This is a genomic window from uncultured Marivirga sp., from assembly GCF_963974845.1.
Classification (GTDB): domain Bacteria; phylum Bacteroidota; class Bacteroidia; order Cytophagales; family Cyclobacteriaceae; genus Marivirga; species Marivirga harenae.
This window is the reverse complement of the sequence record NZ_CAXBEQ010000002.1, coordinates 115,344-173,014: the sequence shown is the minus strand read 5'-3', so window position 1 is coordinate 173,014 and position 57,671 is coordinate 115,344. Positions and strand designations below refer to the sequence as shown.

At 40.4% G+C, this 57,671-nt stretch carries 58 protein-coding genes (2 of these 58 cut by a window edge); 12 read left to right on the top strand and 46 right to left on the bottom strand.

All coding sequences use genetic code 11. The features are described 5' to 3' along the window. Positions 1 to 1,855 carry the 3' portion of an N-6 DNA methylase gene (locus tag AAC601_RS05250; protein WP_340152676.1) on the top strand. Its footprint begins 32 nt before the window's first position, so 1,855 of the gene's 1,887 nt are visible here — the last part of the coding sequence; the start codon falls outside the window, past its left edge; it ends in the stop codon at positions 1,853 to 1,855. Positions 1,856 to 1,979: 124 nt separating this feature from the next. Next, positions 1,980 to 3,005, top strand: coding sequence for a hypothetical protein (locus tag AAC601_RS05245; RefSeq protein WP_340152675.1), 1,026 nt, complete (start codon positions 1,980 to 1,982; stop codon positions 3,003 to 3,005). A 197-nt stretch (positions 3,006 to 3,202) separates the two neighbouring features. On the opposite strand, the gene AAC601_RS05240 is transcribed toward AAC601_RS05245, so the two are convergent. Then, complete coding sequence (locus AAC601_RS05240) at positions 3,203 to 3,676, bottom strand: antitoxin Xre/MbcA/ParS toxin-binding domain-containing protein (RefSeq protein ID WP_340152674.1); 474 nt, start codon at positions 3,674 to 3,676, stop codon at positions 3,203 to 3,205. 131 nt (positions 3,677 to 3,807) lie between these two features. Between AAC601_RS05240 and AAC601_RS05235 the strand changes: the two genes are divergently transcribed. From AAC601_RS05235 to AAC601_RS05225, 3 genes are all read left to right on the top strand, one after another. Next, positions 3,808 to 4,182: a hypothetical protein gene (locus AAC601_RS05235; protein WP_340152673.1), complete on the top strand. Its 375-nt coding sequence runs from the start codon at positions 3,808 to 3,810 to the stop codon at positions 4,180 to 4,182. 81 nt (positions 4,183 to 4,263) lie between these two features. Beyond that, the gene (locus AAC601_RS05230) at positions 4,264 to 4,560 is read left to right on the top strand and encodes a helix-turn-helix transcriptional regulator (protein ID WP_085516253.1); all 297 of its coding nucleotides are present in this window, start codon (positions 4,264 to 4,266) and stop codon (positions 4,558 to 4,560) included. 230 nt (positions 4,561 to 4,790) lie between these two features. Then, the gene (locus tag AAC601_RS05225; RefSeq protein ID WP_340152672.1) at positions 4,791 to 5,900 is read left to right on the top strand and encodes a hypothetical protein; all 1,110 of its coding nucleotides are present in this window, start codon (positions 4,791 to 4,793) and stop codon (positions 5,898 to 5,900) included. A gap of 33 nt (positions 5,901 to 5,933) precedes the next feature. Here the strand turns inward: AAC601_RS05225 and AAC601_RS05220 are convergent, their stop codons facing one another. The 4 genes from AAC601_RS05220 to AAC601_RS05205 all read right to left on the bottom strand — a co-directional run bounded on the left by AAC601_RS05220 (position 5,934) and on the right by AAC601_RS05205 (position 7,423). Beyond that, on the bottom strand, positions 5,934 to 6,686 hold the full coding sequence (locus AAC601_RS05220) for a metallophosphoesterase (protein WP_340152949.1): 753 nt from the start codon (positions 6,684 to 6,686) through the stop codon (positions 5,934 to 5,936). 47 nt (positions 6,687 to 6,733) lie between these two features. Continuing rightward, positions 6,734 to 6,931 (bottom strand): hypothetical protein, encoded by a 198-nt coding sequence (locus AAC601_RS05215; protein WP_085516256.1) that lies wholly within the window; start codon positions 6,929 to 6,931, stop codon positions 6,734 to 6,736. Further along, entirely contained in the window at positions 6,928 to 7,143 is a 216-nt protein-coding gene (locus AAC601_RS05210) for a hypothetical protein (protein ID WP_139827959.1), read from the bottom strand. The genes AAC601_RS05215 and AAC601_RS05210 overlap by 4 nt, the downstream gene beginning before the upstream one ends. A 91-nt stretch (positions 7,144 to 7,234) precedes the next feature. Then, a complete protein-coding gene (locus AAC601_RS05205) occupies positions 7,235 to 7,423 on the bottom strand; it encodes a hypothetical protein (protein WP_139827960.1) in 189 nt (62 codons plus the stop codon). Positions 7,424 to 7,523: 100 nt separating this feature from the next. Between AAC601_RS05205 and AAC601_RS05200 the strand changes: the two genes are divergently transcribed. The 6 genes from AAC601_RS05200 (at position 7,524) to AAC601_RS05175 (ending at position 14,523) form a co-directional block, all read left to right on the top strand. Beyond that, positions 7,524 to 7,742, top strand: coding sequence for a helix-turn-helix transcriptional regulator (locus AAC601_RS05200; protein WP_139827961.1), 219 nt, complete (start codon positions 7,524 to 7,526; stop codon positions 7,740 to 7,742). 175 nt (positions 7,743 to 7,917) lie between these two features. After that, positions 7,918 to 8,352, top strand: coding sequence for a hypothetical protein (locus AAC601_RS05195; protein WP_340152671.1), 435 nt, complete (start codon positions 7,918 to 7,920; stop codon positions 8,350 to 8,352). Between the two features lie 80 nt (positions 8,353 to 8,432). Continuing rightward, positions 8,433 to 9,617 (top strand): TolC family protein, encoded by a 1,185-nt coding sequence (locus AAC601_RS05190; RefSeq protein ID WP_340152670.1) that lies wholly within the window; start codon positions 8,433 to 8,435, stop codon positions 9,615 to 9,617. Positions 9,618 to 9,663: 46 nt separating this feature from the next. Further along, the gene (locus AAC601_RS05185; RefSeq protein ID WP_085516261.1) at positions 9,664 to 9,903 is read left to right on the top strand and encodes a hypothetical protein; all 240 of its coding nucleotides are present in this window, start codon (positions 9,664 to 9,666) and stop codon (positions 9,901 to 9,903) included. A gap of 15 nt (positions 9,904 to 9,918) precedes the next feature. Then, on the top strand, positions 9,919 to 11,427 hold the full coding sequence (locus tag AAC601_RS05180; RefSeq protein WP_340152669.1) for an efflux RND transporter periplasmic adaptor subunit: 1,509 nt from the start codon (positions 9,919 to 9,921) through the stop codon (positions 11,425 to 11,427). A gap of 12 nt (positions 11,428 to 11,439) precedes the next feature. Then, complete coding sequence (locus AAC601_RS05175) at positions 11,440 to 14,523, top strand: efflux RND transporter permease subunit (RefSeq protein ID WP_340152668.1); 3,084 nt, start codon at positions 11,440 to 11,442, stop codon at positions 14,521 to 14,523. A gap of 48 nt (positions 14,524 to 14,571) precedes the next feature. On the opposite strand, the gene AAC601_RS05170 is transcribed toward AAC601_RS05175, so the two are convergent. The 19 genes from AAC601_RS05170 to AAC601_RS05080 all read right to left on the bottom strand — a co-directional run bounded on the left by AAC601_RS05170 (position 14,572) and on the right by AAC601_RS05080 (position 33,372). Beyond that, on the bottom strand, positions 14,572 to 15,132 hold the full coding sequence (locus AAC601_RS05170; RefSeq protein WP_340152667.1) for a methyltransferase: 561 nt from the start codon (positions 15,130 to 15,132) through the stop codon (positions 14,572 to 14,574). After that, positions 15,129 to 16,472 carry a Na+/H+ antiporter NhaA gene (gene nhaA, locus AAC601_RS05165; protein ID WP_340152666.1) on the bottom strand — a complete coding sequence of 448 codons (1,344 nt, stop codon included), beginning with the start codon at positions 16,470 to 16,472 and terminating at the stop codon, positions 15,129 to 15,131. Before nhaA (AAC601_RS05165) ends, AAC601_RS05170 begins: the two co-directional genes overlap by 4 nt. Beyond that, entirely contained in the window at positions 16,457 to 16,813 is a 357-nt protein-coding gene (locus AAC601_RS05160) for an STAS/SEC14 domain-containing protein (protein ID WP_340152665.1), read from the bottom strand. Before AAC601_RS05160 ends, nhaA (AAC601_RS05165) begins: the two co-directional genes overlap by 16 nt. Before the next feature lie 17 nt (positions 16,814 to 16,830). Next, complete coding sequence (locus AAC601_RS05155) at positions 16,831 to 17,004, bottom strand: hypothetical protein (protein ID WP_340152664.1); 174 nt, start codon at positions 17,002 to 17,004, stop codon at positions 16,831 to 16,833. 3 nt (positions 17,005 to 17,007) lie between these two features. After that, entirely contained in the window at positions 17,008 to 17,904 is an 897-nt protein-coding gene (locus AAC601_RS05150) for a sodium:calcium exchanger (RefSeq protein ID WP_340152663.1), read from the bottom strand. Then, entirely contained in the window at positions 17,859 to 18,005 is a 147-nt protein-coding gene (locus tag AAC601_RS05145; protein WP_221405900.1) for a sodium:calcium exchanger, read from the bottom strand. Before AAC601_RS05145 ends, AAC601_RS05150 begins: the two co-directional genes overlap by 46 nt. Before the next feature lie 26 nt (positions 18,006 to 18,031). Further along, a complete protein-coding gene (locus AAC601_RS05140) occupies positions 18,032 to 18,826 on the bottom strand; it encodes a cation diffusion facilitator family transporter (RefSeq protein ID WP_340152948.1) in 795 nt (264 codons plus the stop codon). Positions 18,827 to 18,902: 76 nt separating this feature from the next. Beyond that, positions 18,903 to 19,280 (bottom strand): four helix bundle protein, encoded by a 378-nt coding sequence (locus AAC601_RS05135; RefSeq protein WP_219956393.1) that lies wholly within the window; start codon positions 19,278 to 19,280, stop codon positions 18,903 to 18,905. Then, positions 19,270 to 19,443, bottom strand: coding sequence for a hypothetical protein (locus AAC601_RS05130; protein WP_340152662.1), 174 nt, complete (start codon positions 19,441 to 19,443; stop codon positions 19,270 to 19,272). The genes AAC601_RS05135 and AAC601_RS05130 overlap by 11 nt, the downstream gene beginning before the upstream one ends. A 12-nt stretch (positions 19,444 to 19,455) precedes the next feature. Then, complete coding sequence (locus AAC601_RS05125; RefSeq protein ID WP_340152661.1) at positions 19,456 to 21,957, bottom strand: heavy metal translocating P-type ATPase; 2,502 nt, start codon at positions 21,955 to 21,957, stop codon at positions 19,456 to 19,458. A gap of 79 nt (positions 21,958 to 22,036) precedes the next feature. Further along, positions 22,037 to 22,453, bottom strand: coding sequence for a transcriptional repressor (locus tag AAC601_RS05120; protein ID WP_340152660.1), 417 nt, complete (start codon positions 22,451 to 22,453; stop codon positions 22,037 to 22,039). Between the two features lie 4 nt (positions 22,454 to 22,457). Further along, positions 22,458 to 22,787, bottom strand: a complete 330-nt coding sequence (locus tag AAC601_RS05115; protein ID WP_340152659.1) for a P-II family nitrogen regulator — start codon at positions 22,785 to 22,787, stop codon at positions 22,458 to 22,460. A gap of 10 nt (positions 22,788 to 22,797) precedes the next feature. Further along, positions 22,798 to 23,997 carry a M20/M25/M40 family metallo-hydrolase gene (locus AAC601_RS05110; RefSeq protein WP_340152658.1) on the bottom strand — a complete coding sequence of 400 codons (1,200 nt, stop codon included), beginning with the start codon at positions 23,995 to 23,997 and terminating at the stop codon, positions 22,798 to 22,800. Positions 23,998 to 24,092: 95 nt separating this feature from the next. Then, positions 24,093 to 25,322, bottom strand: coding sequence for an efflux RND transporter periplasmic adaptor subunit (locus AAC601_RS05105; protein ID WP_340152657.1), 1,230 nt, complete (start codon positions 25,320 to 25,322; stop codon positions 24,093 to 24,095). A gap of 39 nt (positions 25,323 to 25,361) precedes the next feature. Next, positions 25,362 to 29,780 carry a CusA/CzcA family heavy metal efflux RND transporter gene (locus AAC601_RS05100; protein WP_340152656.1) on the bottom strand — a complete coding sequence of 1,473 codons (4,419 nt, stop codon included), beginning with the start codon at positions 29,778 to 29,780 and terminating at the stop codon, positions 25,362 to 25,364. 329 nt (positions 29,781 to 30,109) lie between these two features. Continuing rightward, the gene (locus AAC601_RS05095) at positions 30,110 to 30,430 is read right to left on the bottom strand and encodes a DUF6660 family protein (protein WP_340152947.1); all 321 of its coding nucleotides are present in this window, start codon (positions 30,428 to 30,430) and stop codon (positions 30,110 to 30,112) included. Between the two features lie 117 nt (positions 30,431 to 30,547). Continuing rightward, positions 30,548 to 31,765 carry a hypothetical protein gene (locus AAC601_RS05090; RefSeq protein ID WP_340152655.1) on the bottom strand — a complete coding sequence of 406 codons (1,218 nt, stop codon included), beginning with the start codon at positions 31,763 to 31,765 and terminating at the stop codon, positions 30,548 to 30,550. Continuing rightward, positions 31,740 to 32,105 carry a Rieske (2Fe-2S) protein gene (locus AAC601_RS05085; protein ID WP_340152654.1) on the bottom strand — a complete coding sequence of 122 codons (366 nt, stop codon included), beginning with the start codon at positions 32,103 to 32,105 and terminating at the stop codon, positions 31,740 to 31,742. The genes AAC601_RS05090 and AAC601_RS05085 overlap by 26 nt, the downstream gene beginning before the upstream one ends. A gap of 64 nt (positions 32,106 to 32,169) precedes the next feature. Next, positions 32,170 to 33,372: a di-heme oxidoredictase family protein gene (locus tag AAC601_RS05080; protein ID WP_340152653.1), complete on the bottom strand. Its 1,203-nt coding sequence runs from the start codon at positions 33,370 to 33,372 to the stop codon at positions 32,170 to 32,172. Positions 33,373 to 33,443: 71 nt separating this feature from the next. On the opposite strand from AAC601_RS05080, the gene AAC601_RS05075 reads away from it, so the two are divergent. Then, on the top strand, positions 33,444 to 34,100 hold the full coding sequence (locus tag AAC601_RS05075; protein ID WP_340152652.1) for a metal-dependent transcriptional regulator: 657 nt from the start codon (positions 33,444 to 33,446) through the stop codon (positions 34,098 to 34,100). 131 nt (positions 34,101 to 34,231) lie between these two features. Here AAC601_RS05075 and AAC601_RS05070 read toward each other — a convergent pair whose 3' ends face one another. From AAC601_RS05070 to AAC601_RS04965, 22 genes are all read right to left on the bottom strand, one after another. Continuing rightward, positions 34,232 to 34,444 (bottom strand): heavy-metal-associated domain-containing protein, encoded by a 213-nt coding sequence (locus AAC601_RS05070; RefSeq protein WP_340152651.1) that lies wholly within the window; start codon positions 34,442 to 34,444, stop codon positions 34,232 to 34,234. A 33-nt stretch (positions 34,445 to 34,477) separates the two neighbouring features. Beyond that, complete coding sequence (locus AAC601_RS05065; protein WP_340152650.1) at positions 34,478 to 36,742, bottom strand: heavy metal translocating P-type ATPase; 2,265 nt, start codon at positions 36,740 to 36,742, stop codon at positions 34,478 to 34,480. 107 nt (positions 36,743 to 36,849) lie between these two features. Then, positions 36,850 to 37,422, bottom strand: coding sequence for an AraC family transcriptional regulator (locus AAC601_RS05060; protein WP_340152649.1), 573 nt, complete (start codon positions 37,420 to 37,422; stop codon positions 36,850 to 36,852). Positions 37,423 to 37,544: 122 nt separating this feature from the next. Beyond that, entirely contained in the window at positions 37,545 to 37,874 is a 330-nt protein-coding gene (locus AAC601_RS05055) for a hypothetical protein (protein WP_340152648.1), read from the bottom strand. A 174-nt stretch (positions 37,875 to 38,048) separates the two neighbouring features. After that, positions 38,049 to 38,999: a DUF2911 domain-containing protein gene (locus tag AAC601_RS05050; RefSeq protein ID WP_340152647.1), complete on the bottom strand. Its 951-nt coding sequence runs from the start codon at positions 38,997 to 38,999 to the stop codon at positions 38,049 to 38,051. 28 nt (positions 39,000 to 39,027) lie between these two features. Continuing rightward, positions 39,028 to 40,080: a class I fructose-bisphosphate aldolase gene (locus AAC601_RS05045; RefSeq protein ID WP_340152646.1), complete on the bottom strand. Its 1,053-nt coding sequence runs from the start codon at positions 40,078 to 40,080 to the stop codon at positions 39,028 to 39,030. A gap of 22 nt (positions 40,081 to 40,102) precedes the next feature. Then, positions 40,103 to 41,332, bottom strand: coding sequence for an MFS transporter (locus AAC601_RS05040; protein ID WP_085516269.1), 1,230 nt, complete (start codon positions 41,330 to 41,332; stop codon positions 40,103 to 40,105). After that, positions 41,332 to 43,419 (bottom strand): copper-translocating P-type ATPase, encoded by a 2,088-nt coding sequence (locus tag AAC601_RS05035; RefSeq protein WP_340152645.1) that lies wholly within the window; start codon positions 43,417 to 43,419, stop codon positions 41,332 to 41,334. The genes AAC601_RS05040 and AAC601_RS05035 overlap by 1 nt, the downstream gene beginning before the upstream one ends. A gap of 12 nt (positions 43,420 to 43,431) precedes the next feature. Continuing rightward, positions 43,432 to 44,163 carry a PPK2 family polyphosphate kinase gene (locus tag AAC601_RS05030; protein WP_013454193.1) on the bottom strand — a complete coding sequence of 244 codons (732 nt, stop codon included), beginning with the start codon at positions 44,161 to 44,163 and terminating at the stop codon, positions 43,432 to 43,434. Beyond that, the gene (locus AAC601_RS05025; RefSeq protein ID WP_041650602.1) at positions 44,160 to 44,483 is read right to left on the bottom strand and encodes a hypothetical protein; all 324 of its coding nucleotides are present in this window, start codon (positions 44,481 to 44,483) and stop codon (positions 44,160 to 44,162) included. The genes AAC601_RS05030 and AAC601_RS05025 overlap by 4 nt, the downstream gene beginning before the upstream one ends. Positions 44,484 to 44,496: 13 nt before the next feature. After that, positions 44,497 to 45,801 (bottom strand): APC family permease, encoded by a 1,305-nt coding sequence (locus AAC601_RS05020; RefSeq protein WP_013454195.1) that lies wholly within the window; start codon positions 45,799 to 45,801, stop codon positions 44,497 to 44,499. 24 nt (positions 45,802 to 45,825) lie between these two features. Continuing rightward, positions 45,826 to 46,503 (bottom strand): hypothetical protein, encoded by a 678-nt coding sequence (locus AAC601_RS05015; protein ID WP_013454196.1) that lies wholly within the window; start codon positions 46,501 to 46,503, stop codon positions 45,826 to 45,828. Continuing rightward, on the bottom strand, positions 46,496 to 47,392 hold the full coding sequence (locus tag AAC601_RS05010; RefSeq protein ID WP_062303416.1) for a ribose-phosphate pyrophosphokinase: 897 nt from the start codon (positions 47,390 to 47,392) through the stop codon (positions 46,496 to 46,498). Before AAC601_RS05010 ends, AAC601_RS05015 begins: the two co-directional genes overlap by 8 nt. Before the next feature lie 3 nt (positions 47,393 to 47,395). Continuing rightward, positions 47,396 to 48,916: a thymidine phosphorylase family protein gene (locus tag AAC601_RS05005; RefSeq protein ID WP_340152644.1), complete on the bottom strand. Its 1,521-nt coding sequence runs from the start codon at positions 48,914 to 48,916 to the stop codon at positions 47,396 to 47,398. Further along, on the bottom strand, positions 48,916 to 50,274 hold the full coding sequence (locus tag AAC601_RS05000; RefSeq protein WP_340152643.1) for an MBL fold metallo-hydrolase: 1,359 nt from the start codon (positions 50,272 to 50,274) through the stop codon (positions 48,916 to 48,918). The genes AAC601_RS05005 and AAC601_RS05000 overlap by 1 nt, the downstream gene beginning before the upstream one ends. 20 nt (positions 50,275 to 50,294) lie before the next feature. Continuing rightward, positions 50,295 to 51,143: a restriction endonuclease gene (locus tag AAC601_RS04995; RefSeq protein ID WP_340152642.1), complete on the bottom strand. Its 849-nt coding sequence runs from the start codon at positions 51,141 to 51,143 to the stop codon at positions 50,295 to 50,297. Positions 51,144 to 51,298: 155 nt separating this feature from the next. Next, entirely contained in the window at positions 51,299 to 51,847 is a 549-nt protein-coding gene (locus tag AAC601_RS04990; protein WP_340152641.1) for a hypothetical protein, read from the bottom strand. Beyond that, positions 51,834 to 53,201: a dicarboxylate/amino acid:cation symporter gene (locus tag AAC601_RS04985; RefSeq protein ID WP_340152640.1), complete on the bottom strand. Its 1,368-nt coding sequence runs from the start codon at positions 53,199 to 53,201 to the stop codon at positions 51,834 to 51,836. Before AAC601_RS04985 ends, AAC601_RS04990 begins: the two co-directional genes overlap by 14 nt. Then, positions 53,201 to 54,217 (bottom strand): type II glyceraldehyde-3-phosphate dehydrogenase, encoded by a 1,017-nt coding sequence (locus AAC601_RS04980; protein ID WP_340152639.1) that lies wholly within the window; start codon positions 54,215 to 54,217, stop codon positions 53,201 to 53,203. The genes AAC601_RS04985 and AAC601_RS04980 overlap by 1 nt, the downstream gene beginning before the upstream one ends. 4 nt (positions 54,218 to 54,221) lie before the next feature. Next, positions 54,222 to 54,728, bottom strand: a complete 507-nt coding sequence (locus AAC601_RS04975) for an ion channel (protein ID WP_340152638.1) — start codon at positions 54,726 to 54,728, stop codon at positions 54,222 to 54,224. A 60-nt stretch (positions 54,729 to 54,788) separates the two neighbouring features. Further along, positions 54,789 to 56,117: a Na+/H+ antiporter NhaA gene (gene nhaA, locus AAC601_RS04970; RefSeq protein ID WP_340152637.1), complete on the bottom strand. Its 1,329-nt coding sequence runs from the start codon at positions 56,115 to 56,117 to the stop codon at positions 54,789 to 54,791. Positions 56,118 to 56,239: 122 nt separating this feature from the next. Next, positions 56,240 to 57,671: the 3' portion of a vitamin K epoxide reductase family protein gene (locus AAC601_RS04965; RefSeq protein WP_340152636.1), read on the bottom strand. The gene runs 251 nt beyond the window's last position; the window shows 1,432 of its 1,683 coding nt (coding positions 252-1,683); the start codon falls outside the window, past its right edge — the gene reads right to left on this strand; it ends in the stop codon at positions 56,240 to 56,242.

Here is a 57,671-nt window from a genome sequence, read left to right as displayed (position 1 = left end):
GTATTCTTACCAAACTAAAGATGTAAACAAGCTCTTAGTCTCTACATTTTTGATTCTAAACAAGGTAAAAGATGTCCAAAACAAGCTGATCAGAGATTTAGTTATTTCTGATGGACAAGAATGTCTACAAGTATATGAATTCATTAAATTATTTGGTGACACTGGTTTTGATATTGAAGAGTTAATTAAACTGTTTGAATTTGTTATCTCTCCTAAGGATAAAGAAGTGAATGGTGCTGTTTTTACACCGGAATATATAAGGAAACATATTGTAGAGAGTGTAATTAAAAATCATGAAAAGAATTCTATCCAAGAATTGAAAATTGGAGATATTGCTTGCGGCTGCGGTGGCTTTTTTAAGACAATAGCAGAAGTGTTTAAAAAAGAAACTAAAAAAAGCTACTTTGAAATATACAGGGATAATATCTATGGTTTAGATATTGAAGATTATAGTATAAAAAGGACTAAAATACTTCTATCCCTTTTCGCAATTATTAATAATGAAGACCCAAAGGAGTTTGAATTTAATTTGTACTGTGGTGATGCTTTAGATTTTGATTGGTCTAAAATCGAACAAATAAAGAGAAATAGCGGATTTGATATTATTGTTGGCAATCCTCCTTATGTAGGAGCTTCCAAAATGGATAATAAGACAAAGGACTTATTACAGAACTGGAGTGTTTCTAGAAGTGGAAAACCAGATTTGTATATTCCTTTCTTTGAAATTGGTATGTCCAACCTAAATGAAAAAGGAGTTTTAGGATATATAACCGTTAATACTTTTTACAAAAGTTTAAATGGCAGGTCAGTTAGAAATTACTTCTCAACAAATAAATTTGATATTTCTATTATTGATTTCGCAGGAGAGCAACTATTCAAAAAGCGATCTACCTATACTTGTATCTGCATAATTGCAAAATTACCAAGTTCATCTGTCAAATACGTAAAAAGCTTAAGTAGTAATATTAGTAAAATAAGACAGTCTGATTATATAAGCATTCCCTACGCTAATCTTGACGATTTTAACGGTTGGTATTTGATTAATAATAAAATTCAGAAAAATATTGCCAAGATTGAAAATTGTGGATCCCCTTTGGGTAAAAAATTTGAAATCCGAAACGGTTTTGCTACGCTAAAAAACAATGTATATGTATTTAAACCAATTAAAGAAGATAAAAACTACTACTATTCAATAAAGGATAATAAAGAATATAAAATAGAAAAAAGTATCTGTAAGGATACAATTAAACCCAATACTTTAAAATCTGAATCGGAATTAAAAGATAAAATTGAAAAACTAATTTTCCCTTATTCAATAACACCAAGTGTAGATGATCTTTTCGGAACGCAATCAAGAGAGTTAAAATCTAAAAATGAAAATGAATTAAAAACGAAATACCCGTTTACTTACGAATATTTGCTTGATCAAAAACAGACTCTCTCCGAAAGAGATAAAGGAAATGGTAATTATGAACAGTGGTTCGCTTACGGAAGGAATCAAGCTTTGACTTTGAAAGGGAAGAAACTACTATTTCCATACATAACTAATAAACCATGTTTTGTATTCACTGAGGATGAGCAGTTAATGTTTTATAATGGTTATGCTATCTTATCAGATTCAAAAGAACAGCTTTTAGTTTTGCAAAAAATCTTGATGTCAAAAGTGTTTTGGTATTATATAAAGAACACTAGTAAACCATATGAAGGCAATTATTTTTCTGTCGCCAAAAACTACATTAAAAACTTTGGAATCTGTGATTTAGCGGAGGATGAAGAAGAGATGTTACTTACACTAAAGGATCAAAATAAGATAGATGCTTTTTTAGAGAAAAAATATGGTTTACATCTTAAATAAATATTTCTTAAGGCTAAATCGTTTTAATCTGCACCCAAAAAGATTTAGGGTCATGTTCAGTGAATAGTACACATTAGAAGTAAGACGAAAGGTAGAAATACTTACAATCATTATTTAAAAAAAAATGAGCAACATTAAAAAAGGAAAGTTTGAACAATTAGCTTGGATTCTCTTATCCTTAGGTATAATTATAATGATTATTGTTACAGTATTGTTTTTCCTAAATAGAGATTTAGCAACAAATCAACCGATTAATGGAACCCTATTTGGTCAATATGGCTCATTAATAGGCGGGCTTATTGGTACAATTGTAGCCTTAGTTAGTTTTCTCTTACTTTACGAAACTCTGAATGAACAAAGGAGGCAATCGCAAAAACAAGGAGAAGATCAGATTTTCTATCGCATTTTAGACAAGCAACAGAATAGAATAATAAATAGCACTATTGAAGAAAATAGCACAAAATATCATGGGTATCAATTTTTTTCTTTTTTAACAAAAGAATACAAAAATAGAGTAATTGAAAAATGTCATTTACTTTCAAGAAAGTTAATTTGTGATGAACCTGAAAATATTGACAACTTTTTTTTGAATAAATTATTTAATGCTAGAGATAACAATCCTGAATTAAAAGATTTTGAGTTATTTAAACAAGATTTTATTTCAGAACTAAAAAGACGTGATAAAAATGACAGATGGGAGTATTTGAAATATTATTTTGGTTCAGTGGGCCAAGAACCTCCTAATTTACGAAGTGTTTTAATAGACATTGGGACTGTTAAATTTTATAAAATTAATTTCGATCACAGAAAAGAAATTTACAAAGAAATATATTCTACAATAAAAAGTGATTATGGATATTTCATTGATCATTATACTAAAGAGTTAGAATTTTTCGCTTTGTTTATTAAAGAGTCATTAAATCAGGAATTATACATTAGCTACTTAGTGTCCCAAAGTACAATTTATGAAACAGTAATTGTTTTTTACTATTTAGCATCAGGATTTGCCTCCAATTCTTTAATGGAATTTGTTATAGAAAACCAATTATTGGACAATTTAATAAATAATGATCCTATCTTGATTGATTATCCTTCTCGTGAAGAACTTGAAAATGAAATTGAAAATATTAAGGGCATGTATAATGATTAATAGCAATCCAATCGAAAATAACTTTTGCCAATAACTCTCATTGTTTAACTAAATTAACTATTTGCTTTTCCCAAACTAAAGAGGATGCCGGTAGGGAAGAGAAATGTAAACAGCTAAGAATCGAGAGAAGGTTCGAGTAGAGAAGAATGATCAAATTTTAAACTGCTCCACCCGACATCTCAAAACCATTTCAGTATTTACAGAAAAATCCCATGTTCAATATTATTCAACTCCTTTAATACCAATTGCTGACCAAATGTAGAATCCAGTAAATCCACTGGGCTTTTTCCGTCAAAGATTAAATTACTCTCTTCTAACCATATACTGAAGTTCTGATCGTCACAGAATACATTTTGCCCAACAATATTAATATTCATTGCCTGAAATATTTTTTGAGCTTGATTTATTTTAAAAATATGCGACTCTCTCTTCATATATCTTTTTAAGGTTGCAAGGCTAATGTCTAAAAGAGTTGCCCACTGGAGATCATTAAGAACACAAAAGTCTTTTATCTCCTTAAATAATTTAGTGTTTACTCCATACTCTAATGCATTTACAATAGTAAAATGATCCGATAGAAAAGTCTCATAATCATATGAATCTAGTCTTTTAGGATAAGAGGTTTCTAATTGCTTTAGAAAAATAACTAGTTCTGTATTCGTAGTATTCATTTTTACTAAATTGCTAAGCTATTTATAAATGTACTTATTTATATTCTTTCTATAAAACTGTAAGTTAGCGGCAAATAACTTTACTGAAATAGATACCAATATAGGAAATCAGCTCACTAAAATAATTTCTTATGAAATCAGAATCAATTGACATAAAGTACCTAAAAATCCCCAACATCTGTTTTTCCCTTACAGAAAAAGATGATGAAAGGGAAGAGCAGTTCAGAAAGCAAAGGATGGAAAGAGGATTCGATGATAGTGAAACATGGAGTCTCGATTACACTGTAGCTAGTTTCATTATTCCCAGATTGGAGCGATATCAAGAATTAGCTAATGAAAGATTAGCCAGAGATAAACAACTTATCAGAGAAGTTGATATGCTATTAGAAGCAATGAAATTGATTGTAAAAGATGAAGGCAGCCATCTTTGGAACGAAAAAGAAAAAGATATAGTAACTCAGGGTCTAGCATTGTTTCCGAAAGTATTTACCACTTTGTGGTGGTAACATGATTTAAAAAATGTTGTATTTATAACACATTTCGCTTGATTTTCGTTAATTTGTTGTATATATACAACAAAAATAATTATGTCAAAAGCATACAAACTCTATTCAAATACAGAAATTCTTCAAAGAATTGGCAAAGCACTTAAAGACAGAAGAAAATTCAAGGGCATTACGCAGGAAGAACTCTCCTTTCAAACCGGCTATGATAGAGGAACAATAGTCCGCTTAGAATCAACTGGTAAAGTTTCCCTAGTGGTTTTAATTGAGGTTTCAAGATATTTAGATATACTGGATGGTGTAGTTGATGCGATTGTGGGGGAAGAACTTCCTTTAAAGGGGATTAAAGAAATGAATAAATTATTTGGGAAGAAAAGATAAATTAGTTTTCTCCAAAAATAATTGTCTAATCAATATTGGAAATCAGATTGAATTGATTTTCCGGTTGAAGGAAAGGATAAGATTTTGGATGAATAGGTTTTAGTTACTAACTTATCGGTTAGTATTTAGTAGATTATCTCTAAAGAAGGTGAATTGTGTGGTATCCTATATTAATTCTCATTTAATTGTAAGTACTATTAAACCTCCAGTTATTAATTTTTATCCAATTGATGAAAAACGACCTTGTATCTTTAATTGACGAAAAGACTGAATTAATAGAAAGAATAAGCTTATTTGATAATGTAGTAATAATTGCGCCTTACAATTTCGAGAAAGAATCTTTAATCAACTACTCAATTCAAAAAGCATCAGTTGAAAAGAAAATCGTGTCCATTTCTTTAAATATGCTTTTTTCAGTCTCAGAAGATGAATTTCTATGCAAATATGCTTCTGAAATCCTAAATAGCCTAAAAGCAATTTCTAAAGATTCATTAAAGTCTTCTTTACAGGATATTTCCTCTTCGAAAATATCTTATATCATTGAAGCCACAGAAAGTGACAGTGATAAAATTTCAGTACCGAACAGCAATGCACCATTTAATACACTACAAAAGGAAGCAATTTTAAATTTGCCAGAAAAGATAGCAAAGGAGAATAAGGTTAATGTACTGATATGCTTATCTGAATTTCAAAGTGTTATATCATGGAATGAGATCGAATCCTTCTTCATAGATTTATTCCACGACATTACAAAAAGACAGAATCATGTTAGATACTGCATCTCCGGATCTCATATCTACCAAATGAACAAGCTATTTGGAAATAAGAACAGCCTTTTATACAAATTTGGTCATATTACATATTTAGAGCCAATTGCAAAAGAGCAATTTTCGGATTACATTTCTAAAAGTTTTAAAAAGGTCGATAAGGTTATTGAAAGAGATTTGATTAGTAAAATTCTGAATGTAACTGAACGTAATCCGCGCTACACTGAATTCCTATTTTCAGAAGTCTTAAAATCTAATAACAAGATTATTTCCCATGAATGGGTAGAAAATTGTATTGAAATACTACTTAGGAGATATATTGCTAGCTACAAATCGAAATTGAGCCAATATAATGTAAATCAAAGGCTCTTTTTAATTGCGCTCTCAAAATCGAACGGTAAAAAAATATATTCCTTAGACTTTATTCGGAAAAGTGGGCTGGAATATTCAGCCAAACTTGATAAAGTCAAAAATTCACTACTTAAGGAAGGCACCATTTATACGATTTCAGATAAAACTATCAAATTTACAGATCCACTGTTCAAATATTGGCTAGCGGAAAATTTTGATTAAATTGGAATTATATAAATTATACGTAAGTAAATATTAAAAAATCAACCGCTCCCTGTTAAAACCTTCATGTTCTTGCAGATCAATATATCCTAATTGATTGGTCATAAGTTGAGTCTCTCCAATTGGAAAATCTCTTATTTTAGCATGATGGTGTCCGTAAATCCAATAATCAGGTTTAAATTCCATTATAAGATCTTCCAATTCAACTGCAAAAGCTTCGTTCAATATGCTGCCGCTGTATTTGAATGGGTAATTTATTTTAGTAGGAACGTGATGAGTTATTACGATTGATTTTTCATCTTCATTACAATCTTTTAGTTCTTTCTGAATAAATGAAAGGCAATCCTTATGTAATTGATTATATTTTTTTGGTCTAAGACTTAATCCATCGTCTTTAATCACCCTAAAATCATTCATACCATGCTTTATTTCATTTGCATATTGAGTTCCGATATAAGTCCAAAGTGTACTAAATATGAATCTGTAATTTCCTATTTGAATGGATTTATTATTTAGCAAAATAACATTATCTCGTATTTTCTCCTGAAATGAACCGCTTCTATCATTTATATCGGATTGGTAATATTCATGATTGCCAGGAATCCAATAGGTCATTTCAAAATTATCCGAAACATAATCAAAAAAGTTATCTGCAACATGCATTATGTTGAAAGGAATAATGTCACCTGCTAATATCAAAATATCACCTACAGCTTGCAAGGGATATTTCTCAATAAAGGCTTTGTTCATTATGAATTCTAAATGGAGATCGGAGGCAAATTGGATTTTAATTGGTTCAATAAATAAAATTGATTGATTCTCTAGGTTTAAAATTAAAATCCGTGTTCAATATAATGACTACTGATCTTATTAATTCTTCCGCTTACTATATCTGGATTATTCTCATTAATACCATTTAGTTCTATAAAAGCTCCGTCAATCAATTTAGAATGTTGTTTAATTTGTTGCAGTTTTAATTCTGATGCTGAACGAAACTTCTTGATTTTCTTATTTGATTCTTCAAAGTTCATTTCTTATCGAATTTTTTATCATTTGTAGATTTGAGTATTTCTGAGTCAGAAATACTTTTAGCTAAAGAGGCCAATCCGTCTTTAAAATCCTTTTTTAGTAATTTGACATCCTTGCTCAGATCTTCTAAACCATTCTCAATCTTCGATAAATAACCCTGTCTTTGATTAAGGATTTCCATGATTCTTAGCCGTTTTTCGTTGTACTTATCCATAGTAAAGTTAATTTATGAATACTTTTTGGTATTACCCACTAAGCCAAAATGATATAGGATCAAGGATTGTTCCCCAAATCTAGATTAGATACTATCGCTCAGGTCTATCTAAAAACTTTACACTTCTTAATTCAATTAATTCGAGATCGCCAGAATCTAATTCGATTAAAGCTTTGGTAACAGTCTCATCTCTATTTGACATATAAACATATCGATGAAAATATCCTTTGTCGTTAAATCGGGGGCCATATTTTATCAGTACTCTTCTTAAGTGACTCATTTTACAAATAGCTCTATTTCGGTTTAAATATAAGCATAAATCTTTAAATCCGCACAAATAGTCTGTGTTCTGGATTTTCTTTTCAATCTACTTTTACAAAGTGGATATCAATATAAAAATAGGAGAACAACTAGCGCAGTTAAGAAAACAAAAAGGCTATACCCAAGAGCACTTAGCTTCTATTTTGGAATTACATGAAGACTATATTGGTAAAATAGAAAGAGGACAAAGGAACCCTTCCGTTAAAACTTTACTATTGATACTCGATAATTTAAAGATAAAGTATTCTGATTTTTTTGCTCTATTAGAGGATGCTTGATTTAAATAAAGGCTCTTTGTAAAAGTTGTGACTTAATTATTTATTCCATAATTACTAATTTTATTATTGGTAAGCTTTATATAACACAAAGTTTATATCCCTACTCACAAGGTTGATTTACCTTCGCTTTTTTCAATTTTGTCGTCTGACAATAAATACCGTATTTTGCATCTGAATGCAGCCATTTAAACACATATCAGCATATTTCTTTCTGAGCATATTCAGTGTGCTTTTGCTGCATCAGGCATTGCCTCATAATCATCATCAGCATGAACTAAATGATGCCATAGAGACTTCCGGACATCACCATTCTCATGCTCATAGCCATGATCACGACAAAGAAGAAAATAAAGATCCCGATGATCTTTCCGGATTATTGGGTTTTCTATTGGGCAGTCACTCACACACCTACCATTCCAATGATTTTCAGGTAAGAAATGAGATTAAACCACAAATTCAGGTTTTACTCACATTCGTTTTACCGCAACTGGAACTTTTCTCATTTGATCACCACAGCAGTACACTAGAGCCTGTTCCCCGTTTCACGACAGGCTATCAACATCTCTATTTATCTATTCCCTCACTTAGAGGCCCTCCTGTATTAGGTTAATCTTTTGGTGTAAATCATACTGCTTCATATAAGCAGGTGGCTTACCATTTACATTCAGGTTTAACCTAAAATAATAATACATGTTAAAAAAAATCTTATTCGCTCTTGGCGGATGCCTGTTTGCTTTGGGTGGTTTTGCTCAATCCACTCAAATTGATCAGGTACTTCAGGAAATAGAGCAAAACAATAAAGAATTAAAAGCTTTCCAATCGCTCATGGAAAGTAGAAAGCTTGACTTGAAATCCGGAAATAATTTACCCGACCCGCAGGTTGCGGCATTTTACCTTCCATTTGGTGAACATAACACGGGAGACTATTCGGAATTTCAGGTTTCTCAATCATTTGAATTTCCTACGGTATATGCCGCGCGTTCCAAATGGATTGATAAGCAAACCGATCAGCTACAACTGGAATATAACCAGCGAAGACAGGATATTTTACTGCCTGCTAAAAAATTCTGCTTGGAGCTGATTTCACTAACCAAGCGTAAGGAGGTGGAACTACTTCGAGTAGAGCAGGCCCGACAGGTCTTTGACCAGGTGCAAGAGCTATTTGAAAAAGAACAGGTTGGCATTTTGGAACTTAACAAAGCCAAAATAGCCTGGATGCAGGAGCAATTTCAGGTAGAACAAATTGAGAATGAAATCCAAAATGTGCAGCTTTCGCTCCAAAAGCTGAATGGAGGCGAACTCATACGTTTTGAACAGTCTGAATTTTCCGATGAACTGACTGTTGCACCTTCTGATAGTATCTGGCAACAAATAAAATCCATTGATCCTGTCATTAAAGCATTAAAAGGAGGTGAAGCAGTTGCCATGCAACAAGTACAGGTGCAGAAAAACCAATTGCTGCCTAATCTTACTGCCGGCTTTAATCATCAGGGGGTAATGGGAAATAACTATTCCGGTGTGTACGGTGGAATATCCATCCCCCTTTGGAATAGCAGGAATAAAGTAAAGGCAGCAAAAGCACAATACCAATATCGGCAGTCCAATACCGAAGCGGTTACTACTGAACGTCATTCAAATTTCATGGAGCAATACAATCAGTATGATTTGATGCTTCGGAAATACCGGGAGTATACAACTACATTGGAAGGTTTGAATAGTGAAAACCTGTTGTTGGAAGCTTACCAGCTAGGACAAATTTCCTTTATGGACTATTACGTGGAACTACAATTTTACCGGCAGGCTTATGATAAAATGCTGGAGATAGAAAAAGAGTTGCATCAGCTAAAGGCTGAAATTATGAGTTTTGAATTATGAGTTTTGAATTTAAGAATCACCCATCAAAAAATTAACTACTAGAAATATGAAAACGAGAAATATAGTATTCGCATTACTAATCCTTTTTACCATTTCATGCACCTCAAAGTCTTCAAAAGAAGAGCATGGGCATGAACACGAAACCGAAGAGGCACACGGTCACGCCCATGATGAGGAATCTGATCATCAGCATGAGGATGAAGAGCATCATGAACAGGAAGAGTTTAACGTAGATCAGGACTCTACTCACACACATGACGATGGCAGTGAACATCATGATCATTAAAAATCAGATAAAGAAATGCGATACATAATCATATTAATTGCGTTGCTGGCAGCTTCCTGTCAGTCAACAGAAGAGCATGGCCATGCCCACGATGCGGCAGGAGGCCATATAGATGAGGCAGGCGAAATACCAAGGGTAGATTATACCCGCTGGACAGATAAAACGGAGTTATTCGTAGAATTTCCAGTGTTGGTGGTTGGGAAAACCAGTCGATTTGCGGCTCACTTTACTGTTTTGAAAAATCACAAACCCGTAAGGGAAGGTAGTGTAACGGTGAGTTTGGTTAAGGAGGGAAAAGGAATCAGACATACTGTAGAAGCACCTTCTTCTCCGGGAATTTTCTCACCCTCCTTACAGCCAAAGACTACCGGGAGCTATCAACTGATGTTTGATATTAAAACACCTCAGTATCAGGATAGAATTGTAATTAATGATATCCGGGTGTTTGCGGATGCTGAAGAAGCCATTAGTGCAGTTGGAAATGAAGAAGATGGAGGTGCTATCAGCTTTCTCAAAGAGCAAGCCTGGAAGATTGATTTCCAGACGGCTCCTGTAGTTTCCGGTGAAATTTATGATGTCATTAAAACATCAGGCGTATGGAAGGCCGCTCCGGGAGCCATACGCTCTCTTTCAGCCAATGCTTCAGGGGTGGTAAGCTTTGCCATGGACAATCTGACCGAGGGTACAGAAATAAAGCAAGGACAGGTGTTGATGACCATAAGCAGTAAAGGGCTTACTTCTAACAATCTACAAACAGAGATTGAGCAAGCGAGGGCAAATTTTGAACAGGCTAAGGCAGAATACGAGCGTAAAAAGCAGCTTTATGAGTCCAAAATTGTACCTAAAGCTGAGCTGGAACAGGTGGAAAGCAAATACAAGGTGGCCAAATCAAATTATGAAACCTTAAAAGCCGGTTATTCGGCAGGTGGAAAACAGGTCACAGCTCCATTTGATGGGTATGTAAAATCCATTTCAATAAGTAATGGTGATTTTGTCAGCCAAGGAGCTCAACTGTTAACCATTGGCTCTCATCGCACAAGCTTATTGGAGACCCAGGTCAGTGCCTCTTATGCTTCTGTTTTGCAAAACATCCAAAACGTATTCTATCAGAAGGAAAATGGACAGTGGTCAAGCATCCAAGCCTCAGGAGGATCAGTTCTTTCTGTTGGAAAAGAAGTGGAAAGTACAAAACCTCTGCTTTCAGTCTATGCCCAGATCACTGAGGAAATCAAGATGCCTGAAGGCAGCTTTACCGAAGTTGAGATAGCTTATGGTGAACCCAAACAAGCTGTACTTATTCCTGAGGCAGCTCTATTGGAAGATTATGGTAGTTACTCTGTAATAGTTCAGCTCTCTGGAGAAAGTTTTGAACGGAGACCAGTTATGATCGGTCGGAGCAATGGAGAATTTACTGAGATTACTGAAGGGCTTGAAACTGGTGAAGTGGTAGTAGCCAGAGGTGCTTATCAGGTAAAAATGGCCTCTATGTCCGGAACTACGCCAGCTCATGGCCATGAACATTAAAAAGGAAATGATATGCTAAATAAAATATTATCAATATCACTCCAAAACAGGCTGCTGGTTTTATTGGGTGCAGTTGTGCTAAGTGTGGCAGGCCTTTACATGGCACGAACGATGAATGTGGATGTCTTCCCTGATCTAACAGCACCAACAGTCACCATTTTGACTGAGGCACATGGTTTGGAGTCAGAAGAAGTAGAGAAACTGGTAACTTATCAGTTAGAAACTGCCATGAATGGCTCCCCTAACGTAAGAAGGATCCGTTCATCCTCAGCCGCAGGTATTTCTATTGTTTGGGTAGAATTTGACTGGGGAACCGATATTTATCGCGCCCGGCAAATTGTGAGCGAACGGATACCAATGGTACGTGAAAATCTGCCCAGTGGAATAGGGGCACCGACTATGGCACCTATTTCATCCATTATGGGAGAGATTATGCTATTGGGCGTAACCTCAGATAGCTTGTCGCCCATGGAATTGCGAACACTTTCGGACTGGACGATCAGGCCGAGGTTGAAAGCCATTGGAGGCATTGCCAATGTAATCGTTATCGGAGGCGATTATAAACAATACCAGGTTTTTGCCCATCCGGAAAAGCTTAAATACTATGATGTAAGTCTCAGTGAGTTGGTGGAAAAAGTGAAAGAAGCTAATGTGAATGCTCCGGGAGGTTTTTTCAATCAGCATGGCAACCAATACATTATAAAAGGTAGTGGACGGGCCTACGCTGTTGAGGAATTGGAAGAGGCCGTGGTAAAACAGGTTAATGGGCACAGCATTAAGATTAAAGATGTGGCCTCTGTCCAAATTGGTGCGGCCGATAAAATCGGTGACGGTTCATTGAATGCTTCTCCTGCCGTGATCCTGACCATATCCAAACAACCGGATGTGAACACACTGGATTTGACCGGGCGATTAGATCAGGCTATTGCTGAATTAGGACAGACTCTGCCGGAAGGTGTTGAGATCAAAAGCCAGATTTTCCGGCAATCTGATTTTATAGAGGCTTCCATTAGCAATCTGAATCAAACATTGTTGGAAGGTGCGTTCTTTGTTGTGATTGTGTTGTTTATTTTCCTGATGAACTGGAGAACCACATTGATTTCTTTGCTGGCTATCCCTATTTCCTTATTGGTTTCAATCATTGTTCTCAAGCTGCTGGGGTATACCATTAATACCATGAGCCTGGGCGGAATGGCCATTGCCATTGGTGCGCTGGTGGATGATGCCATTATTGACGTGGAAAATGTGTACAAGAGATTACGAGAGAATGTGAGGAAGCCAAAAGAAGAACGCCAGCCTGTTCTGACGGTAGTAAAAGATGCTTCCATAGAAATCAGGAGTTCTATTATTATCGCTACGCTGATTATTATTGTATCGTTTGTACCCTTATTCTTTTTGAGTGGTATGGAAGGCCGATTATTACAACCTCTGGGTATAGCATTTGTCACTTCCGTGCTCACCTCTTTGGTAGTAGCCGTTACGGTAACACCTGTATTATGCTCCTATTTATTGAAAGGTGAAAAGTTATTGAGTAAAAGTGCAGAAGGCACCAAAGTGGAACGCTGGCTGCAAAAACGTTATGATCGCGTACTTGGTGGAGCCATGCGTTATCCTAAAACGATTATTGGTGTTACTGTTGTGGCCTTCCTGCTAAGTATTGGCCTTTTTACCCAATTAGGAAGAAGCTTTTTACCTGAGTTTAATGAAGGCTCACTTGTCATCAGTGTGGTAGGCCCACCCGGCATGTCGCTGGAAGAAAGCAATAAGGTGGGCAAGCTAGTTGAACAACAGCTGCTAGAAATGCATGAAGTTGATGTGGTGACCCGCAGGACGGGACGTGCAGAGCTGGACGAACATGCCCAGGGAGTAAATGCTGCTGAAATTGATGTACCGTTTACTCTTAGCGACAAAACCAAGGAAGAGTTTTTTGAAGAGGTACGTACAAAACTTAGCATTGTGCCCGGTGTAAACATCACCCTGGGTCAGCCTATCGCTCACCGGATTGATCATATGCTCTCTGGAACACGTGCCAATATTGCCATCAAAATATTTGGCCCCGATCTGCAACGCTTGTATGAAGTGGGCAAAAGCGTGGAGCAAGCTATCAAACCCATTACGGGCCTGGCTGATGTGGCTGTTGCCCAGCAGATTGAAGTGCCTCAGATTCGTATCAAACCGAAGCGTCAGATGCTTTCTGCCTTTGGTATGACGGTTGGTGATTTTATGGAACAGGTGGATATTGCTTTTGCTGGAGAGGAAGCGGGTGAAATTTATGAAGGGCAGAAGTATTTTGATCTGGTGGTGCGCTATCAGGATGATTTCAGGAATAAGATAGAGCGCATCAAAACAGCCCTTGTAAGCCTTCCTAATGGTGGTCAAACAAGTATAGAACAACTGGCAACTGTGTCCTCTGGAAGCAGCCCGAATACCATCAGCAGAGAAGATGTACAGCGAAAGATCGTAGTTGCGGCCAATGTGCAAGGGCGCGATTTGCGGAGTGCGGTCAATGAGATACAGCAAACCATAAGCAATAGCATTGATATACCAGAAGGTTATCGGGTGGAGTATGGTGGGCAATTTGAAAGTGAAGCCAAAGCCTCACAATTATTGTTGCTTACCGCTATCATAGCCATTCTTATCATATTTTTGTTACTTTACTTTGAGTTTAAAGATATGAAGCTGGCTTTTGTAGTGCTGATTAATCTACCGTTGGCCTTGATTGGAGGTATTCTTATTGTCTATTTCACTTCCGGCATTATCAGCATTGCGGCAACCATTGGCTTTATTTGCTTGTTTGGAATTGCTACTCGAAATGGTATTTTGCTTGTTTCCAGGTACGAAGACTTGCGCAGGGAAGGCAAACAAGGCCTTGCGTTGATCAAAGAAGGTGCTTTAGACAGGCTAAATCCTATTTTGATGACGGCCTTTACAACAGGGCTTGCTTTAATCCCATTAGCCCTAAAAGGCGGTGAGCCAGGCAGTGAAATTCAGAGTCCAATGGCCGTGGTAATCCTTGGTGGATTGCTATCAGCTACCATTTTGAATCTGGTGGTGATACCTTGTGTTTATCAGTTGGTTACGGGTCGAAATAAATAAAGTGTAAATTTAAGTCAGGCCAAAGAATTGCTTTGGCCTGAATTTTTTCTAAAACCACCTGCCCACATTTTTCTCATAAGCAAAATAATCTTCTCCAAAAACACGCTCCAGTACCTTTTCTTCCAACCCAACGCGGACAAATACAATTAAGACTCCAAATAATAGCACAATGCCGGAATAGATGCTGGGAATGCAAAGAAAAAAGCCAATCAGTGTGATTAGTTGCCCCAGATGAAGTGGATTTCTAGATTTAGCATAAATGCCGGTTGAGAGTAGTAACCAGCCTTTTGTTTCACTTGTTCTATTCAATCTTTGTTGATTTTTAGCTGAGAAAACGATCAGGAAGGCTAGTGACATGAGCCCAATGGCTGCCCAGCTCAACCAATGGCTTTTCAATGCCTCGAATGGCACAATGTATTGATGATAAACCTCCGGGTATAATGAGAAAACTGTCACTAGCACTATTACCAATAACCATATCAGGTTATTCAATAAGGTCACTGTTGTAAGTTTAGGTGGCTTTTCCTTCTTTTTGGGAGCGTACATTAAAAATGTAAGTAAAAAGTAAAGAAGGAAAAATACCGGCAGAAATATTCTTAAATGTATCATGGTTTTTCATTTTTAGGTTTAGTAAATAGTAAAGTGGCGATTCCGCCCAAAGCTGCAATCAGGGAAGCTATTAAGATACTGATCTTGGACACTTTGACCAACTCAGCATCTGCAAAGGCAAGGTTGGTAATAAACAAAGACATGGTAAATCCGATACCAGCAATCATGCCCATACCAATAATATGCCTCCAACTTAAAGAGCGGTGCAATTCTGCTATACCCAGCCTTTCTCCAATAAAGGCAAAGAGACTGATCCCCAACACTTTCCCAACTGCTAGACCTAATAATATACCCAAGCCAAGAGAACCTGATACTACCTCCAAAAAACTGACATCCAGTTTTACCCCGGCATTGGCAATGGCAAAGATCGGGATAATGAAAAAGGCATTAAAATCAATCAGGGCGTTCTCCAGTTTAAGCAGAGGCGGTCTTGAGTTTTGAGTATCCTTTTTCATGGCTTTAAGGATTTCTCTTTGACGAATATCCTGCATGGGGTCTCGTGTATCAATATCTGCTTTCTCCAATTCAGCCACATTCCTGACGGTACGTTCCTTCATTAATTTACTATCGAGTTTAGGTTTTACAGGAATGGTAATGGCAAAAAGCACTCCGGCTATAGTAGGGTGAACGCCAGAATTCAGAAAGCAATACCATAAAGCTACTCCTCCCAATATGTACCAGAAGAGGTTTTTCACTCCAAAACGGTTACATAGCATTAAGAGGATGAATATACCTGTCCCAGCAACCAAGTATAACCAAGTGATCTCGTTGCTATAAAACAATGCTATCACGAGTATGGCTCCTAAATCATCAGCAATTGCCAGAGCCACCAAAAAGATTTTAAGCTGAGCAGGTACCCGTTTACCCAACAGGCCAATGATGCCCAAGGAATACGCAATATCGGTGGCCATCGGAATGCCCCATCCGTTGATATTTTCAGTACCGGAATTAAAACTTACAAAAATCAGTGCTGGCACAACCATTCCACCCAGGGCTCCCAAAAGCGGCATAGAAGCTTTCTTAAAGGACGATAATTCACCTACCAAAATTTCCCGCTTCAGCTCCATCCCGGCCACCAGAAAGAATATAGCCATCAGGCCATCATTGATCCACTCTTCAATGGTCAAACCAAAAGTAAAATGCTCGGATAGCTCAAAGAGAAATTCATCTTTAAGATAGTGATGATAAGCATCCGCCCATTGAGAATTACCCAACACCAAAGCTAAAATTGTAGCTACTATCAGAAGTAAGCCTCCTGAAGTTTCTCTATCCAGAAACTTTCGGGCTGTTTGCTGAATATAAACTATTGTTGACTGATTATTTTTTAGTGACTTATCCATTCCTTTGCTTCTTCCTTTTCTTCCAACTCAAAATACTTTATTTCCGCGTTGGTAAACTGTTTCATAAATTGCGTGATCCAATTCTGCCATTTCTTTTCACCTACCATGGCTATCTTTTCATAGTTTTCAGCATGGGATAAATCCATCTTAATATCTTCCCATAACCCCTTTATATTCCATCCTGAGAAATTCTCCATTTCAAAGTACCACCGTACTTTTTGCCCACGGTTCACAATGTTATGAATCAAGGGATGTATTTTCTGGATATCCTTTTCAGTCAGGTTATCCTCGACCCTGGTGGCTATTATGTTGTTTTTGGTGAATTCCAGTATCTGTAGCATAGTGGTCTATAGTTAAGTTATAAATTTCTTTTTTTCATTTCAGCTTTCGCGATTGCCCGGTCAATGGCTTCTGCCTTTGTGCATTTTTCATGGACGTAGAATTCTTCGGCATATTTTATAACCAGCATCCTGACATCCTTATCCAGTGCGTTGAGACGGTGCTTATAGTCTTTGAATAAATGCTCTTCCATAGATTAAAAAAGTTTTAAGACGAAAAACGCCATGATCAACAAATAGGTGACATAAGCTGCATCAAATACGAATATTTGCCATTTGCTAAATCCATGAAGCTGCTTGCTCTGATGGACAAAAACTGAATAAAGCAATGGCATCAATCCTACAAAAGCCAGGTTGACCCAATACAATTGAAAATCCTCCAATGGCGTGGTTACCAAGGCCAAAGGGAAAAATGCAACTGTCATGGTTATGGCATTGTCGGCTATCACGCTGGTGGTTCCTGCGGTAACCTCTCCACCTTTTACCACACTCCAGGTCTTAAATACTTCAGGGGCAGTGGTCATAATGCCGGTGATGAACAGTCCTCCGACAATCTCTGATATACCCAAAACCGAAACGATGTTCTCAGTGGCTTTCACAATGAAAAATGCCCCGGCCGCTATGGCAAATACCCCGGCAATGGAAAGCCATATTTTCTTTTGTGTCCATTCTACTTTTTCTCCTTCTTTTCTTCCTTTGATAATAGCATGGATTAAAAAGGCACCATAAGCCCCGAGCATGATCCAACCGTCAATCGGTTGCAAGCCCCGCCAGGCTTTCGGTAAGGTTAACAAAGCCACCAGTGCGATTATACCCAAATAGGGCAATGACAAAACGGACACAGACCGCTTGTTGAGTACCAGCATATTTGCATCAAGATGCTCCTGATGTTTCGGGTTGTTTTTGAATTGTTTGCGTGAAGCAAAATAGGCTATCGTAACCATGAGGGGAATGGAGATGATATTAGAACCCAGTAAGTTTCCTAAGCCTATATTTGATACACCCCGGGCAGCACTGGTGATGTTAACTGCTACTTCGGGGCTTGCCGTTACAATCGCCAAAAAGCAGCTCCTGCCGAAGCGGTGAGTCCCCATTGTTTCCGCAACATTTTGAGCGGTGTAAGCAATTGGTCAGCTCCCCAATGTGCAGCCCATGCGGCTATTACTAAAACTCCTACCCATAACCATGCATTCATATCTTCTATTTTTATCGGTCAATTATTTATTTAGCTATTTTCAATATCCTTACAGCCCCTCGCATTACGAAGGTGAAAACAATTGCCCCAATGGCCAAATCGGGCCATTTGCTATCAAGAAAATAAACTAACACACCGGCCAGGATCACTCCGCCATTTACAATAATGTCATTGGAAGTGAATATGGCACTAGCCTGCATGTGAGCTTCATCACTTTTAGCTTTATTGATCAGCCAGAGCGAAACCAGATTGCCGATGAGGGCCAGTACTGATATGATAATCATCCATTGAAACAGAGGTGTTTCGCTTTCTCTGAAAAACCTGCGCAATACTTCTGAAAATCCTAATAGCGCCAGTACCATTTGAAAATAACCACTGATTTTGGCTACTTTTTTCTTGCGAGACATAGCTGCACCTACAGCAAATAAGCTCAGGCCGTAGACGATGGAATCCGCCAGCATATCCAGAGAGTCGGCTATCAAACCCATAGAGCGGGATATCCATCCGGTAGTCATCTCTACAACAAAGAAGCCGAAATTGATACCCAGTACCCACCAAAGTATTTTCCGCTGTTCGGAGTCGTCAGCAGCCAACGGCAACTCAGCTTCATCTTCCGTACTTTCTAACCGGTCATTGAGTTTAAGTTCAGTAATGGCCTGATGGATCTTGTCCACTTCGTCTGTGTGATATACTTCCAGTCTGCGATTGGGTATATCAAATGAAAGTTGCTTTACCTCATTATAAGGCTCCAGCTTCATGCGGATCATTTGCTCCTCTGAGGGGCAGTCCATTTTTGTTATTATGAATGTGCTTTTCTTCATGTATTTTTTTTGTTTACCTGTTAGTTTAATTGGCCAAAAAAAGTTGGCAATAGGCAAATAGCAGTTGACAATACCGTCATTTATTTCTTGGTTTATATTTTTCAGGGTTTTCAATCATATGGTTGAGCATTCGGCCTACCTCTTCTGATTTAACAACAAGTTCATTTCGCTTTCCTTCCGATATATATTGGCAGGCTAAAGCAAAATCAAGAGAAATCTGAGTTTCAGAGTTTTCCATATCTGCATCACTCATTTTACTTGAGAAGTGCTTTGGATATTGCCGTTTTCTATATCCTTCGCCAATAGCCCGACATACTGATCGTGAAGATCTTCTTAATTGATCAGTCAGCGCATACTTCTCTTCGCATGGAAATTTCTTAGTAAGCTCAAACACCCCCATCGCCAGCGAAAATGCTTTCTTGAAAACAGTCAAATCACGAAAACTACCTGCCATAAGTACCTGCCTTTACTTTCTTTGTCTTGATCTCTTTCATATTGTTAGTTGTTCTGTTTCTTTCCATCATTTTAAGTTGGTAACAGGCAGTTGACGAGTTGGCAAAAGTTGTCCTCACTTCGCCAAATATCCCTTGCCAACTGCCAACTTCTCCCTTTGCCAACTTTAACCAACTCTACTTCTTATAAGCCAATAATCTCAAAGCGTTAAACACCACTACCAGGGTTGAACCTTCATGAATGAGCACTGCAATACCAATATTTGCAAACCCAAAAACGGTGGCCGGTATCAGTAAAGCCACTATTCCTAAGCTCATCCATAGGTTTTGCCTAATTATGCCTTTGGCCTTTCTACTTAAACCAATAGCAAAAGGCAAGGTTTCCAGCTTGTCGGCCATCAGGGCAATGTCGGCTGTTTCCAGGGCTACATCACTGCCAGCGGCTCCCATGGCAATGCCTACGGTGCTGTTGGCCATGGCCGGGGCGTCATTTACGCCATCACCCACCATGGCTACTTTAGATTCTTTTTCTTTGAGCTTTTTAATTGCTTCAACCTTTTCTTCCGGCAACAAACTACCCCAGGCATCCGTAAGGCCAATCTCTTTGGCCACTGCATCGGCTACTTTCTGGTTATCGCCCGTAAGCATGATCATACGCTTAATTCCGATTTTTTTGAGTTGCTCTAGGGTATTTTTAGCTTCCTTTCTGGGTGTATCCATCAGGGCAATGATGCCAATGTATTCGTCATTTTGACGGATCAGCATGGTAGTATTGCCATCTGACTCAAGTGACTTCACTTTTTCTTCTGTTTCCTTTTCTGGCTTATTATCATCCAGGGATTCAAACAGGTCCAGATTGCCGATGTACACTTTGTCATCACCCAAGGAGGCTTTGATCCCTTTCCCAAGCACAGCTTCCAGGTCTTTCGCATCAGGCACATCAGCCCCATCCAATCGCTCTTTCCCATCCCGAACTACAGCTTTGGCCAGAGGATGGTCACTGAGGTTTTCTACGGCTACTGCTATTTTCAACAGCTCGTCCTCGTTTACATCGCCTAAAGCAATTACTTCGGTGAGCTTGGGCTTACCTTCTGTTAGTGTTCCGGTTTTGTCAAAAGCCAGGGCGGTGAGTACACCCAGGTCTTCCAGCGGACGACCACCTTTGATCAGCACCCCGCTTTTGGCGGCCCTGGCTACTCCGCTTAGCACTGCACTTGGTGTGGCTATTGCCAAAGCACAAGGGCTGGCTGCCACCAATACGGCCATTGCACGGTAGAAGCTTTGGCTAAAACTTTCATCAATGACCAGAAAAGCAAAATTGAGCAACACAACCAGTACCAATACAGAAGGCACAAAATATTTCTCAAATTTGTCAGTAAGCCGCTGTGTAGGTGATTTCTGGGTCTGGGCTTCATTCACCAGTTTCACCAGGCGGGAGAGCGTAGAGTCCTTTGCTACTTTAATCACTTTGATTTCCAGCGTATTGTTGCCATTTATGGTACCCGAAAATGCACGGTTCTCATCTTTGATGTCTTTTTCCTCTGACCAGTCTTTTTCGGGATTATCCACTGGTTCTTTATCTACCGGCACACTTTCCCCGGTGATAGGCGCCTGATTCACGCTACTTTGTCCACTAATTACCACCCCATCAGCAGAAATCTTACTGTTGGGCTTCACCACAATGATGTCACCAATGCTCAATTCCTCAATACCGACTTCTTCGGTCTTACCATTTCTCTTGAGCAATGCCGTTTTAGGAGCGAGTTCTGCCAAAGCAGCAATGGATTTACGGGCTTTGTTCATGGCGTAGTGTTCCAGTGCATGGCCCATGCTGAACAGGAATAACAATAAGGCGCCTTCCGCCCATTCGCCAAGAATAGCCGCTCCAATGGCAGCCACGAGCATCAGGAAATCAATTTCAAAGCCTCCTTTGGCAACTGTTTGAATGGCTTCTTTGGCTGTAAAATAGCCGCCAAAGAAATAAGCTCCGATATAAAGTGAAAGACTTACCCAGGAAGGCACAGCTTCGATATAAGTAAGCCCAAAGCCAATACCTAATAATGCTCCGCAGATAATGGAAAAGATCAACTCTGTATTTTTACCGAAAATACCGCCATGCGAATGATCATGATCTTCACCTTCCTCATGGTCATGTTCCTTATTACCTTCCTTTTGATCTTCGCCTTTTCCATTTTCTTTTACTTGCTCAAGAAAACGTTCGGCATTCACCTGCGTATCGGGCATATCAAGCCCATCTTTTCTTAGGGCTTTCAGGATTTCGGCTTCATCTGTTTTGGCGGTATCATACTCTACTCGCACCATGCCTGATGCCGATACAGAGACTTCCATAATACCCGCTATACCTCGGAGACCACGCTCAATGTTACGAGCATGGCGTGTATGACGAATACCATCTACTTCTATGAGTTTATGTCCAAATTTCCGTGTGATTTCTGCCCCGGTTTGCTCGGCCAGCGACTGAATGCGGTCTATGGAGATTAACTCCGGGTCGTAGTGAAAACAGAGCTGGGGTACGCCATTGTCTGTTTCGTCTGCTATATGCACTTTTTCCAATCCCTGTTTGTTTTTAAGACGCTCGATGAGTTTTTCTACACATTGGTCCTTCTCATCGGGGACTTCTGGCAGGAGGAGTGGTATTTTTATTTGTAGTTTTTTCACTATTCTATTTTTTTAATTCTATTTTACATCATGCTCTCTTGAAGTTATGTTAATTACTAATGCATAGGAATTGCATTTTTCAATTCGCACAATCAGCACAATTTCCTTTTACCATCAGGTTTACTTCGCTCTTGCTAAATTTTTCAGGTAGCTCAAAGCCGGGTATCCTGAACTTTGGAAGACAGTAGGTCTTTCCACATTTGTCACAATGAAAATGAATATGGGCATCATCATGCTCACCTACATCACAGGCATCTGAACAAAGTGCATATTTAGGCACGCCTGTTCCATCATCAATGCTGTGTACCAATCCGTTATCCTCAAACGCTTTTAGCGTCCTGTAGATGGTAGTTCTGTCTGATTTCACAAAATTCTTGTATAGATCAGTAAGACTTACTGCTATCTCACGATCCAGCAGGTATTCCAGCACCAACAAGCGCATGGCCGTGGGTTTTATTTTGTGTGATTTCAAGTTTTGTTCTAAATCTTTGATCATAGTCCTATTTTTTAAGAGAAGCACATGTCTTTATTCTATACGCATCGTCTATTTCAGATACGTAAATAATGCCATCTCCCGGTTCTGGCGTTTTGGCTTTTCCGCATATCAATTGTACTGCTTTATCCATTTCTTCATTTTGGCAAACAAGCTCCAGTTTTACTATCGGGCTATCGGTAAAATGAAAGTCTAGTGAAGGTGATGCATCGGGATCTTTATGTGCTCCCGTACCTTCTCCTTTGGATAGCGTTACACTTTCAAAGCCTGCATCGCGCAGGGAGTCAACAACTATTTGTACTTTTTTTGGCTTTATAAATGCTTTTACTTCTTTCATAATTTTTTATTTATAATTTAATCCAAGTCTTAGTTTCTAATGGATGTCCTTTTATGGAACTGATACGCAAAATGTAAGTTCCTGTAGGATAACTAGAAACATTAATATTAATATTTTCATTTGACGAACTCATTTGAATGAATTGTCCCATTTCATTATATACCTTTACCTCATACTCATTTAAACCTTGAGTTACTTTCTCGATTGTTAAATATTGGCCAACCGGATTAGGATAGACTTTAAACATTTCTTTGGCAAGGGTTTGTTCTTTTGCACTTAATACTAGATTACGATCTAATGCACACTCAGCCAAAGTAGCTATTGCTAGCTTAGTGCATTTTTCATAAAATTGAAGATTAAACTGCCCCAGCGAATCTGCGGGAGAGTGATAAAAGGGGTTAAAGTCATTACTATACTCTTCATTAATTCCGATAGCGGTAAATCCATTACTCCAAAAAGCCGCATGATCGGTTGCTCCTATTCCAGGATTTACAAAATTCAAGTTCAAGCCGACAGAATAGCGTGAATTTACTTCTGATGCTTTTTCAGCTAGTTGAATAGAACCTGCAATCGGTCTTGTATGGAGGTCGGCCACAAAATCCTCATTTCCATCCCACCCCAGCATATCTAAATTTATGTAGCCAATAATTGAATCACCATTAGCAGCAGCCAAAGATGTGTAAGCCTTACTACCGATTAACCCCTGTTCTTCTTCATCCCAAAAAGCGAAGACGATAGTGAAGGGGAAATCGTATCTTGAAAATATTCTAGCCGCTTCTATTACAGCCGCAGCTCCACTTGCATTATCATCAGCGCCAGGTGCAATATTTATGGCGGGACGATTATCATAATGAGCACCAATTATTAGTTTTCTATCCGGAAAAACTGTTCCCGTTTTAATTCCAAATAAATTTTTACCATTTGTACTGAACTGCTGTGAGTCTATTTCATGACCATAAGAAAACAATTTTTGTTTGATAAATTGAAATGCTTTTTCATTGCCATCTTGATCGATATGTCGAGAATATATAGTGTCTGCCACGCCATTTATAAAAACTTTTTCCTCTCCTGACAACTGTTTAACGAAAAAAGTCAAAGAATCTAATTCGACCTTTTCCACTATACTTTGAACAGTGGAATTTTGTGTCCATCCAGTTAGTGCATTAAGATTTAACAAAGCTATAAGTAGAAATATAAATTTCAATTTCATATACATTTAAAATGGTTTAATAAGTCATGCTTTAAACATTATTAAAGCTCATGGCAGTGACAAATTAAGATGTCAACTGCCATGAACCTATTTACTTAATGACCATGAGAAGTCTGGCTTTTCTTCATTTCAGAAATCAGATAATAGGCGTTGTTCCATGCTATCAGGGTACCGTCAGGAAGTGGTTCTAATAATTTGATCTCTACCCATCCGTCTTCATTAATACCTGTTCGCACTTCCACCGCTTTAAACGCCCATTCGTTTTTGCCATCTTCTTCATGTGCTTCCCCCATAAATATATAAGACTTGCCTTCTTCTTCTATGATGGCACTTTCTGGTAAGGCCTTTACCGCATTATTTCCAGTACGTATTTTACCATTAATGTACATCCCCGGGATCAAAAAATCTTCTTTTTGATCTATTTCGGCATGCACATGTACCGCTTTCGGGTTTTGTTCAAACTGCTTGCCTACTGAATAAATATTGGCAGTCAACGTATTTCCAGGAACAGATTCCACAGTAAAGGACACTTTTTGTCCTACCTTTACTTTATAGATATCCTTTTCAAACACCATCAGGTTGGCAAGAATGTGGTCGGTATTGACAATCATAAACATCTCGGTCTGAGGATCTACATATTGACCAATTTGAACTTTTACTTTTTCAATGTATCCATCTATAGGGCTTACCACAGGTACGTACTGATAAATATCACCATCCTGCACTTTTTCCACATTCAGGCTTAGCTGCTTCAATTGGGCTTCATAGCCTTTTACCTCCCCTTTCATGGACTGATAATCAGCCTGTATTTCTTGATAGGATTTCCCAGAACCTACTTTTTCCTCAAATAATCGTTTTTCTCTTTGCAGCTCTTTTTCAAGGTACTGCAAACGACTATATGATCGTATGTAACCCGTTTGTAAATTAACCAAATTAGGATGAGAAAGGTAAGCCAATACCTGCCCTTTATTAACCTGATCTCCTTCAATTACTTTGATTGAAGTAACGTTTGCACCTAATATGGCTGTTACAGTTGCCTCGTGTTGTGGGGGTACTTCTAACTGACCGTTTGCTTCAATCACCCCAGACAAGGAACGAACGGGCATAGTGTCAACTTCCATGCTAAGACTTTGAAATTTGAGGTTGGATAAATGAACTTCCCCCATGGCTTCTTCTTCCCCTTCCTCGTCATGACCTCCTTCAGCATGACCAGCACCTTCTTCTTGATGGGCTTTATTAGAAGTTCCTTCTGACTTGCTTCCACAACCCGAAATTGCAGTTATCATAATGACCGCAGCTAGTATGTATATTATTTGCTTATTCATTGTTCTAATTTTTATGATTAACTTAAATCAGTTTCTTATTTAGTTTTTAGTTGATGTTTTTAGATAATATTCCAATTGATAACGACTATCCAGATAGTTGCCAAAAGCATCCCAAGAATCCACTTCAATGCGAATAGCATCTCGGATGTTTTGTAGAAAAGTCACATAATCAATTGCCCCTTCTCTATAGGCTGTTACGGCTCCTTTGCGTTGTTCCTGAGCCAACGGTAGTGCTTCATCGCGGTAATAATTCCAGGAATTGAGCCATTTCAAATATTGTTCTTTCATTCCTTGATAGGCCGCTTTTAATTCTAGTTGGTTTTGCCGTAGGTTTTGACCTGCTATATCCCGCTGTATTTTAGCGGCCTGAGTCTGTCCTAGTTCCGGCCCAAAAAATAGAGGAATCCTTATACCGACCTGATACTGATAAAACCCAGATTGCCCGGCTATCTGCTGACGGCCATATTGTCCTTGTAATTTAGGTAGAAACTGTGAGCGCCTCTCTTTTATGGTGGCATCTGCTACTTTTACCTGTTGTGTTGAGACATTTAACAAGGGATGGCTCATCAAGGAATCAACCACATAATTCAGCGGGTCATCCAATTGAGTGGCCGGGATATCGGGCACGGTAAAGAGGGTGTCATTGGCAAACCACAAATTAAGCCGCTGCAAGGCACTTAGATAATCTCTGTATGCCTGCTCTTTTTGAATCTGAACCTGATTAGCCTGATTGGATGTAGCTAGGTATTCCAGTTTGGAGGTGGCTTCCGTTTCCAACCTAATCTTGGCTGCCCTTTCAATATCGGTAAAAATCGAATCTAACTGAACGTAGATTTGGAAATTATTCTTTGTAGCATAGACCATTGCCCAGGCCTGGCTTACTTCCTTTTCCAGCTCTATCATAGAAAGATCAAGGGCAGATTTAGCCAATGCTACTCGTTCTTTTTGCAATTTCAATTTTGGCGCTATTCCGAAAATATCAATTTGCTGCTGCTGGATACCGAATTGGGTATAAACACCATCCGATCCATTGCCTACTTCCTCTTTTCCTGTAAACACCTGGGTATTGCCAAAGTCCCATGCTGTTTTCTTTAAGGCCTGTTGACTTTCAATTTCCAGACGTGCCGATTGAATTTTAGGATAACTTTCTACAGCCCGCTTCCTGGCTTGCTCTAATGTAATCGTAGGTAAGCTGTCTTTCTCCTGGCCCTGCTGCTGGGCATTTGCCACAGCCGGTAAGCCAAATAATCCACCACAAACGATGAGGAAAATGATCACATTGGCATTCGGTGCTTTCAGGTTTTTCCTTTTGTCACTTCTCCCTTCTACAAACGTGTAAAGCACCGGAAGCACTACCAGCGTAAGCAAAGTCGCGGTAAGCATACCACCAATCACTACGGTAGCCAAAGGTCGCTGTACTTCTGCACCGGCAGATGCTGAAAATGCCATCGGTAAAAATCCAAAAATGTCTGTAGTTGCGGTAAGCATAATAGGTCTTATTCGCTCTTTTGTTCCTGTTAAAATTCGTTCTCTAATACTTGTAACACCTTCTTCTTTCAATGAATTGAACCGATTGATTAATACCAACCCATTCAAAACGGCTACCCCAAATAGTACGATAAAGCCTACCCCTGCTGAAATACTAAAGGGCATGTCACGCATCCAAAGCGCAATTACGCCCCCAATAGCTGCCAGGGGAATGGCTATATAAATCATTATGGATTGTGAGAAAGATTTTAGGGCAAAATAGAGTAAAACAAATATTAAGAAAAGGGCAATAGGCACTACAATCATTAATCTGCTTTTTGCTCTTTGCAGGTTTTCAAACTCTCCACCGTAGGTGATATAATACCCTGGAGGTAGCTCTAATTGTGCATCCAGTTTTTCCTGAATGTCATTAACCACCGATTCCACATCGCGTCCTCTCACATTCACTCCAACATACGTACGCCTATAGGTATTGTCCCTGGAGATCTGCATCGGTCCCGGCACATAGCTAATATCTGCTACCTCTTTTATGGGAACTTGTGTTCCATCCGGTAGATCTATATAGAGTGTCCGTAAGTCGTCTATGCTTTTGCGGTGTGCATTGTCAAAGCGGATGACCAGATTGAATCGCTTCTCACCTTCAAAAACCACGCCTGCCACACCACCAGCAAAAGCGGAGCTGACATACTCATTGAGTTTTTGAATGTCCAATCCATACTGTGCAATTTTATCCCGATTATAACGAACAGTCATTTGGGGAAGTCCTGATGTCCGTTCGGGGTTTACATCACCGGCTCCCGGCACAGTAGAAATAATATCGGCCATCTCTTGAACCTTGGTGGCCAAAACCTCCAAATCTTCACCGTATAGTTTTACCGCAATATCTTCTCTGACTCCCTCGAGCAATTCGTTGAATCTCAACTCTACGGGTTGGGTAAAGACCAGGTTGACACCTACGAGTTGTTCATCAAGTTTGTCCTTGATTTGATCAATTAGCTCGTCTTTGGTTGCAGCGGAAACCCACTTTTCTTTATCTTTTTCGAGAATGATATACATATCCGCTATGTCCATGGGCATGGGATCTGTAGGAATATCAGCCACTCCGATTCGTGCTGTAACCGTTTTGATCTCAGGAAAATTTTCAAGCAAAAGCTTTTCAACTTTCATAGAGAGTTCATTAGACTCAGTTAGCGAGCTCCCAGGTCGTATCAATGCCTGCATCGCAATGTCACCTTCATCTAACTGAGGAACAAATTCACCTCCCATTTTAGAAAATGTATAACCTGCAATTCCGAGTAAAGCAATTGCTAAGATAATAACAAGCATTTTGAAGCGTAAAGCCCCCTTTAATAGGGGTAGGTAGGCATTATGAATTGTATTAATAATTTTATCGCTTACCCTCTCTAAACCGCGTTCAAATCGACCAAACCAATTCTTTTTATTTTGAATAGGCTTCATCAGTAAGGCCGACATCATCGGTACATACGTCAGGCAAAGGAAAATGGCACCAATCATGGCAAATCCAAAAGTGTAGGCCATCGGCTGGAACATTTTGCCTTCCACACCGGTAAGGAATAATATGGGTGCAAATACGATAAGAATGATAATCTGACCGAAAAAGGCAGAACTCATCATGGTGCTCCCGGCATCATAAGCCACCTCATCCATCACACCCTGATTGAACTTGATTTTTCCTGATCGGATACGTTTCTGAATTTCATAGACCGTTCCTTCAATAATAATCACGGCCCCGTCAATGATGATTCCAAAATCAATGGCACCCAAACTCATCAGGTTGGCCCATACATTAAACTGCTTCATGAGTATGAAGGCAAATAATAGGGAAAGCGGAATAGTGGTAGCAGTAATAATACCCCCACGAACACTTCCCAACAATATTACCAGCGCAAATATCACGATGAGTGCTCCTTCGATCAGATTGGTTTGTACGGTGCTCGTAGTTCTGGAAATAAGGTCACTTCTGTCTATGATGGTATTGATTTCCAGTCCTTCAGGAAGGGATTTCTCAACTTCTTCCATTCGCTCTTTCACTTTTTGTATGACCGCATTTGGGTTAGAGCCTTTTAGCATCATGATGATGCCGCCCACCGATTCACGGCCATCCTGTGTGAATGCACCATAGCGTACCTGATTTCCAAAATGGACTTTTGAGGCTACATCACCAATGGTAACGGGAATGCCATTTTCGGTTTTGATAACAATCTTTCGAATGTCGTCTAATGAGCGAATCAATCCTTCTCCCCTTATGAAGTTGGACATTCGATTTTTCTCAATATATGCACCCCCGGTGTTGACATTGTTCCTTGCCATTGCTTCATATACCTGTGAGATGCTCACATTCTGTGCATTGAGTTTATCCGGGTTAATGGCCACTTCATATTGCTTAATATAGCCACCGAAAGAATTTACCTCAACCACACCATCAAGCAAGGTCAGTTGTCTTTTTACAATCCAATCCTGGATTGTACGTAACTCCATGGGTGTATATAGCGAGTCGTAACCCTCTTGTGGCTGAATGGTGTATTCATAAATCTGTCCTAAACCAGTGGAAATCGGCCCCATACTAGGGCTTCCGAATTTCTCGGGAATAGTTTCTTTTAATTCGTTTAGCTTTTCCTGTACCAGCTGTCGGGGTAGATAGGTACCCATATCATCTTCAAAGACTATGGTCACTACAGACAGCCCAAATCGTGAAACAGAGCGAATCTCATCCACTCCCGGAAGGTTGCCCATGGCCAGTTCCACAGGATAGGTGACGAACTGCTCAATATCCTCTGTAGCCAGGTTGGGCGATACAGTCATTACCTGTACCTGATTATTGGTAATGTCGGGTACTGAACCCAAATTGACCGTGTACATGGAGTAGATGCCTACTCCTATGAGGGCCAATGTAAGCAGGCCCACAATGAATTTATTCTTTATTGAAAAAGAAATGATTTTATTGATCATACGACTTTAAATTATTTGACATGGACAGAGAAGTAGTGGTGCAAACGAGCTGCGAGCCCCGCTAGGAGGATCAAGCAAGTCAACACAATAAAAAACCACTTTAGAATCTTTTTAGCAGTGATTTTCTTTCTTCTCTTTTTCCTTTTTTTTGATTTGTTTTTATTCAATTTTTTCAAGCTGTACAAATAGAATTGAACATGAATAAAGGGGTGCCTTTTTTCAAAAGGCAGGTGAAGAGGCGTTTAGCAAATTATCAGGATGATTAAAGACCTTTCATCTTAAAAAAGACTTTATCGGTCAGACATACTGATCCTGCTAAACCCGGAAAATCATGACATTGGAGGCTTGAGAAAACCAGAGATTTCAATGCTGCTGAAATCCTGAATATAAGAAGTGTAAACCACAGGTAGTTTCACGAGCTGCGTGAAATCAAGCCCTGCTGGAGATAAAAAATGTACATGGCAACAATGGCATACGCATAGAGGAGAACAACCGTCCCACCCCTGATTTTGGTCATGGTCATGATTATTATCAGCAGTATTAACTACCGAGATGTTTTCTGAAGTATCCCGCTGCGGTACAGTATCCGCACAGGCTACCCCCGCCAGGGCCATGAAGTAGAAGCTCAATATGTAGCATGTAATTTTCACTGACACAAATATACGGATTAATTCAATGCAAGGGTATTGCAAAGTTTCATCTTCAGGTTAATGCAGGTGTTTTCTCAAGATTGTTAGTATTAAACGGTTAATACGTTAGGATACCTACTAAAAATAGCTGGAAATGCCTATCTGGAATCCTGCTGTTTTGGCTGTCGGATTGCCCAACAAATCTGTCTCCCATATATACCGGTAATTGACGCGGATCACTGTTTGAGATGAAGACCTGAAGCTAATGGCTGGTACAATTGCCTGTAAGTCATCATGAATGTTTCCTCCTGTCTCTTCAAATGATCCTACGTTATAATCCACATGTTCAAGCCGTAAGGCCAGGTTAATTCTGGCATTTTCCCAACCGAACATTTCACGCTTTAAAACGGTATAAACAAAATCTATAAACCCGCCTTGTTGTTGGCTTCCAAACTGCTGGGAGTAAGTAGCCGGAACGTCTACAAATGCCCATACCCATTCTCCCGTAATATCCAGGTTTTTTATTGCGGAAGTATTAAAATCAATTGCCACTACATCCAGTCTCCTTTTTTGATCTAATAAAAGTCCGTCTTCTTCGTACTTGTTATACACATCACCCATCCATGACAAGCCTATTTCCCCGATTTTCCGGTGGCGAATAGCCGTCTTAAGCGTGATAAGTGGAACGGCATTGAAGTTTTCCTCAAAACGATCTACATTTTCTTTGGCAGCCGGCAGCCAGGTTCGGCCTTCACTATTCGCCACTATCTGATCATTAAAACCATTGGTCACATAAGCTTCGTAGGCCCATACCCATTGCTTTTGATAGGTCTTTCCGTGCAATCCAAAGCCTACATTACTGAAAGTAGCCGGGATAATAGTAGTGGCAGAGATTGGTCTGTCTACAAACTCCCACCTCGGGCCATCGTGATTTTGATTAAATGCCCCAATTGGGTTCATGATAATCCCTCCCCTGAAATTAAGTAATGGATGAAATTCAAAATCAAGAGCAGCAAACTCAATGTTGATCTCTTTGGTACCTTCTTCAAATTCTATTTCTGAGAGAAATTTAATCCGCTCTGTGATAGTGGAAGATACAAACAGGGTCATTCTCGGAATTTTAAAAGAGACACCCTCAGTAATGCCATCTGACACAAAGTATTCTCCCTGTGCTTCAATATAGCCCCCAATTGCTACCGGAAAACTTCCTGCCTGCAGAAAAGGCCGGTTATAAACTGCATCCATATTCAGTTGCAACTGAGAGCTGTCTGTCTGTTGGGCAAATGTTGCATGATTTAAACAAATCAATACCAGCAGATAGCCACTAATTTTATAAATAGATGAAGATGTTTTCATAATCGGTGTTTACTTTAAAGGTTTTAAGATTCGTTTCTGCCGGGCCTTGTACTACATTCCCGTTGGCATCAAATTCGCTCCCATGGCATGGGCATACCAGATAGTGTGGTTGTGCATTTACTTCACAGCCCTGGTGGGTGCATTCCATCCAGAGTGCCATGTAATCATCTGCTGAGAGCCTGTATAATGCAATAGGAAAAGCCAGTGACAACTCTCGCACCAGCACGACTTCTCTTGGCTTTTCCACCCCATCAATAAATTCCTGTTTTGACACTGTGAGCCTGTTGTCTCTGGCTATTGTATTTACCCGATGCACTGAGGTGCACCCAGAAAGTAACATCGGGACTCCGGCAATCGCTAAACACGAACTCCCTGCCAGTTTCAAAAATGTTTTCCTGTCCATCTTAAAGTGACTTTAGGAATGTCAAAAGCTTTTGTTTGTCAATATCACTCAACTGCTCAAAGCTACCCCGGCTATCATTTGCCTCTCCACCATGCATTAAAATGGCTTCTTCAATGCTTTTGGCTCGGCCATCATGCATGAGAAAAAACTCGCCTCCTTGCGAATCAGGTGACAGGCCCAAGCCCCAGAGCGGAGGAGTTCGCCATTCATACGTTTCTGCTGACCCTTCAGTGGCCCCATCGTCCAGTTCTGGCCCCATGTCATGGAGCAATAAATCCGTATAAGGATGAAAAGTCTTATTACTGAGAGCCGGAATGTCAGATTCAGGTGTTGTCCAGGAGGGAATATGACATGAGCCACAGTTGATATCAGTAAAGATTTGTTGCCCCTGGATGACATCAGAAATCTCCGGATCCCTTTGGATAGGTGCTTTGAGCGTTCTCAAGTAAAATACCACATCCCGAATGGTCTGATCACTAACTTCAGGATCGACCGATAGGTCTGTGGCCACATCTAAGGACTCAAAGGTAGAAGTGACACCCATATCCTGATTATAAGCGGTAGCGGTCTGCTGCAACAAATCAATAGCTGCGGCTTTCTTTCCAAAACGACCGATGAATTGCCCGTTGACTGCCTGGTGAAACCATTTTGGTTGGAAGTAATCGGGTGGATCAATATAATTGGGAATCCCTGATATTCCATCTCCATCCACATCATCCGGGTCGGCATTCTTCAGGATTTGTTCATCAGTAAGTGCTGCTAATAAACCAAGCCCGGTAACTGCAGGAGGGGTGAATTTCATAAAAGGTGTCCCCAAAGGTAGTTTTTCTGGCTCAAAACCTGGTATAGCCCGGTTTTGAAGCTGGGGAGCACCCGCAGTAAAATCCGTGCTTTGGCCGGGAGAAGTCTGGCCAAACCTTGTAAGAGTTGTAAAAGGATGGCCTTTACCATCACCTGGATGACAACTTCCACAAGAAGTAGCTACGAACATAGGGCCTAATCCGCTTTCGGGCGTGAATATTTCATCATTGAATGCCACATCTCCTGCCAAAAACCGGTTTTGCTCTGAAAAAGAGAGTCCTTCCATGGGTCCGTCAAGTAGCTCATTTTCGGCCGGTGCTTCCGGAAAAACCTCATCACAGCCGTAAGCGATGGCGGCCATGAAACAAATAACCGGCAAAACCTTAATTTTTATATTAATCATATTTTTAAATATTGATTAGGCAAACTTATAAATTTGTTTTGTCAAAGTAAAATTTTAGATTAATCTAAATTATGAAAAATGAATCATCTACAGTTGAGAATTATATCAAGGCCATCTATTCTTTATGTGACAAGAATGGCAAAACGACTGTGAGTGCTGTAGCCGAAAGAGTGCAAAACAACCCTTCATCAGTATCAGACATGATTAGGCGACTACATGAAAAAGGGTTATTAGAGAATAAGAGCAAGCTGATTTTGAGTAAGGAGGGCAATCTGCTGGCTTGTCAACTGATAAGAAAACACCGACTCTGGGAAACTTTTCTTGTGAGAGTACTCAATTTTAAATGGGATGAAGTACATGATATTGCTGAGCAGTTGGAGCATGTACATTCGCCACTACTCACAGAAAGACTGGAAGTCTTTCTTGAATACCCAAAATTTGATCCGCATGGTGATCCAATACCTGACAAAAAAGGCAACTTACCTGATTTGAATGCGATACCCCTTACTGAAGCCGAGGTTGATCAACTTTATATATTTCGGAGTGTTGCAACAGATAAAAGCGATTTTTTAAACCATTTAAATAAGAAAGGGCTTCAACTTGGCCAAAAATGGAAAGTAACTGAAAAAGAGGAGTTTGACGGCTCCGTCAAACTCCTAATTGACGAAAACAAGGAGGTGTATTTCAGTGAAACAGTAGCCCAAAACCTCTATGTGAGCGCTATATAGTGATCTTGGTTATCTCTACCGCAAACTGTTGCCAATCACGCTTACCGAGCTCAGGCTCATGGCTGCTGCTGCCAGCATTGGACTTAAAGCAATCCAAAAAATGCTAACAAGGCTTTTGCATCTGCCTGTAATTAATTGGTAGCCTCAGCCTTAAAACCCGCTTTCTGTACCGTTTTCTTTACTTCTTCTTCAGTCAGATCAGAAGTTTCTACAGTAAGTATGCGGTCATCACTTTCAAGGTTGACATCCCATTTTTTTATGTTCTTTTCCTCGTTCAAGAAGGGAGTCACTTTTGAAAGGCATCCGCCACAATTGATATTGGTTTTGAATTTTAAAGTGTTCATTATTTAGTCTATTTAAAGTTTATAATTTGATTCTTAAATTTTTGCTGCTTTCAACCGCAGACTATTGGCTACTACCGATACCGAACTGAAGGCCATCGCCATGCCCGCAATCATCGGATCAAGTAAAAAGCCGTTTACCGGGTATAAAAGCCCGGCTGCTATCGGGATACCGATGATGTTGTAAATGAATGCCCAAAAGAGGTTCTGACGGATACCCAATACGGTTTTCTTAGATAGCTTAAGTGCTTTGGGTATGGACTGAAGGTCTGAAGTGATCAACGTCATCTTAGCTACATCCATTGCTATGTCAGAACCTTTGCCCATCGCGATGCTGACGTTGGCTTGTGCCAGAGCGTGTGAGTCGTTGATGCCATCTCCAACCATCGCCACAATTTTTCCTTTGACTTGTAGCCCTTTTACAAAATCTGCTTTGTCGGAAGGCAATACTTCTGCTTTAAACTCCTTAAGGCCTACCTGTTCGGCAACTGCATGGGCTGTTTGCTGATTATCACCGGTGAGCATGTACACGTTAATGTTTCTTTCCTGAAGGGTTTCAATAGCTTTTTTAGATGTTTCCTTAATCTTATCGGCAATTGCCAGCACAGCTAAAGCCTGATCTTGATTGGCAAAAAAGATGACTGTTTTAGCTTCCTCCCGAAGTGTTTTGGCTTTTTTGTCAAGTTGATTACTCACACTGATATTATGTTCGGCAAGCAATCTTTGGTTACCGATATAGAAGCTCGTGCCATTTTTATACTTTGCTTCAACCCCCCGCCCCGTAATGCTGTTAAACTGTGAAATGGTTGCAGATTTAATGCCTTCCTCTTTTAGCTTTTGAACCACCGCTTCTGCCAAAGGATGTTCCGATTGCGACTCCATGGCCAGTACCATGGGCTTGAGCTTTTCGGATTGCTCCTCATCTTCCCAAAAGATATCCGTAACGACCGGCTTCCCTTCGGTGATGGTGCCCGTTTTGTCTAAAACAACAGCATTTACCTGATATCCTAATTCCAGGCTTTCAGCGTCTTTGATCAGAATATTGTTTTCAGCGCCCTTTCCGACACCAACCATAATAGCCGTTGGGGTAGCTAGCCCCAAAGCACAGGGGCAGGCGATCACCAATACAGCTACCGAGGTAAGCAATGCATGCGTGAAGGCATCATCTCCACCTACCAACATCCAGGTAATAAAAGTCACGATGGAAATAACCATTACTATCGGCACGAATATTCCGGCTATCTTATCCACCAGCTTTTGAACCGGGGCTTTACTCCCCTGGGCTTCTTGCACCATTTTGATTATTTGGGCAAGTAAGGTCTCCCCGGCTACTTTCTCAGCCGTAAAGCGAAAGCTACCTTTCTGGTTGACCGTCCCTGCAAACACTTTTTCACCTTTGCTTTTCTCTACCGGAATAGGTTCACCGGTGATCATGCTTTCATCTACAAAGGAATTTCCCTCGGTCACTTCGCCATCTACAGGAATTTTCTCCCCCGGACGAACCACGATGGTATAACCTTTTTGCACAGCGGCTATATGCATCTCCACTTCTTCACCATCCATAATCACTTTCAAGGTCTTGGGTTGCAAGCCCATCAGTTTTTTGATGGCAGAAGAAGTATTGGATTTCGCTTTTTCCTCTAAAACCTTACCCAACGAAATAAAGGTGATGATCACAGTGGCTGCTTCGTAGTAGACATGGGGTTGAATACCTCTGGCATGCCAAAACTCAGGAAACAGTGTGTTGAACAAACTGAATACAAAAGCAATACCAGTACTGAGCGCAACCAATGTGTCCATATTGGCCTTCCCATGTTTAGCTTGCTTATAAGCATTGACGAAAAAACTTCGACCAAACCAGAATAAAACTGGAATGGTAAAAGCCAGGGATATCCATCGGCCCGGCACCCAATCCATATAGAACATGCCCAAAATGAAGACTGGAAGGGTTAAAATAGCTGACCAAATGGTACGTTTTTTCACTTCCTGATAGTGCTGTTCCTGAAGTTCCTGCTGCAGTGCGGAAGGATCCTCTACATCTACTATGATGTCATAGCCTACAGACTGTAGGGCTTTTTGTAGATCATCGTGCGTGACTGATTTGTTGTATTCCACCAATACAGTGCTACTGGCAAAGTTCACGGTAGCCTTGTTTACACCGTCTGTATGGCTAAGGATGGACTCCACGCTAGATGCGCAGGCTGCACAGGTCATGCCTGTTACAGGAAAAGAATCTCTTATGATTTCTTCTTGCTTATCAGACTGCTTGTTTTTAGGCTCGAGAATATCTATATCTTCCATGGTAAATCATTAATGTCCGTTACAAAAAATGGACAATACAAATGTCGAAAGTGCTATGAGGATTTGTATTATAGGATTTGCTAAACGTTTTATAGAACCTTCAGTTTTCAGATGTTATCCAGTGTTTTTCTCTTTATTCCTATCGTATTCTTAAACTGAGTGGGTGGCATGCCTGTAATTTTCTTGAACTGACTGCTGAGGTGCGCAGCACTGCTGTATCCTAGCTGAAAAGCCATCTGGCTCAGGGTAAGCTCATCATAGATCATCAGTTCTTTTACGCGTTCTACTTTCTGACGGATGATGTATTGCTCTAGGGTAATGCCCTCCACTGATGAAAAAAGCATGCCCAGGTATTTGTAGTCATAATTGAGTTGATCAGCCATGTATTCCGCCCACTTTATATCTAAAACATCCTGAGAATGATGGATCTTTTGAATAATCAAATTTTTCATCTGCTCTATCAGTCTGCTTTTGCGATTATCTATAAGCGAAAAACCTACTGTCTCCAGCGCTTCATTTAACCTGCTTTTTTCTTCATCATCTAATCCTTCTTTGAGTTCAATCTCACCCAATTCCACATTTTGAAAGGGTATCTCCAATTCGTCCATGAGTTGCTTAACCGCTGTTATACAGCGCGGGCAAACCATATTTTTCACGTGTAATTTTCTGCTCTCTATCATCTCAATATTGTAATGGCACTTGATTAAATAAACACTATTTTAAGCGATATGATTTATAAAATCCGGTGTTTGATGTATGAAATTATGAGACTACATTTAAATGCAGCCAATCTCAATTTTGTTTATCGGGTATCTCTGGTAGAAATAATTTTGTGTGTGATAATAAAACTCAGTATTGGATTTACCACAATCGCCAAAAAAGGAGAAAGCCCTACCTCCAAAACTGGTACAATAAGCATCTTTTCATTGTAACTCCAGAAATTAAGTTCAATAGCTACCCATTCCGCTACGAAAGCAAACAAACCAGCCATTAGAAGTACTATAACAAATGATCTGAAATTGAAACTCCGAATCCAATACCTATGTTTTAATACCACAGCCACAAGGCCATATATGATAAATGTAAGTACCACATCCCCGATGGTGCATCCTAGAAAATAGATGCTTTTCATAAAGTAGTTATATTCTTCATATAGGCCTGCATGAAGGTTTTCCCAGATAAAATTTAGCACAAAGGCTATCAGGGATATCCAAAATATCAGGCTTTTGCGTGTAGGACTATGGGGTTCATTCATAAAAAAATTCAGGATCAACCTGCACATAAGGCTGATCCTGATATTTAAATTTTACAATGCTTTCACTTCAAAAGAAACCTTTAGTTTTTCCCAGGCAATAGCCACACTAGCCTTAGTATCGTTGATTTTAGTAACTGAATATGTTAGGGCTTCCTGAGTGTCAGCCAAAACTTCTGGTTCTACCTTTATTCTTACCACATCTTGTTTCTGATCGTAATCATCACTCATGTGCTGATCCCAGTTTTTATTGATGATCAACGTCCATTCCTTTTCACCCGGAATAGTGAAAAAACCATATTTACCGGCAGGAACTTTGGTACTATTGATCTCTACATCTTCAGAAAAGTTGATGGCTGTTGCTCTGTGCGCGCCCGTGGCCCACACTTTATCGTATTCTACCAGACCTCCCCAGATTGTTCTCCCTCGCACACTTGGGGAAGAATAATCAATATGTATATGTGTATTTCCTGCATTTCCCATAGCTGCCGTCTTTGGACTCTTGGGTTTAGGCTTATCATCATTTACAGCACCATGTGCAGCATGATCAGTTGCGACCTTCTTACAGCCTCTGGAAAACTGTAAGTGAACGATCTTCCACATATCACCTTCTACTTGCATGGAAAGGGTCACCAATCCGGCAGAATTGATCTGTTGGCCTTGCATTTCGCCCTTAATCAAATAATTGCCTCGCAATAGCGCCATTTCTTTGTTAACCAAGGATTCAGCTATTTCGATATCGAAGGTCATGTTTGCCATTTCTTCAATTTCTTTTCCCAAATGACCGTCTCTGTAGTGCTCCCAGGAATCATCAACCGATCCCTGTTCGTATATTTTTGCTTTTGGAGAGAAAACTGCATTCAACGGCTCCAGATTTTTATCATTTACTGAACTGACAAATAAGTCCAGCACTTCGTTGGCTGTATTTTTGGGTTTGACTGAATCATTGCAAGAAATCATTAGTACTGATAAAGCCAAAATAGCGGTGGTAAATAATTTTTTCATTATAGATTATTGGGTTAGTTATAAATATTTAAGCAATCGTAATTTCTTCATCCAGATACACCTGCTGGATTAAATTAAGTAGTTCAATCCCTTCCTTTCTTGGTCGCTGAAATGCTTTCCTTCCTGAAATCAATCCCATACCTCCGGCCCTTTTATTGATCACAGCCGTCTTTACAGCTTCTGCATAGTCCGAATCACCGGATGATGCCCCTCCCGAGTTGATCAGGCCTATCTTGCCCATGTAACAGTTGGCTACCTGGTAGCGGCACAGATCAATTGGATGATCCGAAGTATATTTCTCATACATTTCTTTAGAAGTCTTACCAAAATCCAAAGCCTTAAAACCGCCATTTGTTTCAGGCACCTTTTGTTTGATAATATCTGCCTGAATGGTGACTCCCAGATGGTTGGCCTGGCCTGTGAGGTCAGCGGCTGTATGGTAATCCTTGTCCTTGGTTTTGAAGGCTTCATTTCGGGTATAACACCACAAGATAGTGGCCATCCCTAATTCATGGGCATAAGCAAAGGCTTCTGAAATTTCACGGATCTGCCGGTTTGACTCTGCCGACCCAAAGTATACGGTAGCCCCAATGGCGCAAGCCCCCATATTCCAGGCATCCTTTACCGTTCCAAATAAGATCTGGTCATGCTTGTTGGGATAGGTTAGAAGCTCATTATGGTTGATTTTTACGATATAAGGAATTTTATGCGCATACTTTCGGGCGTTAAGCCCTAATACACCAAAGGTAGAGGCTACACCGTTACAACCTGCTTCCAAACCAAGCTGTACAATATTCTCCGAGTCAAAGTAGTCCGGATTGGGGCCAAAAGCACTCCCAGCGGAATGTTCAATACCCTGATCTACCGGAAGAATTGACAAGTAGCCCGTGCCTGCCAGGTTACCACTATTATACAATCTTGATAGTGAATTAAGCACCTGCGGATTTCTGTTTGTATTCAGAAAAACCTGATCCAGATAATCCGGTCCGGGTATGGTAAGCCTTGTTTTGTCAATGGTTTTACAAGTATGTTGCAGCAGATATTCTGCCTGATCTCCTAAGTATTCCGTTATTTCTTTCATCTCTGTTGTATTTAATGGTAAGCTAAGATTTATTGAGTTTTAGTCCCGGCATAATCAAAATAGTCACCAACAGCAGGGTTATCCCGATAATCAAAAATGGCCATGAGTTACCAAAAGAATAAATCCACATACCCAACAATGGCCCCAGCACCTGACCGATGCTATTGGTAGAGGTTTGGGTGGATAAATAAGTCCCTGTATTATTTTCATCAATGAACGAGATCGAGGCTATGAGGTTTGGTGTTACCATTGCACCGCCTGTTGCAAAAATTATGATCATTGAGAATACATAGTAGTCAGCTTTAATCAATGTGAACAACCCCATCGATAAGGCAGCCAATAAAAAACCGATAATCAGTTGCAATTTCATGGGTAGTATATTTTCATCAAAACTGGCAAATAAAGGTTGCAAAATGGCCATTATCAAGCCACAAAGCATAAACCCAAGACCTACCTGTGTGGCATCAAAGATGAGTATATCTTTGGCGTACACGGAAAAAACAGTTTCAAATAGCGTAACAGCTAATTGTATTACTAATGATAGTAACAAGAGCTTTAAGAAGACAGTATTAGCCAACATCCCTGTTGTTTTGAGTTTCCCTTGCTGCTTATTTGTGTGCTGTTTCTTTGGTTTTTTGAGCCACAGCATAACGACTACCAAAGCGACTATTCCTAACAAAGCGATGGCCAAAAAAGGTACACTGAACCTGTTCAAGAGGAAGTGGCCTATTGCTGTATTGAAATGAAGGTTGGTTTGTGCCAGGTACCCACCAATCATTGGCCCGGCAATGACACCCGCGCTGACAGCCACTCCTGACCAGGCTAGTATTTTTCTTCGTTGTTTACTATTTGTAAGGTCACTTAGGTAAGCATTACTCGCGGGTATAACAGCAGATGAGAATATTCCTCCAAGTATTCTTGCTACATATAGGATGGTCAAAGAATTTGCCAGCCCCGTCATAATCTGCATCAAGGCAAAGCCAGCCAGACCCATAACGATGAGCACTTTCCGACCGAAACGGTCGGATAGCTTACCCCAAACTACAGCAAATAGCAGTTGAAAAAATGGGTAAATACTGGTAAGGATGCCTATGTGATAGTTGATATTTTCGTCAGATACCACTCCGGACTTTAGAGCAAGTCGTTCCGTATAGTAGGGCAAAACGGGCAGCAGTACGCCATACCCACTCATTACTACAAAAATACTTAATAGGACTATAATTATCCCGCCAAGCATTTCACGATTACCCATTATCTATTACCTATTTTCTTCTTCAACAGCTGCGCATTGATAGCCACTATAATGGTACTCAAACTCATAAATACTGCCCCAACCGCAGGTCCTAATACAAAACCAGAGGAATAAAGGACCCCTGCCGCGAGTGGAATCGCAATTACATTGTAGCCAGTAGCCCATATCAGGTTTTGTATCATCTTACTGTAAGTGGCTTTGCCAAATAAAATCAGATTGGCAATATCCTGTGGGTTGCTATTGACCAGAATAATATCTGCCGTTTCGGCTGCTACATCTGTCCCTGACCCTACTGCAATACCTACGTTGGCTTGTGCCAAGGCTGGGGCATCATTAACCCCGTCACCAGTCATGGCCACAAACTCACCTTTGCCTTGGAGTTCTTTTACGATTTCCACTTTCTGATGAGGAAGCACTTCAGAATAGTAGCCATCCAATCCTAATTTATCACTTACTGCTTTGGCTGTCTTTTCATTATCGCCTGTTGCCATTAACACTTTAATGTTGTTCTTCTTAAATACTTCGATGGCTTCAGCAGATTCTGCCCTTATTTCGTCTGCCAGTGCAATATAGCCTGCCAATGATCCATCGATTAAAACGAATACTAGCGTTTCTGCGGCATCACTGTAAGCATCTTCAGGAATAGTTATTTTTTCATCTCGTAAGTATCCTGGACTAACCACTTTTATGTTTTTTCCTTCCACTTTTGCTTCCACACCTTTGCCAGTGATGGCATTGAAATTTTCTGGTTGAGGAATGGCCGTTTTACCTTCTTTTACCTTTTTCACAATACCGACCGCAATAGGATGTTCGGAACTTTGTTCTAACGCACTCGCCAGTCGTAAGACTTCATCCGAAGAGTATTGCTTATCAACTGATTCAACTCGTGTGACTCCAAAATCACCTTTGGTCAATGTCCCTGTTTTATCAAAGAGTAAAGTGGAAATCTTTCGGGATTCTTCAAAAGCTGTTCTGTTCCTGATCAGCAAACCATTTTGTGCAGAAACTGCTGTGGATATGGCAACCACCAATGGGATGGCCAAACCGAGCGCATGAGGACAGGCAATAACCATTACGGTAACCATCCTCTCCAAGGCATATACAAAAGGAAATCCTAAGAACAACCAAGTGGCCAATGTTCCGAATCCTATTGCCAAGGCAATATAGGTAAGCCACTTAGCAGCACGATCTGAAAGGTTCTGCATTTTGGACTTGGACTTTTGTGCTTCCTGCACCAGTGTGATCACTTTATTGAGGTAGCTGTCTTTGCCTGTATGTTCTACTTTTACTTTCAGTGAACCGTTTCCATTGAGTGAGCCACCAATCACTTTGTTTTCCAATCCTTTTTTAACAGGTTTGGATTCGCCCGTCAGCATGGACTCGTTCAGGTAGCTTTCGCCTTCTACAATAATTCCATCGGCAGGCACTTTTTCTCCCGGTTTGATCAGGATTATATCATCTTTTTGCAGGTCTTCTAATTTTACCTCTTCAATACTATCACCTTTCACTCTATGTGCTTCTGAAGGCATCATACTCACGAGTAGTTGCAAGGCTTTTGAAGCGCCAAGCACGGATTTCATCTCCAGCCAGTGGCCGACAAGCATGATATCAATTAAAGTGGCGAGCTCCCAGAAAAAATCCTCCCCTTCAAGGCCGAAAACTGTTGCAGAACTATAAAAATACGCAACACTAATGGCCATGGATATTAAAGTCATCATGCCCGGGGCACCTTCTTTCAACTCATCCTTCAATCCTTTTAGAAAAGGCCAGCCTCCGTAAAAATAAACTATGGTAGAGAGTCCGAACAGAATATAAGAATTGCCCGGCAACAGCCAATCGTAACCTAAAAATCTCTGGATCATCGGAGAAAAAGTGAGTATTGGAATGGTAAGTACCAGGGATATCCAAAACCGCTTTTTGAAATCTTCTATCATCATTTTGTGATGATCGTGTCCCATATCACCATGTCCGGGATTGTGGTCAGAATGACCAACATGGTCATGACCTTCATGTCCGGAATGATTTTCATGCTTTTTACTTTCTTCGTGCTTATGGTGTTTGTGATTATGCTCTTTATGATTTTCCATAACGTCTATATTTTATTTGTCGGGGTACTCTAAATTAAGTTTTTCAAGCTGTTCGGCTAAAATTTTGGCAGCTGTATAATTACGAAACCAGCGCTTGTCTGCAGGGATGATATGCCAGGGCAAGTGATCACAGGCATTAAGTACTGTATGGTATACTTTCCTAAAATCATCCCATTGTTTGGGTATCAGTTCATCTTCCTTCGCGTACTTCCAGCGTTTGTGTGGTTTCGTTTTACGTTCTTCAATACGCTCTATCTGCTCATCAGCAGATATATGCAGGTAAAATTTTAATATCAATGTATTATTGGCCAGCAGGTGATGTTCCAGTTCGTTGATCAAATTGATACGGTGCTCCAATACTTCAACTGACAGGCTTTTATTGACGGTAGGCACCAAAATGTCTTCATAGTATGAGCGATTAAAGACCTTGATCATTCCTTTTTCTGGAAAGTGGGGATAAACACGCCATAAGAAATCATGCTTGACTTCATCTGCGGTAGGTTTCTTAAAAGATTTAACCTGCACTCCTTGCGGGTTCATACCGCTAAAGGCATGACGGATTGTACCGTCTTTACCTGAAGTATCAAGGCCTTGTAAGACGATAAGCATGCTGTACCTGCCATCAGCGTAGAATTTATTCTGCAACTGAAAAAGCTCTTTTTGAAGTTTTTTCAGTGTTTTTTTAGTTTCCGCTTTATCAGCATGCTCAGGTGGAAGGGTGGATATGTGATCTAGCTCAATCATCTATCGGTCATTTTAAGTCTTTGAACCATTGCTTCATTTAGGCTACTACTGTATAACCCATAAGCATCAACCAATACACCCTTCATACCATTCTTACCGCTTATGGCAAACACAATGCTATTGTCATCAGGGTTACTCATGCCTTCGAACCGATAAAAAGCATCCACTTCAAAATCTTCCGGATGTAATTGTAGTTTGGAAGTGAGGCATTCCAAACATTCAGGCTTTAGATTGAAGTCTTCTGTATAACCTTCTTTTCTCAAGGCGTTAGTAGCTTCGCTCAGTGTGTCGTAAGATGTATTGCTATTTGCTTTGGTCATGATTTTTAAATTTTTAGTCCTTCTCATTTGTTTCCCATTGTAAAAACCACCTTTCTCCAACAAATACTAAAAACATTAGTACGATGGAAACCACTATTACCAAAGGATCACTGGAGGCCTTTATCCAGAGAAATGCACTCAAAACAATCAGATCAAGTAGAATGGCGATCATGACAATTGCTACGTTGACATTTACTTCTTTTCTAAGATTTTTTAAAACGCCCCACTGGAGTATTATATCCATGGTTAAGTAAAAAATAGCTCCAAGGGAAGCAATACGAGACAGGTCGAAAAATGCCGTGAGCAAAATGGCAATTATTACAGTATAAACTAACAGGTGCTTTTGCAACCCACCGGGCATTCCAAAATGTTTATGTGGGATTAGATTTATTTCCGTAAGCATAGCGGTCATCCTAGAAACGGCAAATATACTGGCAATAACTCCTGAAATAGTAGCTACAATGGCTATACCCACAGTAAACCATAAACCATATTTACCAAATGCAGGTTTAGAAGCTTCTGCTAGTGAAAAATCTTTTGCAGCAATAATCTCTGGGATTGACAAATTAGCTGAAACTGCCAAAGCCACAAGTAAATACACCAGAGTGCAAATAAAGAGTGAAATCATAATGGCACGCCCCACGTTTTTATTAGGGTTCACGATTTCACCACCACTGTTTGTGATAGTAGTAAAGCCCTTAAAAGCCAGAATGGTGAACGCCAAAGCTCCTATGTAACTTGTTAACGTATAATCACCAGAAATGGAGGAAGGTAGGGCTTCACTAAATGAAAAACCTGCTGCCCACAGGCCTCCAATAGCGAAGATGGCTAAGCCTCCTATTTTGATAACTGCCATCATCAGGGAAGACCGTCCAATCACCTTATTGCCAGAAATATTTACTAAAAAAGCAACTACTAATAATAAAACCCCCAAAATAGGTATCCAAATACTATTTTCTTGTACATCAAAAAGCTGTAAGGTATAGGATCCAAATGTGCGTGCCACTAAGCTTTCACCAATCACCATTGAAAAAGCCATTAAAAGAGATCCTGCGGCAGTGATAGTACCTGGCCCATACGCTTTTTTCAGGTACATGGCAATGCCCCCGGCTGATGGATAAGTATTGGATAATTTTATGTAGGTATAAGCACTAAAGCCAGAGATAATGGCACCTACCAAAAAAGCCAGGGGAAACAAATCTCCTGAAAGATCCGCCACCTGACCAAGTAAGGCAAAAATACCTGCACCTATCATCACTCCAGTACCTAGAGCCACAGCTCCAGTTAGACTTAAGCTATTCTTTTTGTAATTTTCCATACTTTTCGTTCAACTATTTAGACACTAATAGCTATCGTCATATTCCATCGTAAAATAAGTTCCATCGTCCTGTATGAATTTCTGACGTTGCAATACAAAATTTTCAGTCAGATATTCTTCAACTGAATAGTTGATGGTTTTAATTTTCAATCCCATCATGTACGCTTCTATCACTGCTTTACTCCTGATAACCAAATTACCATTTTCTGTCCTCTTATCTCTATCTTTTATTGTAATTAGGCTCTTAGAACCGAAAAAACTTAATATTCCTGACTCTATGCTCATCTTCAAATGGATATCCCTCAATTCAGGACTACGTTGCAAATCATACAACTGTTTAAAATCTTTCGAAGTGACATCCACTGTTATCTTTGCATCACGAGGATCGGCAAACGGAAATACATTCAATAGCACATCAAACTCATTGGGATTGCACTTATATGTGGTCGTGTACTTTTCCGTAAGCCGGCCGCTTTCGTCATAGAGCTCGGTTATTACCTTTATCCGATAAGTTTTACCCTGCTGCTCTAACTCACCCGTTAAAAATATCTGCTTGCCCTGCAGGTCTCCATTTTGATCATAGTTTTCACGTACTATTCTTTTTTGTGCTATTTGCTGAATGAACATTTCTTTCTCCTGACCATACAAAATTGCAGGGGCAAGTTGCAGACACGCTATTAAGGTGAGTAGCGCACTACGCATGATGCTTCATCAGTTGGTTAATCTCTTTTGCCAGAATATCTGAAAGGTCAATCTGATTACTTTCATGAGGGATGGTGTTGCACGTGACGACCTGTTGTACCCCTGCATTTTTTAGATCCGCATAGGCTGAGCCAGCAAATACGGCATGTACCCCAACACAAACCGGTGGGTGCATTCCGGCTTTTTTTAAATGGCCGACTGTCTCTATCATCGTTCTGGCGGTGGAAATTATATCATCCACCAGTACCGGGGTGTGGTCTTTGTATTTTGCTACATCGGGGACGGACACTTCCACATCCCTGTCACCGTGCCTCACCTTCTCTAACACCGTAAAAGGTGCTCCGGCTTCTTCTGCTACCTGAGAAACCCATTGCTCACTTTCACTATCCGGGCCGATGAATACCGGCTTTTCAATATTATCGCTCACCCATTTTGAAATGTGTGATGCCGCATGGATCAGTTTATTAGGTACGGTGTAAATCTCACTTAACGAACTTCTACGGTGAAGGTGTGGGTCAACGGTGGTCAACGTTTCTGCAAAGCCTGATATTAATTCAGCAAAATACGTAGAGGTAATACCTTCTCCCGGATTAAACTGCTTATCCTGACGCATGTAGGCCAGATAAGGCGCTACCAGGCACGTACAGGCAGCACCAAGTTCTTTGGCCGTCTTACTTAAAAAGTACAGGGGCAGCAATTTGGCATCCGGCTCGTGTAATGTGCATACCATTACCACGCATTTATCTTTAACCTCAGAGTGAATCTGCACATAGCTTTCCCCATCGGGAAACTGCCGGATGGTTGCCTCTCCCTTTTCAGCCTTAAGGTGTCCGGCTATTTTTTTTGTAAGTTCTTCGTTGCCCGGTAAGGCAAAAACTATCATTTCCATATTTTAAGTCGCTTTGATTTTAATAATTTGTTTTTGTGCATCCAGGTAAGAAAGGGCGTATTCAAGCTCTCCTTGTGACTCAGCATGGATTTCAAACAGAGTATCGTTCTCTTCCACATGAGTACCCAATGGTGTAAGCAGCAAAATGCCTGCTGTCATCGCACCTGGAGCACCGGCCAGCTTAGCCACTTTGGCCAGTCTGCGATTATCAATTTCTGAAACTACTCCACTTGCTGCGGATCTAATCCTATGCTTATGGGGCGCTACCTCAGGTTCCCTGAAAAAACCTTGTGCCTCGCAGATAGCAGTGAATTTTTTGTAGGCGGCTCCACTTTTCAAAACTCTCAAAGCTTCAAGAGTACCTGACCCTTCGGCTGCTTTTCCTCCCATTTCAAGTAACCTGCCTGCCAATATTATTGCTCTTTCTCGCAGGTCATCAGGTGCATTGTTTTCATTTCTCAAGACGGATAAAACATCCTTAGCTTCCAAGGCAGGCCCTATACCCCTCCCCACAGGTTGTGACCCATCGGTTAATACAATATCAATATTCAGCCCGATGGCTTTGCCTACCGCAACCATCTTTTCTGACAGATGCACAGCAGCCTCCTGCGACCGCACCTTAGCCGTAGCTCCAACAGGAATATCAATCACCACATCGGTAGAACCTGCTGCCGCCTTTTTAGAAAGCACGGAAGCGATCATCTGCCCTTCGCTATCAATATCCAAAGCTTTTTCTACACGGATGAGTATATCATCTGCCGGACTTAGCTGTACTGATCCGCCCCAGGCAAGGCAACCGCCTTCCTGTTCCACGACATTTTTCATTTGCCCGGTGGTGAGATTTACGTTGGTGACTACCTCCATGGTGTCAGCAGTACCGGCAGGAGAAGTAATGGCACGGGAAGAAGTTTTAGGGATGGTCAACCCAGCTGCGGCAACAATAGACACTACCAATGGAGTAGTTCTGTTACCAGGCAAGCCACCGATGCAGTGTTTATCATAAACTTTATCCTTGCCCCAGTCCAGTTTAAAACCCACGTTAATCATGGAACGGGTCAGGGCAATCACTTCGTCCTGATTTAATGAGTTCCCGGTGCTGGAAGCCAGAAAAGCCGACAATTGAATATTAGATAAGTTACGATTGACGATATCGCCAATGATCCTGTCAAACTCGGCCTGGTTCAGTCGGTGTCCATAAATTTTCTTACGGACATCACTCATGGAATCAAGCGCATCTAAATGGCTCAGCCTAAGTAAGTCACCTTCTTTAGTTTCCAAGGCTTCAATAGCGGCATCAGAAAGACCCAATTGGTCATGACTTAATTGTGACTCATCATCCCAAACGATAAGAGACGCTACAATGGTTTTTTCTTCTTTTGAAACTTTTATACGATTTAAAGCCTCAAACCCTTCCGATATACAAACCGGGCAGTCCTTACGCATAAATACCATATATTCGTTTCGGGCATCTATGCCTAATCTTACTAGTTTTAATACGTTATGCCGGGTATCCTTTGCTTCCATCACAATTCTACCTTTTGATTAAGTTGAGGGATATCTGTTTGCCATCCTTTATTATCTTCCAGGGCTTTTGACAAAGCTTCTGCCTGCTCTGCTTCCCCATGAATAATAAACACCTTTTCGGGTTGTTTTTTAATTTCAGAGAGCCAATCAATCAAATCGTTTTGATCACCATGCGCACTCAGTCCTTCAATGTGTTCCATGTGCATGTTGAATGGCAGCCATTTGCCATACACTTTAATTTCTTTTGCACCTTCAAGTAGCTTTCTTCCTCTTGTTCCTTCTGCCTGATAGCCTACAAAAAGTAAGGTGTCGTTACTATTGCCTGATCTTGTTTCCATGTAGTTGAGTATTCGTCCGCCCGTCATCATACCGCTACCTGCTATGACGATCTTGGATTTATTATCTTCCCGCAGTGCCAGGGTTTCCCGATAGTTGCTCACTACCTGAAAATGAGAACACATTTCATCACATTCTTCCGGCTTAAGCTTGTGCCAGTCCCTGGAAGCATGAAATAGATGGAGTACATTAGCACCCATAGGGCTATCCATGATCATGGGTATTTTTGGAATCCTTTTCTCCTTCAAAAGCCTCCAAAGCATTAGCATCATGAGCTGAGTGCGCTCTACGGCAAAACTGGGAATGAACAGGCTTCCTCCACGCTCTACCGTTTCGTTGACTATACGTTCCAGTTCCGGGACAATACTTTCTTCTTCAGGATGAATCCTTCCTCCATAGGTGGATTCAATAAGCAGGACATCCGCTTTTTCAGGTTTTTTTGGCGTATACAAAAGCAAATCTTTTTTTCTGCCTATATCACCTGAAAACACCAAGCGGCTATCATTGGTCTCTACTTCAATAAAAGTTGATCCGATGATATGGCCATTGTATTGCCACCTTACTTTAAAGGCATCATCAATTACATGCCATTTACCTTCTGAAACAGGGTTGAAAAGCGGAAGGGTATTTTCAACGTCTTTTAAGTCATAGAAAGCCTCTGCCGGACTGTGCTTACTGTAACCCTCTTTATTTGCCCTGGCTGCCTCTTCTTCCTGAATTTTGGCGCTATCCTTTAAGATAATTTCTGCGATTTTTAAGGTAGGCGCACTACCATATATTTTTCCTCTAAAACCAAGCTTTACCAAACGAGCCAGGTAGCCGGTATGATCAAGATGTCCGTGCGTAAGCACAACAGCATCAATGGCTTTCGGATCATATTCAGGTTGTTCCCAATTGAGTAAACGTAATTCTTTTAATCCTTGAAACACACCGCAATCCACCATCAGTTTTTTATTTCCTGATTCAAGTAAATATTTGGAGCCTGTAACCGTACCAGCGGCTCCTAAAAAGTTTATGGTCATTTTATCATTCATTTGTTGTGTTACGTACTACCTGAGCAAATTTCCTCTCCCTCTTTGATGATTCTTTTGACTCGTGTATGAGAAATGCCCATTTCTTCAAGTAATTCGGGTTTATTGCATAACTCCTTACAAAGCACGATCATCTTATCAATCAGCTTTTGCTTCTCAGCCTTTGTAAGGCTGGTAAGACATGTAACAGGGTGCAGACCAGACATATTTATCCGGTCGCTAATGCTTCCTTGCTGTGGATAATCCCAACCTATCAGTATTAGACCTGAACATTTGCCATATTGGATGGCATCTTCGGTAAACCGGGTATTGGTCACCACCCAGCCTTCATGAAATTTTGTCGCGTGTCCTTTGCGCTTTTCCCATTGCTTTTTCACATCCTCAAACCGGGATTTGATATAAAGTGGAATTTTCACATCACACTTATAACCTTGGCGGTTATGAAATTTGCACTCCACCATGAAGTGCTGATTATCTTTCTCAGCCTCCACATCTATTTCGTGAGAGACGCAATGACCCTGAATGATTACCCCGACTTTAGTACGGTACCCCTGATGTTTTAAAATTTCACCTACAAACTTTTCAAAGGGATAACCAGAGGGACCCAGCTCCAGAATCGCCTGCTTGATCTTATACCTACCTGCTACAGGTTTTGAGTGCTTCCGTAGCATGGAGAATGCCTGGCTGTAGATTTTCTTTGTGGACATACCATCAACAAGCTGCGCTTCAATCTCACTCACAATCCGATCAATAACGGCAGAAACTGCCCCTGCCTTTTCAAGGGATTGCCTGAGTTTGGTTGATGAAAATGGAGCTTTTTCTCCGGAAGCCTTGGTTATTAAAACGGTCTTTTCTGGCATTCAATCTACTTTAACAATTGAATGTTAAAGTTAGAATTTTACACTCGGAGGTATTTATGATATCTCACTTTCGATGTACGAAATTACGCTATTCAAGTCAGTCTCTGATCACTAGTTGAACACCTAAAATCAAGCCTTACATAAGGCTTGATTTATTAGTTCCACGTATAGTATCTAATAAGATCTTCCTGATAAATCCAGAAAAATTTACTTATATCAAAGTAGTTCAAAGGAGCCAGGTTGTGCTTTGATTTCATTTCTTTAACTACGGCACCATACTCTAAATAATCATCGGGAGAAAAACAACTTTGAGAAAAAGCTTCAGCAATTTTTAAAGAATGACTGTTCCATAGTGGAAAGTAAGCAGGGCAATGAACTGCACAATATCTTGAGGCAAATTCTATGTTTTCATAATCGATAGAGTTGTTCCCGTTTTGAGCCACGCTAACTGCAATTAATAGCTCACCTTGACCTAACGAACTATCAATTTGCAATTTTTTGATATTATTTTGGAAACCACACCTTATGAAATAATCAGCTCTATCATGGTTGGCCACTGCCATCACCTTTTCTTTGATCACATCAATATCCTGATTGCCCGGTCGGAACCTGATGAAATTGATGAGTTTTTTATCAGTAAGAAAGTAGCCACGAATATCTTTAATATGGTTGATATGTTCCTCTATCATCTTATCCATCTTCATTATCAGCTATTGAGGTTTTATGAGTCATCTTGTTTTTGGTAATGCTACCATACCATTGATTGAAAACCACACAAGCAGTCAGGTCTCCCGTTACGTTTACTGCCGTTCGGAACATACCCAACAAGCGCTCCACCCCAATAATAATGATGATACCTTCGGCAGGAATACCTGCACCACCAAGTACGGAAGCCAGAATAACTACACCTCCACCGGGAATGGCCGGAGTACCTATTGAAGCTGCAACAATGGTTACTATTACCACAATGATGTTCAACAAGCTCATCTCCAGCCCATACGCCTGGGCGATAAATAAAGTGGTTATGGTTTGATAAAGTGCTGTACCATCCATGTTGACGGTAGCGCCTATAGGGATAATAAAGTTGCTGATTGCGGGATCAACTTTCAGTTTTTCTTCTGCTGTTTGCAATGAGAGTGGCATAACGGCTGCCGAACTGGTCGTAGAAAAAGCCAACAATTGTGCATCCCTGATTTTTCCTAGAAATTTTAGTGGATTCCTTCTGCCTGGCAAACTCACTATTAACAAATAGATACCTACAAGAATCAGTAACCCAGCTAGTACAACGGCCACATAATAACTCAGTCCGGCAAGAGAACTTAAGCCTACACTGGAAGTAAGTTGAGCCATAAGCCCAAAAACAGCAACAGGCACTAAAAGCATGGCCCACTTGACTACTGTCATACAAATTTCCTGTATTGCACTCAGCAGCAACCTCACAGGTCTTAACAAGTCTGAGGGTAGTGACAGCACTGCCACCCCAATGATAATGGTGAAAATAACAATACTCAACATTTCTCCGCTAACCATGGAAGCCAGGGGATTTTCGGGGAGCAGATCGGTGATGATAGTTGGCACATCGTTTATCCCAAATGACAATTCTGCACCTTGAGTTCCTTTTGCCAAGGCCTCTTCATGTTCAGCTGCTGCCTGCTGGTGCAAATAGCGTCCCGGCTTGAAAAGTGTGGCCAGGACAGTTCCAATGCTAACAGAAATAATGGTTGTTGCCACAAAATATAAGAGTACTCCTCCTCCAAGCTTTTTGAGGTTGTCTTTGTCATTGCTGGCAATGCCTGTAATGATAGATGCCACAATCAATGGAATCATTATCATCTGCACCAGCTTAAGAAATAACATGCCGGGCAGGGCCAGCCAGTTGCCTAAAACATCTGCAGTAGCTTTGCTTACCCATCCATTTTGTGGGCTTAAAAGAAGACCAAAACCCACTCCTAAGAAAAGTGCAATGAGTACCTTTAACCAGAGCTTACCTGCTACCAGTTTTTGAAGATAGGTATTACGTGATTTGAGAGATTTTATTTCTGTATCAAACAAGCTCATTATATAATCCCTAAACTTTCATTCGTCTTTTTAATAGAGCTTACTGCGCTTTTCTCTATTCCCGTCAATGCCCTTATAGCATCAATGGTTTCCGGTATAACAATAGCCTGGTTATCGACCACATATGCGTAATAGAGCTCGTCTCCCTCGACTTTAAGCATATCTTGCCAAAGGGCTACTTCATACATATCGCCCCAGGGGCGTCCCATATCCAGGTACTTTTCTTTGATCGTATTATTGGAAACCAGACCATCGCTGTAGTTGATCATGGTGATTCGCGTAGATGTCTGAAATGCTTCTATCACCTCTTTTTTATCAGCTTTCCGGGTAAGGCGGACATTCCAATAATGCAGGTGGCTAAGGGTTTGAGGTACTTTCACAGCCATGGTTACTACATCCAGTTCAGAGTCCACGCTCTGTGCGTCCGGCCCCTGGTGGCTGGGAATATCTTTCTCCGGAACGAGCGTATTCATGATGCCCCCTAAATGGCTTTCCCAGGGATCTGTAGCCCTGCGTAGCAGAGTACCACGAGCACTTTGCAACAGCCCTGCTTTTTTGAGAGCAGTAAGCGTGCGCAAAATGGAGGTGGTGTTGCAGGAGACCACCCGGGTACTGTCGCGGTTCAGGGCGGAGGCATAGTTATTTTCCGCACTAAAGGAGTGACCGGTAGTTTCGTGTTTTTCTCCACCTTGCAGGATAAATTTTATTCCCTGCTCTTTATAAATTTTTACATTTTGTGCGGCTATCTTCTTTGGCGTACAATCTACCACCAGGTGAGCAACCCCTAATAGGTCTGCCATATTACCAGCCAGGGGAATACCGGCCTTTTGCATGTAACCACTGGCATCTTCGGTAGCTGCATAAACAGGGTATCCTTTCTTTACCGCAGCTTGAATACGCCAGTCGCTGATCACATCACATACCCCCGCTATTTCCATATCGTCTTGTAAAGCAATTGCATCGGCTACTCTTTTGCCGATTACGCCATATCCTATAAGTGCTATTTTCTTTTTCATCTTGTTATTGATTTTTAATTGTAGTATGAATATTATTTATGTTGGACAGTCCGAATACGATCAACACAAAGCTCTGACCGATCTCCATCATCACTAAAATTTTGGCAGGGGTAGTTATTGGCACAATGTCACCATAACCGATGGCTGCAAATGTTACCACGCTGAAATAAAATGTCTCGAATAAATACTCGAAGTAATTGAAGCTTTCAAAAGGTTTAAAGCCCTTAAAAGAAGATGGATTGGCAGCGACCAGACAGGTAAAGTCTGCAGCATAGGAGAAAATAATGAGCATAACCAGCAACCCGAAAATCCAGAGAAGTTGCCCGAAAGAATGACATTGTTTAATGGACTTATTGACCTGCCTGAAGGTGAAAAATGTAAAGTATCCGCTCTTAATAAAAGTGAGAAAGATAACAATATAAGGCACCCAGCTTAGTTCATGATCAACAAACTGCATAAGATACACATACACAAGTGCTACAGTTGCGACCAAAACGAGTGCGGAGCGCATCTGTTTAATAAGTTGTTTTAAAAAATTACTTCTGGTTATTTTATAAGTCATCATGTATCGTCAGTTAATTACCTTTTGTTTTTTGATAATAGCTACTTTCCGGGATTGTCGAAGAATACTTACACCTATCACTCCGGCAAGCACCGAAGCAAATAAAATGGTTAGCTTGGCAATGAAGGTATACTCCTCATTCTGGAAGGCCAACTCCGTGACAAACAACGACATGGTAAAACCTATCCCCGCTATCATAGCTACTCCTGAAATATGTGTCCAGGAAATTCCCTGCTGCAGCTCTGCCAGCTTAAGCTTAACTAAAAGCCAACTGGCTCCTAAAATGCCAGTGAATTTCCCTACTAATAGTCCAAAAGTTATCCCCAGACTTACCGGGTGGCTCAAAATTTCAACTATATCCCCATGGATATGAATTCCGGTATTGACCAGGGCAAATATTGGAAGAATGAAAAATCCTACTACGGGTGCCAGATGATGCTCTATCTTTTGCAAAGGAGTTTCCGCATCATCTGATTTTTGTTTAATCTCTTCCAAAATTCCAAGTTGTTCTTCTGAGATAAAATTGCCCTTGATAGCTTTGGATTCCAAAAATTTTAAATGAAGTTTTTGGAGGTTTTTCAGATAATCCACTTCTTTGATTTTGACCTTTCCAGGAATAGTAAAAGCGGTGAGAATACCTGCAATGGTAGGATGGACTCCTGAGAAGAAAAATGCCAACCATACGCCTCCAATCCCAACAAGAGCATAAAACCAAGCTTTACGAACTCCAACAGAATTAGCGATTATCAATACCATTACAAACAAGATACCGTGAAGCAAATCCATATAAGAAATCCCAGCAGTATAGAAAACAGCTATGACGATTACGGCACCAAGATCATCAACTATGGCTAGTGCTACCAAAAACACTTTGAGCCCAGCCGGCACACGATTCCCCAACAAAGAAAGTACTCCAATTGCAAATGCAATGTCAGTTGCCATTGGGATACCCCAACCATGTTCTGTTGGAGAATTTAAATTAAAAATGAGATAAATGAGTGCTGGAACGAGCATGCCCCCAACAGCTGCCCCAATAGGTAAAATAGCTTTCCTAAACGAAGATAATTTACCTCCGATGATTTCTCTTTTCAACTCCAGGCCTACCTGTAGGAAGAAGATCGCCATTAAGCCATCATTCACCCAAAGTAGTAAAGTCTCGGAAAGGAAGAATGAACCAACACCTATTGATATTTCGGTGTGAATAAAATCCTGATATGATTCTTGAAAGGGAGAATTGGCCCAGATCATGGCTGCCAGTACCGCTAGAAAAATCGCAATACCGGAAGCTGACTGGTTGTTTACCAGATTATTTAAGGAGTTGTTTAGGCGGGTAATCATTCAGGTGCATCCTTTTCCAGGTCTTTTTGTAGTGTAAGCATTGGGCTTTTTTAATTATACCAGGACTGGTTTAACCTTTATTGGTGCTTGCGCCCCTACAGTATTCACAAATAAATCTTTCATTACACCACATATTTATCCCACAAGCCATATTTTTCCTTTATTTTTCCTTTTGAAAAAGAAAGTGCCATTACCAAAAGTCCGGTTAAGCTTGTGCTCAACGTAAACGCTACATTGATATCTTCAATAAACCATGGCAATACGACCAGTACCAGGCCGAGCAATACATTTAAGTAGCGTAAACTTCTAATTACTTCAGCCATGGCCATTACCGCAAATACAATTGCAAGGGCCCCTCCCAAATGATTTAAATCGGCAAATGGAGTTTCTATCCCAACCCCGAAAACCGTGGGAGAGACCATCAACCAAATCCCTAAAACTGTTGATACCGTCAACATCCAGGGGAAGCTCATCCCCCAGATTGAAGATTTAAATACCTTCCAAGGACTGTCATTAAATTCTGCCATTTCGGGGGAACGCTGATCCGTTTCAGTAGAAAGTGCATCACCGCCTTTCCAAAATACTTTCCATAACGAATCCCCTTTTTGTTTTCGTTGCACCATATGCTGCCACATGGCAATCACTTCATCAATTTGTAATGGGATCATTGGAAGCATTACAATAGCTGAAAACAGGCATACCGAACACCAAGCCCCTACTGAAAGCGGCTGTGAAACGATTAAAAAAATGCTCACAAACCCAAGCGGGATTACCAAAATCCCAAAAAGCGTAACCATCCACGGCATGGTACGCCAACGGGAGGTTCCACCCATATATCCCATCAGAAATTCCAAAGTGTATGCAAGTGTTCCTAATGCAGCATCCGATATTGGAAAGGAGTGGGACATATCGGAATCTAAAACGGTCATAGTGCCGTCACCAAAAAAAGGATCCCAGGCATAGTCTATATACCCTAACTGAAAAGCTCCCAAATACCGGGATGCCAGCCACCCGATAAATGCCAGGCCAATCATAATAGAGCGCTGTGGCCAGCTTGAAGGGTTATAGCTCCAACCCGTAGGTACGTCACCGCCCATTTTCATAAACATGATCATGTTGGGCATACCAGGAATAAGAATCGACAAGGCAATAATTAAGGCCCCAACCATAGTGCTGTTATAATAAGCTACGGCTGTTGGTGCCCAGAAAATAAAGGGAGCCATACTGATCCATATCCCGATAAAACAAAGGATCCAAACGCTATAGGGGCGGTTTGGCTTGAGGGAACGCCATCCAAAAATCACCAGCAATATTCCGCTGATAATATCGCTCCAGCGCATTGCGGCAATACGATCACTAAGGGAAAGCCACACATCTCTTCCGCCACTAGGCTCGACCACATTCTTTCCATAATCAAAAGTGAGAGGGGAAGTAATCATCCAAAAACCAAGCAATACGATCGTCCAGTAAACCCAGAGCGTTTGCTTATGGTGGTCTTGGAGCATCGTAAGGCGGTCATCAGTAGACATTTTCATACCGCCCATGTCCATGTGT

Excerpts from the sequence above, each read along its gene's own strand:
- AAC601_RS05050 (WP_340152647.1), bottom strand. The coding sequence starts at position 38,999 with ATGAAAAAATTATTTACCACCGCTATTTTGGCTTTATCAGTACTAATG.
- AAC601_RS05090 (WP_340152655.1), bottom strand. The coding sequence starts at position 31,765 with ATGAAAACATCTTCATCTATTTATAAAATTAGTGGCTATCTGCTGGTA.
- AAC601_RS04980 (WP_340152639.1), bottom strand. The coding sequence starts at position 54,217 with ATGAAAAAGAAAATAGCACTTATAGGATATGGCGTAATCGGCAAAAGA.
- AAC601_RS04985 (WP_340152640.1), bottom strand. The coding sequence starts at position 53,201 with ATGAGCTTGTTTGATACAGAAATAAAATCTCTCAAATCACGTAATACC.
- AAC601_RS04975 (WP_340152638.1), bottom strand. The coding sequence starts at position 54,728 with ATGCGCTCCGCACTCGTTTTGGTCGCAACTGTAGCACTTGTGTATGTG.
- AAC601_RS05015 (WP_013454196.1), bottom strand. The coding sequence starts at position 46,503 with ATGCGTAGTGCGCTACTCACCTTAATAGCGTGTCTGCAACTTGCCCCT.
- AAC601_RS05055 (WP_340152648.1), bottom strand. The coding sequence starts at position 37,874 with ATGAAAAGCATCTATTTTCTAGGATGCACCATCGGGGATGTGGTACTT.
- AAC601_RS05075 (WP_340152652.1), top strand. The coding sequence starts at position 33,444 with ATGAAAAATGAATCATCTACAGTTGAGAATTATATCAAGGCCATCTAT.
- AAC601_RS05000 (WP_340152643.1), bottom strand. The coding sequence starts at position 50,274 with ATGACCATAAACTTTTTAGGAGCCGCTGGTACGGTTACAGGCTCCAAA.
- AAC601_RS05160 (WP_340152665.1), bottom strand. The coding sequence starts at position 16,813 with ATGCTACAGATACTGGAATTCACCAAAAACAACATAATAGCCACCAGG.
- AAC601_RS05155 (WP_340152664.1), bottom strand. The coding sequence starts at position 17,004 with ATGGAAGAGCATTTATTCAAAGACTATAAGCACCGTCTCAACGCACTG.
- AAC601_RS05080 (WP_340152653.1), bottom strand. The coding sequence starts at position 33,372 with ATGATTAATATAAAAATTAAGGTTTTGCCGGTTATTTGTTTCATGGCC.
- AAC601_RS05145 (WP_221405900.1), bottom strand. The coding sequence starts at position 18,005 with ATGAATGCATGGTTATGGGTAGGAGTTTTAGTAATAGCCGCATGGGCT.
- AAC601_RS05030 (WP_013454193.1), bottom strand. The coding sequence starts at position 44,163 with ATGATTGAGCTAGATCACATATCCACCCTTCCACCTGAGCATGCTGAT.
- nhaA (WP_340152666.1), bottom strand. The coding sequence starts at position 16,472 with ATGGATAAGTCACTAAAAAATAATCAGTCAACAATAGTTTATATTCAG.
- AAC601_RS05025 (WP_041650602.1), bottom strand. The coding sequence starts at position 44,483 with ATGACCAAAGCAAATAGCAATACATCTTACGACACACTGAGCGAAGCT.
- AAC601_RS04990 (WP_340152641.1), bottom strand. The coding sequence starts at position 51,847 with ATGAAGATGGATAAGATGATAGAGGAACATATCAACCATATTAAAGAT.
- AAC601_RS05190 (WP_340152670.1), top strand. The coding sequence starts at position 8,433 with ATGTTAAAAAAAATCTTATTCGCTCTTGGCGGATGCCTGTTTGCTTTG.
- AAC601_RS05010 (WP_062303416.1), bottom strand. The coding sequence starts at position 47,392 with ATGGAAATGATAGTTTTTGCCTTACCGGGCAACGAAGAACTTACAAAA.
- AAC601_RS05085 (WP_340152654.1), bottom strand. The coding sequence starts at position 32,105 with ATGTTACTTTCTGGGTGCACCTCAGTGCATCGGGTAAATACAATAGCC.
- AAC601_RS05215 (WP_085516256.1), bottom strand. The coding sequence starts at position 6,931 with ATGAACTTTGAAGAATCAAATAAGAAAATCAAGAAGTTTCGTTCAGCA.
- AAC601_RS05045 (WP_340152646.1), bottom strand. The coding sequence starts at position 40,080 with ATGAAAGAAATAACGGAATACTTAGGAGATCAGGCAGAATATCTGCTG.
- AAC601_RS05185 (WP_085516261.1), top strand. The coding sequence starts at position 9,664 with ATGAAAACGAGAAATATAGTATTCGCATTACTAATCCTTTTTACCATT.
- AAC601_RS05005 (WP_340152644.1), bottom strand. The coding sequence starts at position 48,916 with ATGGAAGCAAAGGATACCCGGCATAACGTATTAAAACTAGTAAGATTA.
- AAC601_RS05135 (WP_219956393.1), bottom strand. The coding sequence starts at position 19,280 with ATGGCAGGTAGTTTTCGTGATTTGACTGTTTTCAAGAAAGCATTTTCG.
- AAC601_RS05225 (WP_340152672.1), top strand. The coding sequence starts at position 4,791 with ATGAAAAACGACCTTGTATCTTTAATTGACGAAAAGACTGAATTAATA.
- AAC601_RS05175 (WP_340152668.1), top strand. The coding sequence starts at position 11,440 with ATGCTAAATAAAATATTATCAATATCACTCCAAAACAGGCTGCTGGTT.
- AAC601_RS05235 (WP_340152673.1), top strand. The coding sequence starts at position 3,808 with ATGAAATCAGAATCAATTGACATAAAGTACCTAAAAATCCCCAACATC.
- AAC601_RS04995 (WP_340152642.1), bottom strand. The coding sequence starts at position 51,143 with ATGCCAGAAAAGACCGTTTTAATAACCAAGGCTTCCGGAGAAAAAGCT.
- AAC601_RS05035 (WP_340152645.1), bottom strand. The coding sequence starts at position 43,419 with ATGGAAAATCATAAAGAGCATAATCACAAACACCATAAGCACGAAGAA.
- AAC601_RS05115 (WP_340152659.1), bottom strand. The coding sequence starts at position 22,787 with ATGAAAGAAGTAAAAGCATTTATAAAGCCAAAAAAAGTACAAATAGTT.
- AAC601_RS05060 (WP_340152649.1), bottom strand. The coding sequence starts at position 37,422 with ATGATAGAGAGCAGAAAATTACACGTGAAAAATATGGTTTGCCCGCGC.
- nhaA (WP_340152637.1), bottom strand. The coding sequence starts at position 56,117 with ATGATTACCCGCCTAAACAACTCCTTAAATAATCTGGTAAACAACCAG.
- AAC601_RS05070 (WP_340152651.1), bottom strand. The coding sequence starts at position 34,444 with ATGAACACTTTAAAATTCAAAACCAATATCAATTGTGGCGGATGCCTT.
- AAC601_RS05180 (WP_340152669.1), top strand. The coding sequence starts at position 9,919 with ATGCGATACATAATCATATTAATTGCGTTGCTGGCAGCTTCCTGTCAG.
- AAC601_RS05100 (WP_340152656.1), bottom strand. The coding sequence starts at position 29,780 with ATGATCAATAAAATCATTTCTTTTTCAATAAAGAATAAATTCATTGTG.
- AAC601_RS05140 (WP_340152948.1), bottom strand. The coding sequence starts at position 18,826 with ATGAAGAAAAGCACATTCATAATAACAAAAATGGACTGCCCCTCAGAG.
- AAC601_RS05105 (WP_340152657.1), bottom strand. The coding sequence starts at position 25,322 with ATGAATAAGCAAATAATATACATACTAGCTGCGGTCATTATGATAACT.
- AAC601_RS05230 (WP_085516253.1), top strand. The coding sequence starts at position 4,264 with ATGTCAAAAGCATACAAACTCTATTCAAATACAGAAATTCTTCAAAGA.
- AAC601_RS05245 (WP_340152675.1), top strand. The coding sequence starts at position 1,980 with ATGAGCAACATTAAAAAAGGAAAGTTTGAACAATTAGCTTGGATTCTC.
- AAC601_RS05240 (WP_340152674.1), bottom strand. The coding sequence starts at position 3,676 with ATGAATACTACGAATACAGAACTAGTTATTTTTCTAAAGCAATTAGAA.
- AAC601_RS05040 (WP_085516269.1), bottom strand. The coding sequence starts at position 41,332 with ATGGGTAATCGTGAAATGCTTGGCGGGATAATTATAGTCCTATTAAGT.
- AAC601_RS05120 (WP_340152660.1), bottom strand. The coding sequence starts at position 22,453 with ATGATCAAAGATTTAGAACAAAACTTGAAATCACACAAAATAAAACCC.
- AAC601_RS05170 (WP_340152667.1), bottom strand. The coding sequence starts at position 15,132 with ATGATACATTTAAGAATATTTCTGCCGGTATTTTTCCTTCTTTACTTT.
- AAC601_RS05195 (WP_340152671.1), top strand. The coding sequence starts at position 7,918 with ATGCAGCCATTTAAACACATATCAGCATATTTCTTTCTGAGCATATTC.
- AAC601_RS05020 (WP_013454195.1), bottom strand. The coding sequence starts at position 45,801 with ATGGAAAATTACAAAAAGAATAGCTTAAGTCTAACTGGAGCTGTGGCT.
- AAC601_RS05205 (WP_139827960.1), bottom strand. The coding sequence starts at position 7,423 with ATGAGTCACTTAAGAAGAGTACTGATAAAATATGGCCCCCGATTTAAC.
- AAC601_RS05210 (WP_139827959.1), bottom strand. The coding sequence starts at position 7,143 with ATGGATAAGTACAACGAAAAACGGCTAAGAATCATGGAAATCCTTAAT.
- AAC601_RS05065 (WP_340152650.1), bottom strand. The coding sequence starts at position 36,742 with ATGGAAGATATAGATATTCTCGAGCCTAAAAACAAGCAGTCTGATAAG.
- AAC601_RS05150 (WP_340152663.1), bottom strand. The coding sequence starts at position 17,904 with ATGGGGACTCACCGCTTCGGCAGGAGCTGCTTTTTGGCGATTGTAACG.
- AAC601_RS05110 (WP_340152658.1), bottom strand. The coding sequence starts at position 23,997 with ATGAAATTGAAATTTATATTTCTACTTATAGCTTTGTTAAATCTTAAT.